The 55998-nt window shown below is 62.1% G+C and carries 50 protein-coding genes (2 of these 50 only partly in view); 19 read left to right on the forward strand and 31 right to left on the reverse strand.

Going from position 1 to position 55998, the window contains the following annotated elements; genetic code table 11:
* Together ACJ8MK_RS13500 and pqqU are read right to left on the reverse strand one after the other, a co-directional pair.
* A protein-coding gene (locus ACJ8MK_RS13500; protein ID WP_033647880.1) for a glucose/quinate/shikimate family membrane-bound PQQ-dependent dehydrogenase crosses the window boundary here: on the reverse strand, window positions 1-1464 show its 5' portion. 909 nt of this gene lie to the left of the window's left edge; only the first 1464 of its 2373 coding nucleotides appear in the window; its start codon is at window positions 1462-1464; its stop codon lies beyond the left edge, outside the window.
* 147 nt (window positions 1465-1611) lie between these two features.
* Window positions 1612-3741: a TonB-dependent receptor PqqU gene (gene pqqU, locus ACJ8MK_RS13505; protein ID WP_442517816.1), complete on the reverse strand. Its 2130-nt coding sequence runs from the start codon at window positions 3739-3741 to the stop codon at window positions 1612-1614.
* Between the two features lie 528 nt (window positions 3742-4269).
* Between pqqU and ACJ8MK_RS13510 the strand changes: the two genes are divergently transcribed.
* Window positions 4270-14286, forward strand: a complete 10017-nt coding sequence (locus ACJ8MK_RS13510; RefSeq protein WP_442517817.1) for an amino acid adenylation domain-containing protein — start codon at window positions 4270-4272, stop codon at window positions 14284-14286.
* Between the two features lie 130 nt (window positions 14287-14416).
* Window positions 14417-15406, forward strand: coding sequence for an aldo/keto reductase (locus ACJ8MK_RS13515; protein WP_101427100.1), 990 nt, complete (start codon window positions 14417-14419; stop codon window positions 15404-15406).
* Here ACJ8MK_RS13515 and ACJ8MK_RS13520 read toward each other — a convergent pair.
* Complete coding sequence (locus tag ACJ8MK_RS13520; RefSeq protein WP_033647876.1) at window positions 15403-16296, reverse strand: LysR family transcriptional regulator; 894 nt, start codon at window positions 16294-16296, stop codon at window positions 15403-15405. The genes ACJ8MK_RS13515 and ACJ8MK_RS13520 overlap by 4 nt on opposite strands.
* Window positions 16297-16467: 171 nt before the next feature.
* Between ACJ8MK_RS13520 and ACJ8MK_RS13525 the strand changes: the two genes are divergently transcribed.
* Window positions 16468-16863 carry a (R)-mandelonitrile lyase gene (locus ACJ8MK_RS13525; protein ID WP_049211406.1) on the forward strand — a complete coding sequence of 132 codons (396 nt, stop codon included), beginning with the start codon at window positions 16468-16470 and terminating at the stop codon, window positions 16861-16863.
* 6 nt (window positions 16864-16869) lie between these two features.
* Here the strand turns inward: ACJ8MK_RS13525 and ACJ8MK_RS13530 are convergent, their stop codons facing one another.
* Both ACJ8MK_RS13530 and gabD read right to left on the reverse strand, forming a co-directional pair.
* On the reverse strand, window positions 16870-17241 hold the full coding sequence (locus ACJ8MK_RS13530) for a glyoxalase superfamily protein (RefSeq protein WP_103772241.1): 372 nt from the start codon (window positions 17239-17241) through the stop codon (window positions 16870-16872).
* 117 nt (window positions 17242-17358) lie between these two features.
* The gene (gene gabD, locus ACJ8MK_RS13535) at window positions 17359-18834 is read right to left on the reverse strand and encodes an NADP-dependent succinate-semialdehyde dehydrogenase (RefSeq protein WP_060387985.1); all 1476 of its coding nucleotides are present in this window, start codon (window positions 18832-18834) and stop codon (window positions 17359-17361) included.
* Between the two features lie 211 nt (window positions 18835-19045).
* Between gabD and ACJ8MK_RS13540 the strand changes: the two genes are divergently transcribed.
* Window positions 19046-19261 (forward strand): glycogen synthase, encoded by a 216-nt coding sequence (locus ACJ8MK_RS13540; RefSeq protein ID WP_033635117.1) that lies wholly within the window; start codon window positions 19046-19048, stop codon window positions 19259-19261.
* Between the two features lie 38 nt (window positions 19262-19299).
* Here the strand turns inward: ACJ8MK_RS13540 and ACJ8MK_RS13545 are convergent, their stop codons facing one another.
* The gene (locus tag ACJ8MK_RS13545; RefSeq protein WP_342135717.1) at window positions 19300-20214 is read right to left on the reverse strand and encodes a pyridoxamine 5'-phosphate oxidase family protein; all 915 of its coding nucleotides are present in this window, start codon (window positions 20212-20214) and stop codon (window positions 19300-19302) included.
* 4 nt (window positions 20215-20218) lie between these two features.
* Window positions 20219-20836, reverse strand: coding sequence for a glutathione S-transferase family protein (locus ACJ8MK_RS13550; RefSeq protein WP_033647870.1), 618 nt, complete (start codon window positions 20834-20836; stop codon window positions 20219-20221).
* 98 nt (window positions 20837-20934) lie between these two features.
* Between ACJ8MK_RS13550 and ACJ8MK_RS13555 the strand changes: the two genes are divergently transcribed.
* The 5 genes from ACJ8MK_RS13555 (at window position 20935) to ACJ8MK_RS13575 (ending at window position 24858) form a co-directional block, all read left to right on the forward strand.
* Entirely contained in the window at window positions 20935-21846 is a 912-nt protein-coding gene (locus ACJ8MK_RS13555) for a LysR family transcriptional regulator (protein WP_103772243.1), read from the forward strand.
* 147 nt (window positions 21847-21993) lie between these two features.
* Window positions 21994-22791: an alpha/beta hydrolase gene (locus ACJ8MK_RS13560; protein ID WP_101427097.1), complete on the forward strand. Its 798-nt coding sequence runs from the start codon at window positions 21994-21996 to the stop codon at window positions 22789-22791.
* 1 nt (window position 22792) lies between these two features.
* Window positions 22793-23164 (forward strand): RidA family protein, encoded by a 372-nt coding sequence (locus tag ACJ8MK_RS13565; RefSeq protein WP_060452558.1) that lies wholly within the window; start codon window positions 22793-22795, stop codon window positions 23162-23164.
* 58 nt (window positions 23165-23222) lie between these two features.
* Window positions 23223-23405: a hypothetical protein gene (locus tag ACJ8MK_RS13570; RefSeq protein ID WP_072021620.1), complete on the forward strand. Its 183-nt coding sequence runs from the start codon at window positions 23223-23225 to the stop codon at window positions 23403-23405.
* Window positions 23406-23460: 55 nt separating this feature from the next.
* Window positions 23461-24858: an amino acid permease gene (locus tag ACJ8MK_RS13575; RefSeq protein ID WP_442517818.1), complete on the forward strand. Its 1398-nt coding sequence runs from the start codon at window positions 23461-23463 to the stop codon at window positions 24856-24858.
* A gap of 38 nt (window positions 24859-24896) precedes the next feature.
* Here ACJ8MK_RS13575 and paaY read toward each other — a convergent pair whose 3' ends face one another.
* The 13 genes from paaY to paaA all read right to left on the reverse strand — a co-directional run bounded on the left by paaY (window position 24897) and on the right by paaA (window position 36188).
* Window positions 24897-25493: a phenylacetic acid degradation protein PaaY gene (paaY, locus tag ACJ8MK_RS13580; protein ID WP_033635110.1), complete on the reverse strand. Its 597-nt coding sequence runs from the start codon at window positions 25491-25493 to the stop codon at window positions 24897-24899.
* 12 nt (window positions 25494-25505) lie between these two features.
* Window positions 25506-26444: a phenylacetic acid degradation operon negative regulatory protein PaaX gene (gene paaX / locus ACJ8MK_RS13585; protein WP_033647864.1), complete on the reverse strand. Its 939-nt coding sequence runs from the start codon at window positions 26442-26444 to the stop codon at window positions 25506-25508.
* A gap of 79 nt (window positions 26445-26523) precedes the next feature.
* Entirely contained in the window at window positions 26524-27831 is a 1308-nt protein-coding gene (paaK, locus tag ACJ8MK_RS13590; RefSeq protein ID WP_038872175.1) for a phenylacetate--CoA ligase PaaK, read from the reverse strand.
* 15 nt (window positions 27832-27846) lie between these two features.
* Window positions 27847-29052: a 3-oxoadipyl-CoA thiolase gene (gene pcaF / locus ACJ8MK_RS13595; protein ID WP_442517819.1), complete on the reverse strand. Its 1206-nt coding sequence runs from the start codon at window positions 29050-29052 to the stop codon at window positions 27847-27849.
* A complete protein-coding gene (gene paaI, locus ACJ8MK_RS13600; RefSeq protein ID WP_033635105.1) occupies window positions 29049-29489 on the reverse strand; it encodes a hydroxyphenylacetyl-CoA thioesterase PaaI in 441 nt (146 codons plus the stop codon). Before paaI ends, pcaF begins: the two co-directional genes overlap by 4 nt.
* The gene (locus ACJ8MK_RS13605; RefSeq protein WP_442517820.1) at window positions 29486-31015 is read right to left on the reverse strand and encodes a 3-hydroxyacyl-CoA dehydrogenase; all 1530 of its coding nucleotides are present in this window, start codon (window positions 31013-31015) and stop codon (window positions 29486-29488) included. Before ACJ8MK_RS13605 ends, paaI begins: the two co-directional genes overlap by 4 nt.
* Window positions 31016-31017: 2 nt before the next feature.
* Window positions 31018-31809: a 2-(1,2-epoxy-1,2-dihydrophenyl)acetyl-CoA isomerase PaaG gene (paaG, locus tag ACJ8MK_RS13610; protein WP_103772246.1), complete on the reverse strand. Its 792-nt coding sequence runs from the start codon at window positions 31807-31809 to the stop codon at window positions 31018-31020.
* A gap of 3 nt (window positions 31810-31812) precedes the next feature.
* Window positions 31813-32586: a 2,3-dehydroadipyl-CoA hydratase PaaF gene (paaF, locus tag ACJ8MK_RS13615; protein ID WP_047571496.1), complete on the reverse strand. Its 774-nt coding sequence runs from the start codon at window positions 32584-32586 to the stop codon at window positions 31813-31815.
* Window positions 32587-32594: 8 nt separating this feature from the next.
* Window positions 32595-33653, reverse strand: coding sequence for a 1,2-phenylacetyl-CoA epoxidase subunit PaaE (paaE, locus tag ACJ8MK_RS13620; protein ID WP_442517821.1), 1059 nt, complete (start codon window positions 33651-33653; stop codon window positions 32595-32597).
* A 13-nt stretch (window positions 33654-33666) separates the two neighbouring features.
* Window positions 33667-34164, reverse strand: coding sequence for a 1,2-phenylacetyl-CoA epoxidase subunit PaaD (gene paaD / locus ACJ8MK_RS13625; protein ID WP_033653577.1), 498 nt, complete (start codon window positions 34162-34164; stop codon window positions 33667-33669).
* A 9-nt stretch (window positions 34165-34173) separates the two neighbouring features.
* Entirely contained in the window at window positions 34174-34932 is a 759-nt protein-coding gene (paaC, locus tag ACJ8MK_RS13630) for a 1,2-phenylacetyl-CoA epoxidase subunit PaaC (RefSeq protein WP_442517822.1), read from the reverse strand.
* A gap of 8 nt (window positions 34933-34940) precedes the next feature.
* Entirely contained in the window at window positions 34941-35228 is a 288-nt protein-coding gene (paaB, locus tag ACJ8MK_RS13635; protein ID WP_004935173.1) for a 1,2-phenylacetyl-CoA epoxidase subunit PaaB, read from the reverse strand.
* Window positions 35229-35249: 21 nt separating this feature from the next.
* Window positions 35250-36188, reverse strand: coding sequence for a 1,2-phenylacetyl-CoA epoxidase subunit PaaA (gene paaA / locus ACJ8MK_RS13640; protein WP_442517823.1), 939 nt, complete (start codon window positions 36186-36188; stop codon window positions 35250-35252).
* A gap of 317 nt (window positions 36189-36505) precedes the next feature.
* Between paaA and paaZ the strand changes: the two genes are divergently transcribed.
* Complete coding sequence (paaZ, locus tag ACJ8MK_RS13645; RefSeq protein WP_442517824.1) at window positions 36506-38572, forward strand: phenylacetic acid degradation bifunctional protein PaaZ; 2067 nt, start codon at window positions 36506-36508, stop codon at window positions 38570-38572.
* Between the two features lie 41 nt (window positions 38573-38613).
* Here paaZ and ACJ8MK_RS13650 read toward each other — a convergent pair whose 3' ends face one another.
* The gene (locus tag ACJ8MK_RS13650) at window positions 38614-39507 is read right to left on the reverse strand and encodes a Kdo hydroxylase family protein (RefSeq protein ID WP_442517825.1); all 894 of its coding nucleotides are present in this window, start codon (window positions 39505-39507) and stop codon (window positions 38614-38616) included.
* A 478-nt stretch (window positions 39508-39985) separates the two neighbouring features.
* Window positions 39986-41539, reverse strand: coding sequence for a sensor domain-containing diguanylate cyclase (locus ACJ8MK_RS13655; protein ID WP_049197260.1), 1554 nt, complete (start codon window positions 41537-41539; stop codon window positions 39986-39988).
* A 160-nt stretch (window positions 41540-41699) separates the two neighbouring features.
* Between ACJ8MK_RS13655 and ACJ8MK_RS13660 the strand changes: the two genes are divergently transcribed.
* A complete protein-coding gene (locus tag ACJ8MK_RS13660; protein WP_033635090.1) occupies window positions 41700-41894 on the forward strand; it encodes a hypothetical protein in 195 nt (64 codons plus the stop codon).
* 15 nt (window positions 41895-41909) lie between these two features.
* On the opposite strand, the gene yjdN is transcribed toward ACJ8MK_RS13660, so the two are convergent.
* Both yjdN and ACJ8MK_RS13670 read right to left on the reverse strand, forming a co-directional pair.
* Window positions 41910-42329, reverse strand: coding sequence for a VOC family metalloprotein YjdN (gene yjdN, locus ACJ8MK_RS13665; RefSeq protein ID WP_033635089.1), 420 nt, complete (start codon window positions 42327-42329; stop codon window positions 41910-41912).
* A 178-nt stretch (window positions 42330-42507) separates the two neighbouring features.
* Entirely contained in the window at window positions 42508-43428 is a 921-nt protein-coding gene (locus tag ACJ8MK_RS13670) for a Kdo(2)-lipid IV(A) acyltransferase (protein WP_033635088.1), read from the reverse strand.
* Window positions 43429-44056: 628 nt separating this feature from the next.
* Here ACJ8MK_RS13670 and ACJ8MK_RS13675 point away from each other — a divergent pair.
* The 3 genes from ACJ8MK_RS13675 (at window position 44057) to ACJ8MK_RS13685 (ending at window position 45002) form a co-directional block, all read left to right on the forward strand.
* A complete protein-coding gene (locus tag ACJ8MK_RS13675; protein ID WP_033635087.1) occupies window positions 44057-44254 on the forward strand; it encodes a DUF883 family protein in 198 nt (65 codons plus the stop codon).
* A gap of 14 nt (window positions 44255-44268) precedes the next feature.
* Entirely contained in the window at window positions 44269-44517 is a 249-nt protein-coding gene (locus ACJ8MK_RS13680; RefSeq protein ID WP_033635086.1) for a GlsB/YeaQ/YmgE family stress response membrane protein, read from the forward strand.
* A gap of 95 nt (window positions 44518-44612) precedes the next feature.
* Window positions 44613-45002, forward strand: a complete 390-nt coding sequence (locus ACJ8MK_RS13685) for a YidB family protein (protein ID WP_033635085.1) — start codon at window positions 44613-44615, stop codon at window positions 45000-45002.
* Window positions 45003-45005: 3 nt separating this feature from the next.
* On the opposite strand, the gene ACJ8MK_RS13690 is transcribed toward ACJ8MK_RS13685, so the two are convergent.
* Entirely contained in the window at window positions 45006-45938 is a 933-nt protein-coding gene (locus tag ACJ8MK_RS13690; RefSeq protein WP_060451662.1) for a LysR family transcriptional regulator, read from the reverse strand.
* 110 nt (window positions 45939-46048) lie between these two features.
* On the opposite strand from ACJ8MK_RS13690, the gene ACJ8MK_RS13695 reads away from it, so the two are divergent.
* A complete protein-coding gene (locus ACJ8MK_RS13695) occupies window positions 46049-47101 on the forward strand; it encodes an SDR family oxidoreductase (protein WP_033653584.1) in 1053 nt (350 codons plus the stop codon).
* Between the two features lie 44 nt (window positions 47102-47145).
* Here the strand turns inward: ACJ8MK_RS13695 and ACJ8MK_RS13700 are convergent, their stop codons facing one another.
* The 3 genes from ACJ8MK_RS13700 to ACJ8MK_RS13710 all read right to left on the reverse strand — a co-directional run bounded on the left by ACJ8MK_RS13700 (window position 47146) and on the right by ACJ8MK_RS13710 (window position 49400).
* The gene (locus tag ACJ8MK_RS13700; RefSeq protein ID WP_033647848.1) at window positions 47146-48153 is read right to left on the reverse strand and encodes an NAD(P)H-quinone oxidoreductase; all 1008 of its coding nucleotides are present in this window, start codon (window positions 48151-48153) and stop codon (window positions 47146-47148) included.
* 153 nt (window positions 48154-48306) lie between these two features.
* Window positions 48307-48516 (reverse strand): hypothetical protein, encoded by a 210-nt coding sequence (locus ACJ8MK_RS13705; RefSeq protein ID WP_033647847.1) that lies wholly within the window; start codon window positions 48514-48516, stop codon window positions 48307-48309.
* A gap of 509 nt (window positions 48517-49025) precedes the next feature.
* Window positions 49026-49400, reverse strand: a complete 375-nt coding sequence (locus tag ACJ8MK_RS13710) for a hypothetical protein (protein ID WP_039565400.1) — start codon at window positions 49398-49400, stop codon at window positions 49026-49028.
* 376 nt (window positions 49401-49776) lie between these two features.
* Here ACJ8MK_RS13710 and cspE point away from each other — a divergent pair, with 376 nt between their 5' ends.
* Window positions 49777-49989, forward strand: coding sequence for a transcription antiterminator/RNA stability regulator CspE (cspE, locus tag ACJ8MK_RS13715; protein ID WP_004935122.1), 213 nt, complete (start codon window positions 49777-49779; stop codon window positions 49987-49989).
* A gap of 317 nt (window positions 49990-50306) precedes the next feature.
* Window positions 50307-50507, forward strand: coding sequence for a protein DsrB (gene dsrB / locus ACJ8MK_RS13720; RefSeq protein WP_033635079.1), 201 nt, complete (start codon window positions 50307-50309; stop codon window positions 50505-50507).
* A gap of 218 nt (window positions 50508-50725) precedes the next feature.
* Here the strand turns inward: dsrB and rcsA are convergent, their stop codons facing one another.
* Window positions 50726-51355 carry a transcriptional regulator RcsA gene (gene rcsA / locus ACJ8MK_RS13725; RefSeq protein ID WP_033635078.1) on the reverse strand — a complete coding sequence of 210 codons (630 nt, stop codon included), beginning with the start codon at window positions 51353-51355 and terminating at the stop codon, window positions 50726-50728.
* Between the two features lie 796 nt (window positions 51356-52151).
* Between rcsA and ACJ8MK_RS13730 the strand changes: the two genes are divergently transcribed.
* Window positions 52152-52793 carry a GNAT family N-acetyltransferase gene (locus ACJ8MK_RS13730; RefSeq protein ID WP_080289899.1) on the forward strand — a complete coding sequence of 214 codons (642 nt, stop codon included), beginning with the start codon at window positions 52152-52154 and terminating at the stop codon, window positions 52791-52793.
* A 13-nt stretch (window positions 52794-52806) separates the two neighbouring features.
* Here the strand turns inward: ACJ8MK_RS13730 and ACJ8MK_RS13735 are convergent, their stop codons facing one another.
* Window positions 52807-54222 carry a pyridoxal phosphate-dependent decarboxylase family protein gene (locus ACJ8MK_RS13735; RefSeq protein WP_103798399.1) on the reverse strand — a complete coding sequence of 472 codons (1416 nt, stop codon included), beginning with the start codon at window positions 54220-54222 and terminating at the stop codon, window positions 52807-52809.
* A gap of 101 nt (window positions 54223-54323) precedes the next feature.
* Between ACJ8MK_RS13735 and ACJ8MK_RS13740 the strand changes: the two genes are divergently transcribed.
* Complete coding sequence (locus ACJ8MK_RS13740; RefSeq protein WP_101427092.1) at window positions 54324-55199, forward strand: LysR substrate-binding domain-containing protein; 876 nt, start codon at window positions 54324-54326, stop codon at window positions 55197-55199.
* Here the strand turns inward: ACJ8MK_RS13740 and ACJ8MK_RS13745 are convergent.
* Window positions 55196-55998, reverse strand: the 3' portion of a protein-coding gene (locus ACJ8MK_RS13745; RefSeq protein WP_130042934.1) for a CoA transferase. 583 nt of this gene lie beyond the right edge of the window; the window shows 803 of its 1386 coding nt (coding positions 584-1386); the start codon falls outside the window, past its right edge; the stop codon is at window positions 55196-55198. The genes ACJ8MK_RS13740 and ACJ8MK_RS13745 overlap by 4 nt on opposite strands.

Genomic DNA, 55998 nt, shown 5'->3' on the forward strand with positions numbered 1-55998 from the left:
CACGTAGATGACCGGCACTTTTTTACCGCTCTTGTCGGTAATGTCCGCCAGGGTCGGCTGCGCCGGCACGTCCATATCCCACAGGTCGTGGTGTACCGTCTGATAGAACCAGGCCAGCTTGCCGGTGGAGGCGTTCAGCGCCAGCAGGCCGCTGGCGTAGCGCTCCATTTCCGGGGTGCGATCGCCGCCCCAGATGTCCGGCGTGGAAACGCCCATCGGCAGATAGACGATATCCAGCTTGGCGTCATAGGCGGCCGGCGCCCAGGAGTTCGGCGAGTTCGGCACGAAGTGATGCTCGTCCGCCGGGATGGCGTTCGGATCTTTCGCGCCCGGATCGAAGGCCCACAGCAGCTTGCCGCTGTTGACGTCGAAGCCGCGAATGACGCCGGAAGGCTCGCGGTTGGAGTAGTTGTCGGTCACGGCGCCGGCGATGACGATCACTTTATCGGTGATCACCGGCGGCGAAGTCGGCTCGTAGTGGCCCGGCGTCGCATACGGCATGTTGCTCTGCAGGTTCAACTCGCCGTTGTTGGCGAAGTCCGGGCACGGTTTGCCGGTGTCGGCGTCCAGCGCGAACAGGCGACCGTCGTTGACCGGCAGAATGATGCGGCGCGCGCACATCGCCGGTGCGGCATCGCCGGCGGCGCCCGCGGCTGCAGCGGTTTCGTGGTAAGACACGCCGCGGCAGGTGATGTGCTGGAAGGTCGGGTTGTACTTCAGCTGCGGATCAAATTTCCACTTTTCTTTACCGGTGGCGGCATCCAGCGCGAACAGCTTCTGGTGCGGCGTACACATGTAAAGGGTATCGCGGATCTTGATCGGCGTGACTTCGTTGGTGATCTCACCCGGATCGTTGGCGGTCTTCAGATCGCCGGTCTGGAAACGCCAAACCTCTTGCAGCTGGCCAACGTTTTTGTCGTTGATCTGGCTCAGCGGCGAGTAACGGGTGCCTTCCTGGGTGCGGCCATAGGCCGGCCAGTCGGCGCCGTTGGCGTCTTTCGGCTGCACCTGCGCGGCGTCGAGAGTGCCGTTGATCTCTTGCGGATCGTTGAATACGGCATAGGCCAGTGCGATGACGGTGATTGCCAGCGCCGCGCTCAGCGCACCGTAGGCGAACTTGCCGTTGGCGACCAGCTTACGGTAGATAAACGGCAGCACCAGCCACAGGCCGAAGAAGAAGGTGACGTCCAGGCGCGGCGTCAGCGCCCAGAAGTCCGGGCCGACTTCCCACAGGGCCCAAATAGTGGTGCCCAGCAGGAATACCGCGTACAGCAGCAGCGCGGTGGCGCGGCGGCGGAACAGCAGCCAGGAGGTCGCCAGCAGCACCAGCCCGGCGATGATGTAATACAGCGAACCGCCCAACTTGGCCAGCCAAATGCCGCCGCCGAGCAGATAAAGCCCGCTCAGCGCGGCAAATAGCGCCGTTATGACGATAAGCGGCGATAGTGACGCTTTATTTTGCATAGCAATACCCTTACCAAAAATGAAAGTCCCCGATTTAGAGATTAAGCCAAATCGGAAAAAACACGCGGTTTATCCCTAATATTTCAGCGGGAAGCCGCTAGGGTGACGTAAAACCCATCCCGTTTTTTAACCTTAAGGTGCTTTGCCTTATTCAAAGCGGTAAGACAAGGTGGCGCCGCCACCCCAGTTGCGACCCGGCGCCGGCTCGAAATAGCGGCCGTTGCCTTCGTTGACGATCACCGAACCGACGTAACGGCGATCGAACACATTGTCTACCCGGCTGAACACGTCCAGCGCCCAGCGGTTCCAGGTAAAGCGATAACCGGCGTTTACGCCGGCCACGGTGTAAGAGGGCGCCTGCGCGCTGTTGGCGTCGTTGGCCTGAATGTCGCTCATGTAGCGCAGCTCCGCGCCGGCGTGCCAGCCTTCCGGCGGCGCCCAGGCCAGCGAGGCGTAGCCCATATTGCGCGCGATGCCCGGCAGGCGATTGCCGGCGGGGGTACAGCCGGATTTACCGCACATATCGCTGCGGTAGGTGGCGTCCAGCAGCGTCCAGGCCATATTCAGGCGCCAGTCCAACGCAAACTCCTGATCCAGCGCCAGCTCGAGGCCGCGCCGCCGGGTTTTACCGGCGTTGGCATAGCTGGTGCGCCCGCCGCTGCTTTCCGCCACCACCAGTTCGTTGTCGGTCTCGGTCTGGAACAGGGCGGCGCTCACCAGGCCGTTGCCGAGGCGCAGCTTGCTGCCCAGCTCGACGGTGTCGCTGGTAGACGGCTGCAGGCCGATGTTGAGGCCCGCCTGGCCGTCGGGGCGGTATGAGAGCTCGTTGATGGTGGGGGTTTCAAAGCCGCGGCCGGCGGAGAGATAAAGGTTCCACGCCGGATTGATCTTGTAGTTGAGCGAGCCCATCGGCAGCCACTGGTGGTAGCGCTTGCTGCCGCTGTCGTCGCCGTTGCGCGGCGTGATGTAATAGTCGGTCGAGTCGAAGCTGACCGTGCTGTAACGCAGGCCGGCATCCAGCGTCCAGTGCGGCGTCAGTTGCCAGGAGGTTTGCAGGTAAGGATCCAGGTTCCAGATGCGGTTCTTCTCGTTGCGCCGCTGGTCGCCTTTCTCGCCGTAGTCCACTGTGCCGTCTCGCAGAATAAAGTTTTCGAACCCCTGCCGGCGTTCGGTCATGGTTTCATAATCCAGACCGCCGATCAGTGTTACCGGTAACGATGCGAGAGTATCCTCATGCTTCCAGCGAGTGTCAATGCCCTGATATTTTCTTTCCAGCACGATCACCCCGCCGGCGTGGGTGGGGTTGAGCTGCGGCCCCATCGGGATCGATTGATACTGCGTGGTGTGGCGCTCGCCGTGGTAGGCGGTCAGGGTCAGTTCGTCGCGCTCGCTCATCTGGCGTTGATAGCGCAGGCCGGCCTGGGTCTGGTCGAGCGATTTGCGGGTGTTGTATTGATCCGCGCGCGGCGCCTGGCGCGGGTTTTCCTTCCATTCCGCTTCGGTCAGGCCGCCCGGATCGCCGGCATCGATTGAGACGCTGTTGAACATCAGCGTCAGGGTGCTGACGTCGTCCAGCCGCACGCCGAGCTTGCCGTTGCTGAGGTTTTTCCGCGCGGCGCTGTGATCGCGGTAGCCCTGGGTGGTAAAGCGGGTGCCGGAGATGGCGTAGTTGACGTCGCCGGCCTGGGTGCCGTCGCCGGTGGCGCCGGTCGCTTTCACCCCGTAGCGCCAGGTGTTGTCACTGCCGAAATAGCCGCCGGCCTCCAGCGTCGGCGGCTGGGTGCCGGTAATAGTGTCAACATTGATGACCCCGCCCGAGGCGTTGCCGTACAGCGCGGAATAGGGGCCGCGCAGCACCTCGATACGTTCGACGGAATTGATGTCGATATTGGAGGTTTGCCCCTGGCCGTCGGGCATGGTGGCGGGAATGCCGTCGACGTACATGCGCACCCCGCGCACGCCGAACATCGAGCGGCTACCGAACCCGCGTATCGACAGCTGCAGATCCTGCGCATAGTTTTGCCGGTTTTGGATCTGCAGGCCCGGCACGCTGCCGAGGTTTTCCGACAGGTTAATCTGCGGCGCGGCGTTGCGCAGGTCTTCGCCGTCGATCACGCTGACGGAGACCGGCGACCCCAGCTCCGTCAATCCGGTGGGTTGCGCCATCACCACCAGGGTGTCGCTGTCTTTTTGCTCCGCCGCCAGGGCCGAACCGATACAGATCGGCTGTAGCAATAACAGGGTTGCCGGGGTCAAGGCGGGACGTTTTTTATTCATCAGATAATTCTGCCAATAATGCTGAAAGAGTTGCCCGCAAGGGGGCGAAAATAGCCATTTTTGACTCCCTGTACCGGCATTCAAGGGGAAGGAAACTGCATCCTGCAAAGAGTATAGGATATTCCGATATCGTATGCTTTGGAATAGCGCAGCCGAAAGAGGCGTGTTTTCAATTAAGAAAATTCTCTATTCAATAGCGATGTGCCGGGCGTTTTTAAATTACCCAGGCTTATATTAAACATAATCCTATTCGTTTTTTTAATTTGTTTATCTCATTTATTTTATTAATGAATGCAATGTGGTTAATTCATTAGTGGAAAATAAAAACATATTATATATGATTGATTTTTATCATATTTATTTATTTGTATTTTTGTGGCTTTATTTTTTATAAAAATAAAATAATATTCCCTCTTATGTTTTTTAGGTTTTCAGTTAACAGCTCAATCGTATAACGCTTACGGTATTTATGTCATGCATAAGTATCTATTTATATATTTACGGAATATATTAAAAGGGAATTGATTTATGGACGCGCTCATCGCTTCACCCTATACCCACACATTTTGGAATGAGTACATGCTCAATCCACACTCCTGCGAGTACAACCTGGTGCTGGATCAGACGATTGAGGGAGAATTGGACGTCGGCCGACTGCGCGCGGCGATCGACGGGGTTTGCCGTGACTATATTCTGTTTCACCACGTTCTGGATGACAGCGCCTCGCAATTACGCTGGGTAAGGTCGGCGAAAAAAATTGCGCTGGAAACGCTCGATGCCGATTGCGATGTCGGTAAGTTAATCAACACGCCGTTCGATCTCCGGGAAGGGCCGCTGTGCCGCTTCTACCTGATTGAGCTGGCTCCGCAGCGCTATAACCTGATCATTGTCGTTCATCACATCCTGATCGACGGCCTGTCCGGACAGGAGTTCTACAGCGCCGTTTCCGCCTATTACAATCGCGGCACGGCGGTGACGCCGCCGCAAGTGGATGAAACGGACATCAGCACATTGTACCGGCGCTATGAGGCGGATATCGCGGCGTTGAAACACGAGTTCGGTTCCGCGTCATTCTGGGGCGACATGCTGGCCGAATGCGCCCCGCGCGTGGCGTTGCCTTATCTCCCCGGCGCAGCGGCCGAAGCGCCCGGCGCTGGCGAAGTGCGTTTTGCGTTGCCGTTCGCCGAATGGCAAGCGCTGAAATCCGGCGTCAGGTATGCCAATCCTTTCCTGATCTTCAAAACGCTGTGGGCGCTGCTGATCGCCCGACAATCTGCGCAGGAAACGGTGCATATCGGTTATCCCATCGCGCCGGAGGGTGGCGAGGCGCTGTTCTTCGGCGCACAGGTCAACACCGCGGTGTTTCCCTTGACCCTCGCCCCGGGAGCCACGTTCAATCAGCTGTACCGCGCGACGCTGGCCTACAGCAAAGCGCTCAAGGTGGCTGGCAAGCTGCGGCACAGCCAATTACCGGTTTATGACATGCTGAGCCTCAGTCCGGTGCGTCAGCTGAACGTCAACTTTACCCAGGCTTACCTTAAAGATGCGCCGCTGGCGCTCGAGGGGTGTCGCATTGGCGTCAATCATCGGTTCAACGTCGATCTGGCCGGTTCGGAACTGCTGCTGGAGTATCAGCCCACCGAGCAGGCCTTTGAGTTTCGCCTGCGCTACCGCCCCGATCTGTTCGACGCGACCCAGATGGCGGAGATGGCGGAGCAGTATCTCTGGCTATTGCAGCGCGCGTTAACCGAACCGGACGCGCCGATTGCCGCTTGGCCGCAGCTGACGGCGCAACAGGTTTTGCGCTGCCGCGACGCCTGGGAGAGCGAGCCTGCAACGGCCGATGCGGAAGCGACGCTGCTCGACGGCTTGGCCCGCCAGGCGCGCCGTCACCCGGAACGCATCGCCGTGACCGACGCCAAAGGATCGCTCAGCTACCGCCAGCTGGCGCAGCGCAGCGATCGTCTGGCGCTGCGGCTGCGGGCGGAGTATCAACGGCTGCGCGGCGTGGCCATGCCGCCGGAGACGCTGATCCCGCTGTATCTGCAGCGCAGCGTGGAGGCGGTGGTGGCGATGCTGGCCATCATGAAGGCGGGCGGCGCCTATGTGCCGCTGGATCCCGCCGCGCCGGCGCAGCGGCTGGATTATATCCTGCAAGAGGTGAACAGCCCGATCGTTCTGACCGAAAGCGCGTTGCAGGCCGCGGCGCAGCGATTGGCGCCGGGCGATCTTTGCCTGTCGGCGGATGAACCGCTCGCCGACGCGGATGCCGCGAGCTTGCCGCGTGTGGACGCCCGGCAGTTGGCCTACGTGATTTACACCTCCGGCACCAGCGGGCGGCCGAAGGGCACGCTGTGCGAACACCGGGGTGCGGCCAATATGGTGCTTGGCCATAAGCAGCGTTTGTTGCGCAATGAGCCGGATGCGCTCAACTGCCTGCAGTTCGCCTCGCTGGCGTTTGACGCGCACGTCTTTGAGGTGTTCATGGCCCTGGGCAACGGCCACCGGCTGTTCATCGCGAGCGAAGCGCAGCGACGAGATCCGGCGTTGTTGTGCGAACAGATGGCGGCCTGGTGCATCGAGGCCTGCTTCTTGCCGCCGGCGCTGCTTGGCACCTTCCCTGAATTGCCGGCTTCGGTGCGCTATCTCGCGACCGGCGGCGAGGCGAGCGCGCAGGAAGCGCTCGACCATTACCTGGCCCGCGGCATGCAGGTCGCCAACATGTATGGCCCTACCGAAGCTTCGGTCAGCGCCAGCCTGAATATTTATCGCCGCAACGGCGCGCGCAATATCGGCCACGCCATCGCCAACATGCGTTGCTATGTGGTTGACGAGCACGATAACTTGCTGCCGCTGGGGGCGGAAGGCGAGCTGTGCCTGGCCGGTGTCGGCCTGGCGCGCGGATACCTGAACCTGCCGACGTTGACGGAGGCCGCGTTCACCGCCAATCCTTTTGAACTGCGTGAGCCGTACCGGCGCCTGTACCGCACCGGCGACAGAGTGCGGCGCTTGGCCGACGGCAGTCTGGAGTACCTCGGACGGCACGATCAGCAAATCAAGATCAACGGCTATCGCATCGAATTGGGCGAGATAGAAATGCAGCTGCGCGCGCTGCCTGAGGTGGCCGAGGCGGTGGTAAGCCTGCGTCCCGGCACTACGGATCAGTTGGCGGCCTGGTATGTGCCGCAACCTGGCGCGGAGCCGGAGGCCGGCGACATCTTGCAACGGCTGGCGGCGCAGCTGCCGCACTACATGTTGCCCTCGGCGATGCGGGCGCTGGCGGCGCTGCCGCTGACGGTGAGCCGCAAGGTCGATTACCGGGCATTGCCAGAACCGCTACCGATCGAGCCGCAAACGGCGTTTCGCCGGCCGTGTTCGCCGCTGGAGATTCGCCTGTCGGCACTGTTCAATCGGCTGCTGGGGGGCGATGTCGGCGTGGATGACAACTTCTTCCGCCTCGGCGGCAACTCCATGATGGCGATCAGGCTGTGCCACGAAGTGAATAAACTGCCGGGGGCGAAGATCTCGGTGCTAACGTTGAATCAGCACCCGACGGTGGCCGCGCTGAGCGAGCACATCGCTGCCCAGCGTCAGGCGCCGCCGGACGAGCTGCCGATCCTCCCCGGCGGGCTGCGGGAGGCGCCGCTGTCGCTTCAGCAGTCGCGGCTGTGGTTTGTTCAGCAACTGTCGGTGAACGCCACGCATTATCTGTCGCCGGTGCTGCTGCGGCTGTCGCCGGATATCGATGACGAACGTTTTGCGGAGTGCCTGCAGGCGATCGTCGAGCGCCACCAGATCTTGCGCAGCCTGATTCGCCAGAATGATCGGGGCGAAGCCAGCCAGTGGGTCAGCGACACCGCGTTGCCGGTGCCTGTGCTAACGCTGAGCGCCGATGAATTTGACGCCGCGCTGACGCAAGCCTGCAGCCAGCCGATGGATTTGACGAGCGAGCTGCCGCTGCGCGCCACGCGCTACCGTTACCGCGATGCGGCGGAGCGGGAAACGACCGTTTGCCTGTTGGTGTTCCATCACATCGTCTTTGACGGCTGGTCGCTTGAGGTGCTGCTGCAGGAATTGGACGCGCGCTATCGGGGCACGTGGCGCGAGGCGACAGAGCCTGCGTTGCAATACCTCGACTATGCGTGCTGGCAACAAGCGCCGGAAAATGTGCAGCGCCGGGCGGAAGAATTGGCCTTTTGGCGGCAAGCGCTGGCGGGCTGCCAGCAACTCTCGCTGCCGTTGGACTTTTTGCGGCCGGCGGTCTTCGACGAGCGCGGCGACAACAGCGAAGTGCCGTTGCCGGCGGCGCTGGTGAAGGCGCTGGATGCGCTGGCGCGCAGAGAGGGGGTGACGCTGCATGCGGTGATGCTGGCGGGGTTCATGTTGCTGCTGTCCCGCTACAGCGGCCAGAACGATGTCATGGTCGGCACGCCGTTGGCCAACCGCAGCCGCCCTGAACTGGAGAATCTGATCGGGTTCTTCGTCAATACGCTGCCTTTGCGCCGGCAGATCGACCCGCGCCATCGCGTCGTGGAGTTTGTGCGGCAGGTCGCGGCCACGACGCTGCAGGCGCAGCAGCATCAGACGCTGTCGCTGGAAGCGCTGGTGGACGACCTGGCGCTGCCGCGCGATTTTTCGCGCCATCCGCTGTTCCAGGTCATGTTCGCGCTGGAGAACGAAGGCGGCGCGCAGGCGCGCCCGGACTGGCTGTCGGTGGTCGATCTGAGCGCTTATGAACGCACCGCCAAGTTTGATCTTACGCTCACGCTGACGCCGCAGGGGGAGCAGATGCGCGCGCGCTTCAACTTCGCTTCGGCGCTGTTCAGCAAAGCGTCGATGGATCGGCTGGCCGGCTACTATCTCGCCGTGTTGCAGCAGATGGCGCACCACGACGACTGGCCGCTGGAAAATATCCGTCTGCAACCGCAGGGCCAGGCGCTGCCGGCGTCGCCCGCCTTCGGCTATGCGTTTGAACGCAGCCTGCAACAGGACTTCGTGCAGCATGCGCGGCGCAATCCGCAGGCCGTGGCGGTTGTCGACGAGCAGGGCGAGATGACTTACGGCGAGCTGCACGCGGCGGCGCTGACGCTTGCCACTCAGCTGCGCGTGCAAGGACGGATGACCGGTGACGCCATCGCCGTCATCGCCGACAAGGGGCGCCGGCAGCCGGTAGCCCTGCTGGCGGCGCTGATGTGCGGTAAGGCGTTCTTGCCGATGGAGGCAGCATGGCCGCCGCAGCGCCGGCTGAACGTGATGGCGCAGGCCGGCATCAATACGCTGCTCAGCGATGCGCCCTGGGCCTGCGACGAGATCAATCTGATCGAACTGAATGCCGCAGGGCTGGCGGCGCAGCTGCCGCTGCCGGAACAGCGCCTGCCGGCGCTGGATGCCGGGCCCGACAGCCTGGCCTATATCATTTTCACCTCGGGATCGACCGGCACACCGAAAGGCGTGGCGATCGAACATCGCAGCGCGGTGAATATGCTGGAAGGCGTGCGGCGGTATTTCGGCCTCAACGAGCGGGATCGCAGCCTGGCCCTCAGCGCGTTGAGCTTCGATCTGGCGATCTTCGACATTTTCAGTCCGTTGAGCGCCGGCGGCGCGGTCGTAATGCCGGCCGAGCGGGATCGAACCAATCCGCAGGCCTGGTATCAGCTGATGATGACCCATCGGGTGACGCAATGGCTGAGCGCACCGGCGCTGATGGAGCTGTTGCTGGATTATGTGAACGGGGCGGGGTTGACGGCCGGGCCGGCACCGGCGCTGCGGGCGGTGATGGTGGGGGGCGACTGGATCGCCACCTCACTGCCGGAACGCTGCCTGGCCTGGGCGCCGCACGGCCGTTTTTGCAGCGCCGGCGGCGCTACGGAGGCGGCGATCTTCACCATGCTGTACGAGGTGCCGCGCGGTCAGAAAATTCGGTCGGTCAGCATTCCTTACGGCAAACCGTTGCCGCACCAGCGTTGCTATATCCTGGATGCCGGGCGGCGCCCCGCCGCGCCGGGTGTCCGAGGCGAAATCTATCTGGCGGGGGAAGGCCTGGCGCGCGGGTATTACGGCGATCCGCAACGCACCGCCGAGAGTTTCTTCTGGCATGACGAGCTGCAGGAGCGGGTGTATCGCACCGGCGATGCGGGCCGATGGCTGGAGGATGGCAACGTGGAGTTTATGGGGCGCCTCGATCAGCAGATCAAACTGAACGGCTATCGCATCGAACTGGGGGAGATAGAACATGCCGCGCTCGCCTATCCGGGCGTGACCGCCTGTTGCTGCGTGCTCGTCACGCAACCGCAGCCCTGCCTGGCCGCGTATTACGTTGCCGATGAGGCGATCGCCCCTCAGGTGCTGGCTCAGCATTTGAGCCGCCAACTGCCTCCTTACATGGTGCCGCAGGCGCTGATGCAGCTGGCGCAGCTGCCGCTGACCGAAAACGGCAAGATAGCGCGACAGGCGTTGCCGCAGCCGGAAAGGGCGGCGCGTGAGTTCGTCGCGGCGCAGAGCGAATGGGAGAACGCTTGTCTGGCGGTGTGGCGCGATCTGCTGCAGCGGCAGGATATCGGCGTGGAGGACAATTTCTTCTCGCTGGGGGGCAACTCTCTTCTGGCTATCCAGGCCTGCTATCAGATCGGCCGTCGGCTGGCGCGCGAGGTCACGCTGAGCGAGCTGGGGCGCTTCCCGACGATCCGCTCGCTGTGCCGCGCGTTGTCGCAACAGGAGCAGGGCGCCGCGCCGGTGTCGATCCCGCCGCTGCGGCAGCGCGAGTATCCGCTCTCTTCTTCACAGCTGCAGCTGTGGTTTATCGAGAATTTGAACGGCGGCGGCAATCTCTACCACGTGCCGATGCTGTTCCGTCTCGGCGACGAGGTGTGCCTGGCGGCTTACGAGCGCAGTTTGCAGGCGGTGGTCGCCCGGCATCAGGTCTTGCACAGCCTGATTGTCCAGATGCCATCCCAAAGCGCCGTCGCCCGCGCCTGTGAACTGACGCTTTCGCTGGAGCGCGTGACGCTGGCGGCGGCGCACTGGCCGGACAGGCTGCGGCAGGATATCGACCGGCCGTTCGCGCTGGGGGCAGAATTGCCGATCCGGGCAGCCGTTTACCGGGTGGCGCAGCCGGATGGCGGGTGGGTGACTTACAGCCTGATTCTGGTGCATCACCTGGCGTTTGACGGCTGGTCGCAGCCGGTGCTGTTGCAGGAGCTGGACGTGCTGTATCAGGCGCAGCGGCAAGGGCAAGAGGCCGGGCTGGCGGCGTTGCCGTTGCACTATGGCGACTATGCCGTCTGGCAACGGCGCTGGCTGGAATCCGCTCAGGCGGATGAGGCGAAGGCGTATTGGCGACAAGCGCTGGATGGATGGCAGGCGCTGGAAATGCCGCTCGATTTCGTGCGGCCGGCCCGCTTCGATCATCGCGGCGCCAACCACGTCATCGCGCTGCCGGAGACCCTGACGATGCAGGCGACGCAGTTCGCCCGGCGCCAGGGCGTCACGCCGTTTGCGCTGTATCTCGCGGCCTTTAACCTGCTGCTCGGTTACCTCAGCGGCCAGCAAGATATTCTGGTCGGCACGCCGGTCGCCAACCGGCCGGTGGCGGAGACCCGCTCGGCGATCGGGTTCTTCGTCAATACGCTGCCGCTGCGTTCGCAGATCGACGATGCGGCGTCGCTGAACGACTATGTAAACCGGGTCTTTGACGGCGTGCTGCAGGCGCAACGGCATCAGAATTTGCCGTTGGATCAGCTGATCGAGCTGCTGCAGGTGCCGCGCGATCTGTCGCGCCATCCGCTGTTCCAGGCGCTGTTCGCGCTGGAGGAAGTGGGGGATGCGCCGGCCTGGCTGGCGCCGCAGGATCTGCTGGCGCACTACCAGGCGGCCAAATTCGATTTGACGCTGAGCATACAGCCGGCGCCGCAGGGCGGCAGGGCGATCTTCAACTATGCCACCGCATTGTTCTCACCGGCCACGCTGGCGCTGTTGGGCGAGTATTATCTGACCATCCTCACGCAGATCGTCAATCACGGGGAGCAGCGCGTCAGCCAGTTGGCGCTGGTCTCGGAGAGCGAAATGGCACGGCAACTCGCCTTCCATCAATCCTGTCCGCCGGTCTACGATTTTGAGCGTGGCATCCATCATGATTTCATCCGTCAGGCCGAGCGCCATCCGCAACGGCTGGCGATCGTCGATGAATGGGGCGAACTGAGCTACGGTGAGCTGTATCGGCGCGCGCTGACGCTGTCGCTGCAGCTGCGTCAGCACGCGGACATGCGCGCCGATACCATCGCGGTGATGGTGGACAAAGGGCGGGCGCAAATCATTGCGGTGCTGGCGATTCTGATGGCCGGCAAGGCCTATTTGCCGCTGGACGGCGCCTGGCCGGAACGCCGCCGCCTGGATATCGTCGCGCAGTCGCAGACCCGAATTATCCTCAGCAGCCGGGAATGGGCGACCAGCGGCGAGGCCAGGCTGTTGACCATCGATCCGCAGGGGGCCGTCACGGCGTTACCGCCGGCGGCGCCGGGAGAGCCTGTCTTGCCGGCGCCTTCCGCGCTGGCCTATGTCATTTTCACCTCCGGCTCTACCGGCGCGCCGAAAGGGGTGGCGATAGAACATCGCGGCGCGGTGAACAGCATCATCGATACCTTGCGCCAGCTGGAACTCGGCGCGGACGATCGCGGGTTGGCGCTCAGCGCGCTGAGTTTCGACATTTCGGTGTTCGATATTTTCGGCCTGCTGTCGGTGGGCGGCGCTATCGTGATGCCGTCCGAAACCGAACGCTATCAGCCTGAGGCCTGGCATCGGCTGTTGATGACTCAGGGCGTGACCTTCTGGAACTCCGCGCCTTCGGTGATGACGCTGTTGGTAGAGCAGTTGGAATCCGCCGCGTCGCAGGCGCAGTGGCCGCAGCTGCGCAACGTGGTGCTGGTGGGCGAGGTGATCTCCCGCCAACTGCCGGCGCGCATTCGTCAATGGCGGCCGGGGTGCCGAGTCGTCAGCGCCGGGGGCGCGACCGAGAGCTCCATTTGGTCGATCCTGTACGACATCCCGGAGACGCCGATCCTGGCGCCCAGCGTGCCTTACGGTCAGGCGATGGCCCATCAGCGTTTTTACGTGCTGGATCGTCATCTGCGCGTGCTGCCGCCCTGCTTGCCGGGGGAGCAATACATCGGTGGGATCGGCGTGGCGCGCGGTTATTACCGCAATCCGTCGCTGACCGAAGAGAAATTCATCTACCATCCGGAGCTGGGGGAGCGGCTTTATCGCACCGGCGACGCCGGCCGCTATTTGCCGGACGGCAACCTGGAGTTCCTCGGCCGTATGGATTTTCAGGTGAAAATCAACGGCTACCGCGTTGAGCTGGGCGAGGTCGAGCAATGTGCGCTGGCGTTCGGCGCGATCAAATCCTGTTGCGCCGTCGTGCTGTCGGAGGCGCATCGGCAGCGCCTGGCGCTGTATTACGTCAGCGAGGCGCCGCTGGATGAATCGGCGCTGTTGGCCTTTATGAGCGGGCAATTGCCGTTGTACATGCTGCCTGCGGCGCTGATGCGGCTGGAAGCGTTGCCGCACAACTCCAGCGGCAAGCTGGATCGCAAGGCGTTGCCTGCGCCTGCGGCGAGCGAACCGCAGGTTTATGTCGCTCCCGCGAACGAGCTGGAACAGCAGCTGTGTGCGCTGTGGCAGGCGGCGCTGCAGTGCGGGCAGGTCGGCATGACGGACGATTTCTTCCTGCTGGGCGGCACCTCGATCAAGGCCATTTCCCTGTGTGTCGGCATGGGCGAATTGATGGCCGCGCCGGTGCCGGTGGTGCAGCTGTTGCAAAGTCGCACGCTGGAAAACCTGTTGGCCGCCAACGAACGCCGCCTGGTCTTGCCGCTTAACCGCTGGGCAGAGGGCGCGCCCGTCGTATGGATGATCCATCCGGCGCTGGTAGGGGCGGAGGCATTCCACGCTTTCGCCCAGCCGCTGCAGGGGCGATTCAACTGCTATGGCGTCGATAACCATAACCTTTACCATCAACCCGCTATCGACTCGCTCGGCGATCTGGCCGAACGGTATCTGAACGAGATGATCGCCGCCGGTCTGCTGCAAGGCGCCGGGCCGGTGCGCATTCTCGGTTGGTCGCTGGGGGGCATTATCGCGTTGGAGATTGCCGCCCGCCTGGAGGCGCGTGGCTGCCGTAACGTGCAACTGTATCTGCTGGACAGCTTCTACCGGCAGGCTACGGCGGAGTTGCCCTTGGATCAGCTGCTGCCGGTGCTGGGCATCGAAGGCGAGGCGGCTACACGCGCCATGGCCGCAGGGCAGGCGGAGCGACGGCTGTCTGAGGGGAGTCTGAGCCGCAGGCTGCAGACCACCAAGGTGACGCTGTTTAAGGCGACGGAGAGGAACCCGCAGTTGCCGGAGGCGGTCACGGCGCCGCTGCTGGCGGTGGCGGATAATGGGCTAGGCGCGGTCTGTGAGCGGCTGAGGGTCATCCCGCTGGCTTGTCATCACCATAACATCCTGCTGTGTGAGGGGGCGATCGGCCAAGCGCTCAACGATGACGTTTGATTCATGAGCCTGGCTCATAAGCCCAAGCGTATTTCGCCCCATAGTCATGGTGCCAACCGTGTTTTACAGTCATCACACCGGAGCGGCGCCGCGTCAGGCGGCGCCGGTATCAATCAGCGGGAGAGTGAAGATGCAAACACGCAAATTGGGGCGCGAAGGGCTGGAAGTCTCGGCGTTGGGGTTGGGCTGCATGGGGCTGAGTTTTGGCTATGGCCCGGCCACCGACAAACGACAGGCGATCGAGCTGATCCGTGCCGCGGTCGACGAAGGCGTGACGTTCTTCGATACCGCCGAGATTTATGGTCCTTTCACGAACGAGGAATTGTTGGGCGAAGCGCTGGCGCCGGTGCGCGATCGGGTCGTTATCGCCACCAAGTTTGGTTTCGATCTGTCGCAGCCGGCGGGGCAACAGGTGTTGAACAGCCGTCCGGAGCATATTCGCCGGGCGGTGGACGGTTCGCTGAAACGCCTGCGGGTAGAGGCCATCGATCTGCTGTATCAACATCGCGTCGATCCCGAGGTGCCTATCGAGGAGGTGGCCGGTACGGTGCAGCAACTGATTCGCGAAGGGAAAGTGAAGTACTTCGGCCTGTCGGAAGCCGGAGCGCAAACCATTCGGCGTGCCCACGCAGTGCAGCCGGTCACGGCGCTGCAAAGCGAATATTCGCTGTGGTGGCGCGAGCCGGAGCGTGAAATCTTGCCGACGCTGGCGGAACTGGGCATCGGTCTGGTGCCGTTCAGCCCGCTCGGCAAGGGCTTTCTCACCGGCGCCATCACCGAGGACACCACCTTCGACAGCGGCGATTTTCGCAACCAGGTGCCACGCTTCAGCGCCGAGGCGCGCCGAGCCAACCAGGCGCTGGTGGATGTGCTGGGGCAGATAGCGCAGTGCAAGGGCGCGACGCCGGCGCAGATCGCTCTGGCCTGGCTGCTGGCGCAGCAGCCGTGGATCGTGCCGATCCCGGGAACCACCAAGCGCCATCGTCTGCAAGAAAACCTCGCGGCGGCGGCGGTCGCGTTGGCAGCGGACGAGCTGGGCGAGATTGAGCGCGCGCTTTCCGCTATCGACGTGATCGGCGATCGCTACCCGGCGCATCTGCAGAAAAACGTCGGGCGTTAAGCCCCGCGCCGCAGCGCCTCAATCAGCAGCGCAAAGGCGGTGGTGTGCTGCCTGCGGCTCGGATAATAGAGGTAATAGCCGGGAAACGGCGGGCACCAGTCGTCCAGCGCCATCTGCAACCGCCCGTCGGCCAGCGGCTCGGCGACGGTATCTTCCGGCACAAAGGCGATGCCGAGGCCGAGCTGCGCGGCGTCGATCCGCTGGCGCAGGCTGTTGAAGGTCAGTTGCCCCTCCACCCGCACTTTGATCTCCCGGCCATCGCGGGCAAATTCCCAGGCGTACAGCCCGCCGAGGGTGGGCAGGCGCATGTTGATGCAGCGATGGTTTTGCAGCGCTTGCGGCGTGGCTGGGCGGCCGTAACGGGCGAAATAGGCGGGGGAGGCGACGGGCACCATGCGCATGTCCGGCCCGACGCGCACCGCCACCATATCCTTCGCCACCTGTTCCCCCAGCCGAATGCCGGCGTCGAATCGCCCGGCGACGATGTCGGTCAGGCTGTTGTCGACGGTGATTTCCACGTTGATATCCGGGTAATCGACGAGAAAAGTGCGCAGCACCGGCCACAGCACCGCATCCACCGCGTGTTCGCCGGCGGTGATGCGGATGTTGCCGGCGGGCCGATCGCGCATTTCACCCAGCGCGTTCAGCTCGCTTTCAATCTCCGCAAAGCGCGGGCCGATGCTGTTGAGCAGCCGTTCACCGGCCTCGGTGGGGGCGACGCTGCGGGTGGTGCGGGTGAGCAAGCGCAGCGCCAGGCGTTCTTCCAGCCCGCGAATAGCGTGGCTGAGCGCCGATTGGGAAACCCCAAGCTGCGCCGCCGCTTTGGTGAAGCTGCGCTCCCTGGCCACCATCAGGAAAGCGATCAGATCGTTAAAGTTTTCTTTCAACATATCGGCACCGAAGAGGAAGGTGAGCGCACTGTCGCGCAGCTTTATGAATTTAGCTCATAGCTCCTTGCGCATTTTACCCGCTAGTCGCCGGAAAAGCATGGCGCTATCTTGGCATCACTCACTCATGACGATCAGCGCCGGCGGTGAGAGCCGGCGCGGAGGACACGACAGATGAAAATACAACGCAGCGGTTCGATCCCATCACAGCGCGGTTCAGCGGATTATTTTACCGGGCAGGTACGCATCGACGCGCCGTTCGCCGGTGACGCGCCGGCCAGGGTGGGTGGCGCGACCGTCACCTTCGAACCCGGCGCCCGCACGGCCTGGCATACGCATCCGCTCGGCCAGACGCTGATCGTGACTCAGGGGCGCGGTTGGATCCAGATGTGGGGCGAGACCACGCAGGAAATGCACTCCGGCGATATCGTCTGGATCCCGGCAGGCGTCAAACACTGGCACGGCGCGACGCCGGACACCGCCATGACCCATATCGCCATCGCCGAAGCGGTGGACGGCAGCCCGGTGACCTGGCTGGAGCCGGTCAGCGAGGCGGAGTACCGCCAATAAGGCCGCTCAGGCTTCGTGGCTCTGCTCGCAAAACCGCAGGCGGTTGCCGAACGGATCGATGAGATTCAGCTCCTTGCCCCAGTCGACAACCTCCACTCCCGGCCGGGCATAGCGGTAGTTTTTGGCCGTGAGCTCCCGGTGCAGCGCGTCGATATCGTGCACCGGGATGAAAAGGGCGGCGCCGGGCGTGCTGTCGCCATGGTGTTCGCTCAGGTGCAGCGTCAATCCGGCGCGGCTCACCTGCATGTACAGCGGCAGATCCTCGCTGAAACGATGCTCCCACGCCAGCGTGAAACCGAGAAAATCCAGATAAAACTCTTTGGCCTTGTCGACCGAAAAGATGCGCAGGATCGGAATGGCGGGGGAGAAGGTGGTCATCGTTGATCTCACTGTTACGGAGGCAATGCCTTTTAACCGCTGAAAAGAGGGCTAAAGGTAGCAAAGACTCTCCAAAACCGCCAGACAGGGCCCCCGCAGGCGCGGGGGCCCATCGCATCAGGCGCCCAAACCGCCAAGGCACAGGTATTTGATTTCGAGATAGTCTTCGATGCCGTATTTTGAGCCTTCGCGCCCCAAACCTGAGTGCTTCATGCCGCCGAACGGCGCCACCTCGGTGGAGATCAGCCCTTCGTTGATGCCGACGATGCCGTACTCCAGCGCTTCGGCCACGCGCATCACCCGGCCGATGTCGCGGCTGTAGAAGTAAGCGGCCAGGCCGAACGGCGTGTCGTTGGCCAGTTCGACGGCGTCGGCCTCGTGGCTGAAGCGGATCAGGGGCGCCACCGGGCCGAACGTCTCCTCGCGGAAGATTTTCGCCGTGCGCGGCACGTCGGTCAGGATGGTCGGGGTGAAGAAATTGCCGCCCAGCGCGTCAGGCTTGCCGCCCAGCAGCACCGATGCGCCGTGTTCGACGGCGTCGGCGATATGCTCGCGCACTTTCTCCACTGCGTCCGGGTTAATCAGCGGGCCGATGGTGACGCCCTCATCCAGCCCGTTGCCGACTTTCAGCTTGGCGACGGCGGCTTTCAGTTTGGCGGCGAAGGCGTCGTATACGCCGTCCTGCACCAGAAAACGGTTGGTGCAGACGCAGGTCTGGCCGGCGTTGCGGTATTTCGAGGCGACCGCGCCGGCCACGGCGGCGTCCAGATCGGCGTCGTCGAACACGATAAACGGCGCGTTGCCGCCCAGCTCCATGCTGGTTTTCTTGATGGTGGGCGCGCACTGGGCCAGCAGCTGCGCGCCGACTTCGGTGCTGCCGGTGAAGGAGAGTTTACGCACATCCGGGTTGGCGGTGAGTTCGCCGCCGATGCCCTTGCTGGGGCCGGTGATCACGTTGCACACCCCGGCGGGCAGCCCGGCGCGCTCCGCCAGCACGGCGATCGCCAGCGCCGAGAACGGCGTCTGGCTGGCGGGGCGGATCACCCCGGTACAGCCGGCGGCCCAGCCGGGGCCGGCTTTGCGGGTGATCATCGCCGCCGGGAAGTTCCACGGGGTGATGGCGGCGAACACGCCGATCGGCTCTTTCTGCACGATAATGCGGCGACCGGCCTGCGGCTGCGGAATGGTGTCGCCGTAGACCCGCTTGCCTTCCTCGGCGAACCATTCGATAAAGGAGGCGGCATAGGCGATCTCACCGCGGCTTTCAGCCAGCGGTTTACCCTGTTCCGCCGTCATGATGCGTGCCAGATCGTCCTGATTTTCCATCATCAGTTCAAACAGCCGCCGCAGCTTGCCGGCGCGTTCTTTGGCGGTCAGCGCACGCCAGGCGGGCAGCGCCTTCTTGGCGGCGGCGATGGCGCGCGCGGTTTCTTCGGCGCCGAAGGCCGGCACGTGGCCGACCAGCTCGCCGTTGGCGGGATTATGAATGGCGATCGAACGGCCTGCTTGGGCCGGCAACCATTGCCCGTCGATGTAATTGGCCTCGCGGAACAGCGTGGGATCCTTGAGGGTAGCGCTAATGCTGGTGCTCATTGGTCTCTTCCTTTGCTGAGTTCAACAGAATGGTCTATCCCATACGGCTACCCTTTACCCTAGCAAACTTTGCCGCCGCCGTTTGCCGTAGCGGCGACAAGATGAGCGTTTTCTTCATGCGCACCTTCTGTACAAAAAATATCCGCCGCCGGGCCGATACTGAAAGAGCAGGCATATGACCCTTTTCGATGTGATTAAAAGGAGTGTGCGAATGATGAAATCAGTGGACAGACATCTCGCGGCCTACGGCAGCGAAATGGATTTTTTGGCGTCGAGCATCGCCCTGATGGAATGGCAAGGGCGGCAGATTGACGCCGGGCAGGTGGCCGGCAATATGTCGGAACAGCAAAGCCGCCTGTTCTTTGCGCGGTTGAGTTATTTTCGTCAGCTTTATCAGGCCGCATCGGCGGCCGAACACAGCCTGTAATCTTCCGATTCAGCCCCGCCGCAGCGGGGCTTTTCATTTCAGCGGTGCCACACCCCGGTCGCCAGCGTTGCCGGCGAATATTCCAGATCGCGTCCCCGCCACGGCAGCGCCGCCGCAAAACGCCAGGCGCGGTGAACGTCAAACCGCCAATAGCGTTCCGCCCCTTCAACGCCGGGATGTCCTTCCGCCTGCCAGAGGATCTGCGTTTTTCCCTGCAGATGCAGCACGTCGCCGCGCTCAAAATCGATGAACAGCAGCGCCGCCCGCGGTTCGGCCAGCAGGTTGCCCAACGTATTCATATAGCGGTTGCCGCGAAAGTCCGGCATCCACAGCGTGTCGCCTTCCAGATGGATAAAGCCGGGCCGCCCGCCGCGATGGGAAATATCGACGCCGCCCTGCGCCAGTTCCAGGTGCGCGCCGCTGGCGACGAAGCTGGTGTCCGCGGTGCGGATCAGCGCCTGCGCCGCCGCATCGAGCGAAGCTAAATGCTCAACCGGCTGTGGCCGGCTCTCCACCGGGTAGAGTTCGCGGCGCTGAATGTACTGCGGGCAGTTGCCGAAGCTTTGGTGAACGACGATCTCCACCCGGTTTTTGTCGGTGCGGCCGACGGTGCCGTTGGCGCGGTTGCGCCGCCGGTTGCTGAAGTCGAGCCCGAGCGCGCCGACCGGTTTGCCGGGCAGCAACAGCGCCTGGGCGGGATCGTCGCTGCGGCGCGGCGCGCTGATGCGCAGGTGCGTGTCGTCCGGCGTGCGTAAAAACCCGGGCGGGCCGCTGAACAGGGTGGCGATGGGCCAGCCCTGGTCGTCCAGCGTGGCGACAAACAGGTAGGGCAGTGCGGCGAAAAACGCGCGGTGCTGATCCGGCATCGCGGGGTAGATGCCGCCGCCCACGCGATCGAAACCGGCCAGCGTTTGCGCGCGCAGCTCATCGGGGTGGAACCGTTGCGAGATCATGGCGTCAGCTCGCCGCCGGTTCCGGCAGAGCCGGCATGGCGAAGAAGCCGGGAAGCGCCGCGATGCTCGCCACCCAGCGGCGTATGGCGGGGTAAGGCGCCAGCGAAATGCCGCCTTCGGCCGCGACCGCCACATAGCTGTAGCAGGCCAGATCGGCGATGGTCGCCTGTTCGCCGGCCAGATAGCCGCGCTCGCTCAGGTGCTGCTCCATCTGCGGCAGAAAACGATCGCTGATTGCCCGCGCCGCCTGATAATCCTCCGGCACGGCGAACTGGGCGATCAGCCGGCAGGAGGCCGGGCCGTAGCGCACTTCACCGGCGGCTTTGGAAAGCCAGGCCTGCACTCGCGCCGCCGCCGCCGGCTGTTCCGGCAGCCAGTGGCTGTTCGGCGCATAGCGCTTCACCAGATAGACCAGAATGGCGTTGCTGTCGGCCAGCGTCAGATCGCCGTCCTGCAAGACCGGGATCTGGCCGAACGGGTTGAGCCGGCGAAAGGCCGCGCTCTGGCGTACTTCCGCCGAGGCTTCTACCCATTCATAGGGCAGCGCCAGCATGCGCAGCAGCAACGCCACGCGGTGAACGTGGCCGGAAAGCGGGGTGCCGTAGAGGGTGATGGTGGACATGGCGTTTCTCCTCACTGTTTTTTTTCAGCATACTCTTGCGGCGAATGAGCGGAATCCGGCAATGTGGAAATTGATAATTTCATTTTTCGGAAGAGTCTATGGATCGATTAGACGAGTTGGCCATCTTCGTGGCGGTGGTGCAGCAGGGCAGCCTGGCGGCCGCTGGGCGCAAACTGCGGCGCTCGGCGCCGGCGATCACCCGGGCGATCGCCGCGCTGGAACAGCGTTTCGGCACCCGGCTGGTGGAGCGCACCACCCGGCGGCTGGCGCCTACCGAGGCGGGCGTGCGCCTGCTGGAGCGCGCGCAACAGCTGCTGCAGGATTATCAGGCGGTGGTGCAGGATACCACTGAAGCGCAGCTGAGCGGCTTGCTGCGCGTCACCTCGCCGGTGCAGTTCGGCCGCCGCTACGTGGCGCCGGTGGTGATGGCGTTTCTCGATGACTACCCGCAGATGCAGATCGAAATGGTGTTGAACGATCGCAATCTCGATCTGATTGACGAAGGATTGGATATCGCGGTGCGCATCGGTCATCTGCAGGACTCTTCCCGCGTGGCGCGGCGGCTGGGGCAGGTCAGCCGGGTGACGGTCGCCAGCCCGGCTTACCTGGCGCGCTGCGGCGAGCCGCGCTCGCCGGCGCAGCTGGCGGAGCACGCCACCATCGTCGGCACCCAGCGGCCGTCGCTGCGCGAATGGCGCTTCGGCCCGCAGGAAAACGGCGAGCGCGTGCGCTTGGCTCCCCGGCTGTTGCTCAACGACGTGGAGGCGCAGCTGCTGGCGGTGCGCGCCGGCAAGGGCATCGCCCGGCTGCTCTCGTATCAGGTGGCGGACGATCTGGCCGCCGGCACGCTGGTGCGGCTGCTGGCGGACCATGAACCGTTGCCGATGCCGGTACAGCTGGTGGCGCAGCAGGCGCAGCGCATGCCGCTCAAGGTGCGCGCCTTTTGGGATTATGCGTTTGAACGGCTCAGCGCATTGCCGCAAATTCAGCCGGACGGGCGGGGAAAATAAGCGCGAAAAGTTTCATGGGTTAAACTTTTTCGCCGCCTGTCTCATTTTATTTTACCGGGCGCGCATTGCTGATGCGCCCATCTTGACAATAATGTTGCCGGTGCTAATAGTTAATTCATATCTTAAATAATAAACGAAGTTTAATATATGAAACAACTTGCAGGGAGCTATGACAACGGCGCCACGGTGGATAATGAAGACGCTATTTTGACTTCATTTCAAACTCGCAGCGCGGCTATTTATCATCATGCTAAGCATGAAAAGAATATTGCGTATGGCGAAAGCGAACGCGAGACGATTGATTGGCTTTATTCTGCAAAGCAGCACCAGGGCACGTTAATTTTTCTTCACGGCGGCTATTGGCAATGCTGCGATAAGGCGGATTTCGCCTTTATCGCCGCCGGGCCGTTGGCGTTGGGTTTTGACGTGGTGCTGGTGGAATATGCGCTGGCGCCGGCGGTTAATCTTGACGCCATTTGTCGCCAGGTGGGGGCGGCGCTTGATGCCATTCAGCGTCGTCTGCCGCCGCACTATGCCCATCCGGTGCATTTGTGCGGCCATTCCGCCGGCGGGCATCTGGCGGCGTTTTGGCAGCGGCATGCGTTGGTGGATGCGGTCTTTCCCGTCAGCGGCCTGTTCGAACTGGCGCCGCTGCAAGAGAGCTATGTCAACCGGGCGCTGCAGCTGACCGCGCGGCAGATTGAAACGCTCAGCCCGGCGCGCCGGCTGCCGGCGCGCAGTAAGCCGCTCACGTTGTATTACGGCGCTGATGAGCTGCCGGAACTGATCGGCCAGTCGCAGCACTATCACGCGGCGCTGCGCCAAGGCGGGCTACCGGCCGATCTGGTCGCGGTGCCCGGCGCCAATCATTTCACCATTCTGGATGCGTTGTTCGCCGCCGACGGCGCGCTGCTTCGCCAACTTGACCACCACGGTAACCACTGACATGCGCGAAATCGTAGCGACCGGACTGCCGGAGATCGGCCAGCCTTTTTCCTGGGCTACCCGGGGCGGCGGCATGCTGTTTACCGCCCACGGCCCGGTGCGGGCGGACGGCAGCATCGAGACCGGCGCGCCGGAGCGACAGATTGCGTTAACCTTCGACAACCTGGCCCAGACGCTGAAGGCGGCGGGCAGCCACAGCGATAAGGTGCTGCAGGTAATGGTTTATCTCACCGACGTTAACGACGTTAAATTGCTCGATGATATTTACCGGAAATACTTTAATTATCCTTATCCCAATCGCTCCACGGTTATTGTCGAAAAATTGGTGGTGCCGGGAATGAAAATAGAAATTACCGTCAGCGCCATCGCCTGATTTAATTTCTCATTAAGTCCGTCTTCATATTAATTCAATAACGAGTTAAGGATGCGTCATGTTTAAACAGATTGCACCTTCCGCGGCCGATTCTGTTCCATCGCTGATGGGTGTCTATTTGCAGGATCCCAATCCGCAAAAAGTGAATTTAGGCATTGGCCTCTATTACGACCGGCAGAATGATTTTCGCCCGGCCGCATGTGCCTGCCGGGGCTCAACCCCGGCAATATCGACTACGTGACCGCCGCCATTCTCGACGTCACCCGTACCGCCTAACTTCGCTCGGGAACACAGCCATGCCACAGATGAATGATTTTGAGCATATCGCCCGCCGTCAGGGCGGGTTGAACAAGCATCTTACCGCCGGGCAGATGTCGATGCTGGCGATCGGCGGCGCCATCGGCACCGGGCTGTTTCTCGGCAGCGCCTACGCCATTCAGATGGCGGGGCCGGCGGTATTGCTGAGCTACCTGATCGGCGGCGTTATTGCGCTGCTGTTGATGGGGTGCCTGGCGGAAATGACCTCCGAACACCCGACGCCCGGCTCGTTCGGCGACTATGCCGAATTCTACCTCGGCCCGCTGTTCGGTTTTCTGGTGCGTTATTCCTACTGGTCTTGCGTGGTGCTGGCGGTGGGCACCGAAGTTACCGCCATCGGCATGTACATGCAGTTCTGGTTCCCGGCGACGCCGACCTGGCCGTGGGTGCTGCTGTTCTCGGCGGCGGTGATCGTCGTCAATGTGATCGGCGTGAAGTCGTTCGGCCAGGTGGAATACGCGCTGTCCACCGTCAAAGTGACGGCGATCGTGGCGTTCATTCTGATTGGCATCGGCATGCTGGCGTTCTCGGGCAACCCGGCCTACGGCCTGCGCAACCTGACCGCCGGCGGCTTCATGCCGTTTGGCGTCAAGGGCATGTGGTTCGCAACGATCGTGTCCATCTTCAGCTACCTGAGCATTGAAATGATCGCGGTGGCCGCCGGCGAGGCGAAAAATCCGGTGATTGCGGTGAAGGCGGCGTTCAAGGGCACCCTCGTGCGGCTGTTCATCTTCTACATGCTGTCGATCGCTCTGATGCTGGCCATCGTGCCCTGGCGCCAGTCCGGCACCGGTGAAAGCCCGTTCCTGATGGCGATGAACGTCATCCATCTGCCCGCCGCCGCCGGTATTTTCAACTTTATCGTGCTGGTGGCGGCGCTGTCGGCGATGAACAGCCAGCTGTATATCACCACCCGCATGATGTTCTCGCTGTCGCGCGCCGGGCAGGCGCCGGCGGCGTTGGGGCGCGTTAGCCGGCGCGGCATTCCGGTCAATGCGCTGGCGATGTCGTGCATCGGCATCGTGGTGTCTATCGTGCTGAGCCTGGTGGCGCCGGAAACCTCGTTCGCCGCCATGATGTCTATTTCGGTGTATGGCGCCTGCTTTACCTGGCTGATGATTTTCGTCACCCACCTGTTCTTCCGCCGCCGGCATCGGCAGACCCACCTGAAATTCCGCATGTGGGGGTTCCCCTATACCACCTTGCTGGGCGCCGGGCTGATGGCGGCGCTGATGATCTCGACCGCGTTTACCGAATTCTTCCGCATGACGCTGTGGTTCGGTATTCCGTTCACCTTGCTGCTGGTGGCGGCCTACCGCTTCCAAAGCCGCCGCGCGGCGGCGCCGTCGCCGTTCAAGGCGCCAGAGGTGGAGTAATGCGGGAGAGGGGCTGAGGCGCGCCTCAGCCCCGGGGATTACAGCTGGCTTTTCGGGATCAGGTGGTCGCCGAAGCTCAGGCGCTGGCGGCCCGGTTCGATTTCGGTCAGCGGCGCCACTTCGCGCAGCGAGGATTTGCAGCGCTGAACCAGATCCTGATATTCGCGGGTGCCGGCGATCTTCCAGGCCAGTTCTTGCTCGGTCAGATCGCGCAACACGCGCGCCGGGCTGCCGACCACCAGCTTGTTGGCTTCGAGAGTCGCCGCGGCTTTGACGAACGCCATCGCGCCGACGATGGTGTTCTCGCCGATCTCCGCACCGTCCATCACCACCGCATTCATGCCCACCATCGCATTGCGGCGAATGCGGCAGCCGTGCAGGATGGCGCCGTGGCCGATATGGCCGTCTTCTTCCACCACCGTGTCCTGCTGCGGGAAGCCGTGCATCACGCAGTTGTCCTGAATGTTGGCGCCGTCGCAGATCACCAGGCGGCCAAAATCGCCGCGCAGGCTGGCGTTCGGGCCGATGTACACGTGTTTGCCGACGATCACGTCGCCGATCAGCACCGCCGTCGGGTGCACGTAACTGCTGGGGTCAACGACCGGCGTCAGGCCGTCAATCTGATACACAGGCATAGCGTGAGTTCCTTAATATGTAGGGTCGCGCGGCAGGCCGCCGAAGCGCCGATAGTAGCCGGCGGCCGGCGCGGGCAGGGCGCCGATGGTGGTTTCCGCCAGCGCGCTGACGTACTCCGTCGCGGCGCGATCGACCTGCTGATAAAGATTGATGCACAGGTTGCGGGCGATCTGGCCCTCCCACTGCGCGGGCAGCAGCGCGTCCGGCAGCAGCGGATCTTTCAACACCACGCGACGGAAGAAGTGAATCAATAATAGCTTAATCTGGAAACAGCGCAGCGGCGTCAGCGCCGCCGGATCGACTTCGCGCAGCAGCGCCATCAGCGGCCGGAAGGAGACGATAAACTCGTGATAGCCGGCCGCCACCTCGCTTAGCGACCAGCAGTCGGCCACCAATTTCTGCAGGGTTTGCTCGGAGCGGTTGTAGGGATAATCGGCGCGGAAATAAATTACCTGCTCGCTGGCGTTCAGCTCGCCGAGCAGCGCCGTCACGTCGGTTTGCGCATGGGTGGGAGCGGCCATCAGGTTGCTGGCGATTTGCCCGAACCCGAGCCAGCCCAGCTCTTTTTTCAGCCGCGCACGCGCGTTTTTTTCGGCGCTTTCCAGCAGCAACAGCTCCCACTTGCCGTCCCAGGCGGGCTGCTCGCGCAAATAGATTTTCGATTCGGCGTGGCGGAACTGGCGCATTCCCTGCTCGGTCACGCGGTAGAAGCTGCGGCGGCCTATTTTCTCCACCGCCAGCCACCCTTCTTTTTGCAGGCGGAACACCGAGGTGCGCACGAAGCGATCGCCGAAGCCGAAGGCCTCCAGCAGCGCGCTCAGGCTGCCGAGCCACACTTCGCCGCCGCGGTGGCTGAGCGCGTCGCCGTACAGCGAAATGATCAGCGAGGTGCCGCTGATCGGCTGCGCGTCGACGGCATGGCGAATGAACTCATCCAGTTTATGTTCCATATTTTTCCATGGGTTAGCCTTCGATGAGCCATAACATTACGCCTAATTTGGGGCGGCGTCATCCGTGACGCCGTGCGCTTCAGCGCGGCCGCAAATCGACCACGCGCTGCGCTTTGCCTTCCGATCGCGGAATATCGCCGCAGTTGGCGATGCTGACGTCGGTGCTGACGCCCACGATCGATTTGATGTGGTGGCGCAGCTGGTGGCAGATGTCGCAACGCTGCTGGTGGCTGAGGCTGAGCGCCGATTCTTTCAGCTCGACGCGCACCGCCAGCGTGTCCAGGTGCCCGCTGCGGCTGACCTGCAGCTGATAGTGCGGCGACAGCTGCTCGAACTGCATGATCTGCTCTTCCACCTGCGACGGGAAGACGTTGACGCCGCGGATGATCAGCATGTCGTCGGAGCGGCCGGTGATTTTTCCCATGCGGCGCATCTGGCGTGCGTCGCCCGGCAGCAGCCGGGTGAGATCGCGGGTGCGGTAGCGGATCACCGGCAGCGCCTCTTTGGTCAGGGTGGTGAACACCAGTTCGCCGTGCTCGCCGTCCGGCAGGGCGACGCCGGTTTCCGGGCAGATGATCTCCGGCAGGAAGTGGTCTTCCCAAATGGTGGGGCCGCCGCCGCTTTCCAGGCACTCCATCGCCACGCCCGGCCCCATCACTTCCGACAGGCCGTAAATGTCCAGCGCCTTGATGCCCATGCGGGTTTCGATTTCGTGGCGCAGGGCTTCGGTCCAGGGTTCGGCGCCGAACACGCCGAGCCGCAGCGAGCAGCCGCGCGCGTCGCCGCCCATCTTGCGTTCCAGCTCGTCGATCAGCGTCAGGCAATAGGACGGCGTCACCATGATGATGTCGGGTTTGAAATCGAGGATCAGCTGCGCCTGGCGTTCCGTCTGGCCGCCGGACATCGGGATCACCGTCGCGCCGAGCCGCTCCGCACCGTAGTGCGCGCCAAGGCCGCCGGTGAACAGGCCGTAACCGTAGGCGACGTGCACCTTGTCTTTGGCGGTGGCGCCGCCGGCGCGCAGGCAGCGGGCGACGATATCGGCCCAGTTATCGATGTCGCGCTGGGTGTAACCCACCACCGTCGGCCGGCCGGTGGTGCCCGAGGAGGCGTGGATGCGCACCACCTGTTCCATCGGCACCGCGAAGGTGTCGAACGGGTAGTTGTCGCGCAGATCCTGCTTGGTGGTGTAGGGGAAGCGCGCCAGATCGCTCAGCTGCTTAAGATCGTCGGGGTGTACGCCGGCCTGGTCGAATTTGCGCTTGTACATCGGCACATTGTCGTAGGCGTGGTGCAGCGTCCACTTCAGACGCGTCAGCTGCAACGCTTCAATCTCATCGCGCGAGGCGAATTCGATCGTTTCGAGGGGCTGTGGATTTATTGTCATGGTTAGCCTCAGGGGTCAGACACGCTCAATGATCATGGCGATGCCCTGGCCGACGCCGATGCACATGGTGCAAAGCGCGTAGCGGCCGGCTCGCCGTTCCAGTTCAAACAGGGCGGCCAGCGCCAGGCGCGCGCCGCTCATGCCCAGCGGATGCCCCAGAGCGATCGCGCCGCCGTTGGGGTTGACCTGCGGGGCATTGTCCGGCAGGCCAAGCTGGCGCATCACCGCCAGCGCCTGGGCGGCGAACGCTTCGTTCAGTTCGATAACGTCCATCTGCGCCAGGCTCAGCCCGGCGATTTCCAGCACCTTGCGGGTGGCCGGCAGCGGGCCGATGCCCATCAGCCGCGGCTCCACGCCGCAGGTGGCGGTGGCAACGATGCGCGCGCGCGGCGTCAGCCCCTGGCGCGCCGCCATCGCTTCGGAGGCGACGATCAGCGCCGCCGCACCGTCGTTCAGGCCCGAGGCGTTGCCGGCGGTGACGCTGCCGGGCTGACGGAACGGGGTTTTCAGCGCCTGCAGCTGCTCGAAGGTGGTGTCGGGGCGCGGGTGTTCATCCTGGCTAAACAGCGTCACCGCGCCTTTTTTGCCGCTGAGGCTGACCGGGGCTATCTCCTGCGCCAGGTGGCCCAGCGCCTGCGCCCGGGCGGCGCGCTGCTGGCTGCGCAGCGCAAAGGCGTCCTGATCGGCACGGCTGATGTTGAACTGCGCCGCGACGTTTTCGGCGGTCTCCGGCATCGAATCGGTGCCGAACTCGGCCTGCATCCGCGGATTGACGAAGCGCCAGCCGAGGGTGGTGTCGTACAGCTGCGCCTGGCGGCTGAAGGCGCTGTCGGCCTTGCCCATCACCAGCGGCGCACGGGTCATCGATTCCGCGCCGCCCGCCAGCAGCAGCCCGGCGTCGCCGGCTTTGATGCTGCGCGCCGCCATCGCCAGCGCATCCAGGCCCGAACCGCACAGGCGGTTCACCGTGGTGCCGGAAACGCCGACCGGCACGCCGGCCAGCAGCAGCGCCATGCGCGCCAGGTTGCGGTTGTCTTCCCCGGCCTGGTTGGCGCAGCCGAGGATCACGTCGTCCAGCTGCGCCCAATCCACCTGCGGATGGCGTTCCAACAGCACGCGCAGCGGCAGGGCGGCCAGGTCGTCGGCGCGCACCTGGGCCAGCGCGCCGCCATAGCGGCCGATCGGGGTGCGCACGCCGTCGCAGATAAATGCCTGATTCATGCCTGATCTCCTAAAATGCTGTGGCCGAGGCGGTGCGCGCGGCCGCGGAACCAGGCGACGGTTTTGCCCCGTTGGTTAACGATTTCGACGTCATACAGCCCGGTGGCTTTGCCCTGATGGCGCACCGCCGCGCTGGCGGTGAGGCGGTCGCCGGCCAGCGCCGGGCGGACGAAGTCGATGCTGCAGCCGGAGGCCACCGCCGCCAACCCCTGGCTGTTGCAGGCGTAGGCGAAGGCGGTGTCCGCCAGGCTGAACAGCTGGCCGCCGTGGCAGGTCTGGTGGCCGTTGAGCATCTGCGGGCCGACGGTCATGCTGACCTGAGCGTATCCGGCGTCGACGGCGTCGATGTGCATTCCCATCGCCTGAGCGCAGGTATCTTGCTGGAACATCTGTTCGGCGCAGCGCTGAGCCAGCGCGCGCGGCGTATTGGCGTTCATCGTTCGGCTCCTGGGAAAGAGGCGGGGGAAGCGTAGCGGCGCAGCAGCGGCATTGGGCGATAGCGCGCTTCGCCGTAATAGCGTTGCAGGTTTTCCAGCGTCGCCAGAATGTGGCGCCAGCCGAGCGCGGCGCCCCAGGCCAGCGGGCCGCGCGGATAGTTGACGCCGCGCAGCATCGCCAGATCGGTATCTTCGGCGCTGGCGACACCTTTGTTCACCACGTCGAGCGCTTCGTTGGCCAGCATGGCCAGGGTGCGCATCGTCAGCAGGCCGGGGTAATCCGGCAGTTGAATGACCTGCTTGCCAAGGGACTGCAATAGGCGAATCGCTTTGGCATTGTGTTGCGCATCGTTTTGCGCCGCGCAGCTGATGGCGATGGCGGAAGCGTGCGCATAGTCGGCACAGAGATCGAACAGCACCACGGGCGTTCCACGTTCGTCGGCCAGTTGGCCGGCGGTTTTACCATTGGTTAACATCAGTGTAACGTCGTCGATCGTGACGTGCGGGCTGGTCTGGCCGGGTTGTTTGATCGCCCCCGCATTTTCGATCAACAGTTCCGCCAAATCGGCCAGCGAAGACCAGTCGCCGTGCAGCGTAACGCGTTGCGGCAATGCGGCCTGCGCCGGAGGCGAAAAGGCGATCGCGGCGGCGGATCGCGGTGCGTCGTAGCGGTAGAAACCGCGGCCGGACTTGCGGCCGAGGCGCCCGGCCGCCACCAGCTCCTGCTGCACCAGTGAGGGAGTGAAGCGTGGATCCTGATAGAAGGCCTGATACACCGATTCGGTCACGGCGTAATTGACGTCCTGGCCGATCAGATCGGTCAACTGCAGCGGGCCCATGGCGAAGCCGCCGGCGTCGCGCAATACCGCGTCCAGCGTGGCGGCGTCGGCCACCCGTTCCTCCAGCGCGCGCAGGGTTTCGGCATAGAACGGCCGCGCCACGCGGTTGACGATAAACCCGGGCGTCGAGCGGCACACGACGCTTTGCTTACCCCAGCGCTGCGCCAGGGCCTGCAGTGCGGCGAGGGTCTCTGTACCGGTCTCCAGACCGCTGACAATCTCCACCAGTTTCATCAGCGGCGCTGGGTTGAAGAAGTGCAGCCCGGCCATGCGCTGCGGGTGTTGCAGTGCGCCGGCGATGGCGGTGATCGACAGCGAAGAGGTATTGCTTACGAACAGCGTCGTGGGCGAGCAGATCGCCTCCAGATCGCGAAACAGGCTCTGCTTAATCGCCAAATTTTCCGCCACCGCTTCAATCACCAGCGTGCAGTCGGCCAGCTGCTCGAGCGAGTCGGCGCGTTCGAGGCGCGCCAGCAGCGCTTCGGTGGGCGCGGCGTCGGCCTTGCCGCCGTCTACCCGCTGGCGCAGGCGACGAGCGAGATCGTCGATCGCGCGCTGGGCGGCGGCGGGCGCGATATCGAACAGCCGCACCGGGTGGCCGGCGGCGGCGGCCACCTGGGCGATGCCGATGCCCATGGTGCCGGCGCCGATCACCGCCACCTGGCCGTTAATAAGGGGCGCGTTCATGGCTATTTCCCGCTGAAGTTGGGCGTGCGTTTGGCAAAGAACGCGCTGACGCCTTCGCGATAGTCGTCGCTGCGGCCGCCCAGGCGTTGCAGATCGCGCTCCAGATCGAGCTGCTGATCGAGGCTGTTGGTGGCCGCGCTGTAGAGGGCTTTCTTGATCAGCCCCAGGCCGTAGGTCGGCTGGGTAGCCAGATGGCGCGCCAGCGTTTGCGTGCGGTCGGCCAATTCATCCGCCGGCACCACCTGCCAGATCATGCCCCACGCCAGCGCCTGTTGGGCGCTGATTTTGTCACCCAGCATGGCCATGCCCATCGCGCGGGCGTGGCCGGCCAGCCGCGGCAGGAACCAGCTGCCGCCGGAGTCAGGCACCAGCCCCAGACGGCAGAACGACTGAATGAAGCTGGCATTGTCGGCGGCGATGACGATATCGCACGCCAGGGCCAGCGCGGCGCCGGCGCCGGCCGCCACGCCATTGACCGCGCACACCACCGGCTTCGGCAGGGCGGTCAGGCGACGGATCAGGGGGTTGTAGAAACGTTCGACCGACAGGCCGAGATCCGGCGCCTGTTGATCGGCGCTGACGTTGCGATCGTTGAGATCCTGCCCGGCGCAGAAACCGCGCCCGGCGCCGGCGATCAGCAGGCAGCGCACGCTGTCGTCGCGCTCGGCTTGCGTCAGCGCTTCGCTCAGCTGGCGATGCATCTCGTCGTTAAAGCTGTTGAGCCGATCCGGCCGGTTGAGGGTCAGCGTCAACACGCCGGCGTCGAGATGGCTGAGAATCAATGCGTTATCCATAAATCAGCGCCCCTGATAGTTTGGCGTACGTTTTTCGAAAAAGGCGGCGATGCCTTCGCGGCGATCGTCGGTGGCGGCCAGGGTGACGAACTGCTGACGCTCCATCGCCAGCCCCTGGCTGAGGCCGGTTTCCTCGGCCTGTTTCAGCGCCTGTTTGGCGGCGCGCAGCGCCAGCGGCGCCTGACGGCTGATGCGATCGGCAATCTGCTGCGTGCGTTCCAGCGTCAGGGCATCGACGCACACTTCGCCGATCAGGCCGGCCTGCAGCGCGGTGCGGGCGTCGATGGGCTCGCCGGTCAGCACCATCTGGCTGGCGCGCGACTTGCCGACGCAGCGGATCAGGCGCTGGGTGCCCCCGGCGCCCGGCATCAGGCCGAGGGTGATCTCCGGCAGGCCGAAGCGGGCGCTTTCGCCGCCGATGACGATGTCGCAGGCCAGCGCCAGCTCACAGCCGGCGCCCAGGGCATAACCGTTCACCGCCGCCAGCAGCGGCTTGCTGAACTGCGCCAGACGCTGCCACAGCTGCGGACGGCGATCCGCCAGCGCGGCCGGCAGATCCTGCTGTTGCAGTTCGCGCAGATCGGCGCCGGCGGCGAAGAAGCGCGCCGCACCGGCGATCACCACGGCGCCCACGCCGCTGTCGGCGTCGGCCTGCTCCAGGCGGGCAACCAGCTGTTCCAGGCACGGCGTACTCAGGGCGTTGCGCGCCTCCGGGCGATGCAGCGTCAGCGTGACCACGCGGTGCTGCTGCTGATGCAAAATAAAGGGGGTGTCCATCGCGGCTCCTAGACGTCGAAGTCCAATACCACGCCGTCGCCTTTCGGCCACGACTGGCAGCTCAATACGTAGCCCGCAGCCAGCTGATCCGGCTCCAGGCTATAGTTGACGCCCATCTCCACCTGGCCGGCCTTCAGACGGCATTTGCAGGTGGCGCAGACGCCGCCTTTGCAGGCGTAGGGCAGGTCGGCGCCCTGGCGCAGCGCGGCGTCGAGAATGCTGTCGTCCTGTTCGCCGATCTCGATATCCAACCGGCGGCCGTCGAGCAGGATCGCCACCCGGGTGGCGTTGCGATCGCCGCTGTGGCGCGGGCGGGCGGCCAAACCGCTGGTGTTGAAGCGTTCGCTGTGGATGTGATTGGCCGGTACGCCGGCCTGTTCCAGCACGGTTTGCGCGTCGTCCATCATCAATTCCGGCCCGCAGATAAAGGCGTGGTCATAGTCGCGGAAATCCAGCAGCGCGTCGCCGATCGCCGTCAGGCGTTCGCGGTCGATACGGCCGCTGAGCAGCGGGCTGTCGAGACTTTCCTGGCTGAACAGGTACAGCGGCTGAAAACGCTGCGGGTAGCGGTTTTTCAGGTCCGACAGCGCCTCTTTGAACATCATCGAACGGCTGTTGCGGTTGCCGTAGATCAGGGTGAAGCTGCTGCCCGGTTCGAGCTGCAGCGTCGCCTTGATGATCGACAGCATCGGCGTGATGCCGGAGCCGGCGGCGATCGCCAGGTAGTTGCCGTGGCGCTCTGCCTGCGGCTGGTAGCCGAAGCGCCCCTGCGGCACCATCACCTCCAGTGCGTCGCCGACCTTCAGCATGCGGTTGACGAAGCCGGAGAAGCGCCCCTGGTCAATCGCCTTCACGCCGATCTGCAGCAGGCCTTCCTGCGGTGAACTGCAGATGGAATAGCAACGCCGCAGCTCTTCGCCGTTGACCAACGCCTTGAGCGTCAGGTGCTGGCCGGGGGTATAGCGGTATTGGTTTTGCAGCTCTTCGGGCACCCGCAGGGTGATGGCTACGGCGTCCGGCGTTTCGCGCTCGATGGCGGCGACGTTCAGGCGATGAAAGACCGTCATGGTGTCAGCGCTCCTATATGCATTTGAAATAATCGAACGGTTCCCGGCAGTCGCAGCAGCGGTACAGCGCTTTACAGGCGGTGGAGCCGAACTCGCTGATCTTCTCGCTGTGGGTGCTGCCGCAGCGCGGGCAGGCTACCGGGCCGTGGGCGTGTGGCCGATCGCAGGTGTGCCCCTGCGGTGGCGCTACGCCGTATTGCCGCAGCCGTTCGCGGGCGTCGGCGTTCATCCAGTCGGTGGTCCAGGCCGGGCTGAGGCGAATGTCCACCTGCACCGGGCTGAAGCCGGCGGCCGCCAGCCGCTGCTCGATGGCGTTGAGCAGAAATTCGGTGGCCGGGCAGCCGGAATAGGTTGGAGTGAAGGTCACGCGCCAGCCCGCGCCGTCGCGCGCCACGTCGCGCACCATGCCCAAATCGGTGATCGACAGCACCGGCAGCTCGGGATCGCTGATCTGCTGCAGGCAGTGCCAAATCTGCGGAATTTCGGCGGGTTGCAAACGGGTGACGTTCATCGCGGCCTCCTACCATTGCCCGTTTGGATAGGCGCGCTGCAGGAACTGCATCTCCGCCAGCAGCGGGCCGAGGTGTTCGCTGTGCCGGCCTTGCTTGCCGCCGTGCCGGAACGCCTGCTCGGCAGGCAGCGCCAGCGTCGCCTGGCGCAGCGTCTCTTCCACCTGCGCTTGCCAGGGGGCCTGCAGTTCGCGGGGATCGACGGCGATGCCTTGTTCCGCCAGTTCCAGCTCCAGCGCGTCGGCGTGGAACAGCTCGGCGGTGAAGCGCCACAGGTTATCCAGTGATTGCTGGATCTTGCGGTGGCTGACGTCGTTGCCGTCGCCAAGGCGGATCATCCAGCCGTGGCTGAAGCGCAGGTGGTAATCGGACTCCTTCAGCGACTTGGCGGCGATGGCGGCGATCTGCGCGTCGCGGCTGCGGCTCAGCGCCTGGTGCAGCTGTACGTGGTAGGCATCGAGCAGGAACTGACGCACCAGCGTGTCGTTGAAACCGCCGTTCGGCTGCTCCGCCAACAGCAGGTTATGAAACTGGCGCTCGTCGCGCCCGAAGGCCAGGCTGTCTTCGCTGCAGGGCGGGCCGGCCAGTTCGGCGGCGTAGCCCAGGAAGTTGCGCGCCTGGCCGAGCAGATCGAGCCCGATGTTGGCCAGCGCCAGATCGATTTCCAGCTCGGGCGCGTGGCCGCACCAGGCGCACAGGCGCTGGGCGAGGATCAGTGGCGTGTCGCCCTGGCGGAGTAAATAGCTGATGCGCGGATCGTTAACCGTCATGGTCGCCTCTACATGTTCTTGATGCCGTCGGGAATGGTGTAAAACGTCGGATGACGGTAGATCTTGTCTTCGGACGGATCGAAGAACGCGCCGCGATCTTCCGGCTGCGAGGCGATCAGATGGCGCGACTGCACCACCCAGATCGAGCAGCCTTCGTTGCGGCGCGTGTAGGCGTCGCGGGCGTTTTCCAGCGCCATTTGGTCGTCGGCGGCGTGCAGGCTGCCGACGTGGCGATGCGCCAGCCCTTGTTTGCTGCGAATAAACACTTCATACAGCGGCCATTCAACGTGGCTCATGATCTCGGTTCCTTATGTTGGCTATGCGGCGGAGGCGGCGTTTTTCGCGGCGTGGGCCATGGCGCCGTCGCGCACCCAGGCGCCGTCTTCCCAGGCGCGGCGTTTGGCCTGCAGGCGTTCGTGGTTGCATTGGCCGCGCCCTTTGATCACCTCATGCAGCTCGCTCCAGTCGATTTCGCCGAAGCGATAGTGGCCGGCGGCGGCGTCCCAGCTCAGCTCCGGATCCGGCGCCGTCATGCCGAGCGCCTCAAGCTGCGGCACGGTGTTGTCGACGAACTTCTGCCGCAGCTCATCGTTGCTGTGGCGTTTGATCTTCCACGCCATGCTCTGGGCGCTGTGGGGGGAGTCGGCGTCGCTCGGGCCGAACATCATCAGCACCGGCCACCAGAAGCGATCGATGGCGTCCTGCAGCATGGCGCGCTGCGTGTCGCTGCCGTTGGCCATCGCCATTACCGCCTCGTAGCCCTGGCGCTGATGGAAGCTTTCCTCTTTGCAGATCTTCACCATCGCCCGCGCATAGGGGCCGTAGGACGCGCGGCACAGCGCCACCTGGTTGACGATGGCGGCGCCGTCGACCAGCCAGCCGATCACGCCGATATCCGCCCAGTTGAGCGTGGGGTAGTTGAAGATAGAGGAGTACTTCATCTTGCCGTCGAGCATCTTTTGGTAGATGTCCTGGCGCGAACAGCCGAGGGTTTCGGCGGCGCTGTAGAGGTACAGACCGTGGCCGGCCTCATCTTGCACTTTGGCCAGCAGCACCGCTTTGCGGCGCAGCGTGGGGGCGCGCGTCAGCCAGTTGGCTTCCGGCAGCATGCCGATGACTTCCGAGTGGGCGTGTTGGCCAATCTGCCGAATCAGGTTCTGACGGTAGGCGTCCGGCATCCAGTCTTTGGCCTCAATGGCGATATCCGCCGCGATCTTGTTGTCGAAATGCTGCTGATACTGTGCGTCAGTTGTCATGCTTGCCTCTTGGTGATTCGTATTTTTCACATTAAACATAAAAATGTGAATCACTTTAACTAACCATAAGGCTACAAACTGATAACAAAAAGATCAAACGTAATTAATGTGGTTTTGCGAGGTTACTCACAATTGGTTTTGTTATTTATTTGATTTTATTTGATAAATAAAGTGATTAATTCCTTGTTTATGGCAGGTTAAGCGGTCTGAAAACGCCTTTTGTTCTCTTTTTGTTAAAATTTGATTTGGCCTCGACTGGCATTTATATGATACGTAATTAAGCTGTATGGTGAAAATTTATGAATTTCGGAGGGCACATGCAGCAGTTACACAGTTATCTTTCTGGCGCCTGGGTGTACGGGCAGGGAGAGGCGCGCGAAATCCGCCACGCGGTGACCGGCGAAGCGCTGTACCAGGTCTGCACCGACGGCCTGCCGTTGGCGGCGAGCCTGGACTATGCCCGCAGCCGCGGCGGCCCGGCGCTGGCGCACATGACGTTCCAGCAGCGCGCCCAGATGCTGAAAGCGGTAGCCAAACACCTGCTGGCGCATAAAGAGGCGCTGTATCAGATTTCCTATCAAACCGGGGCGACGCGCAGCGACGGCTGGGTCGATATCGAGGGCGGCATCGCCACGCTGTTCGCCTATGCCGGCATGGCCGGCCGCGATCTGCCGGACGATACCCTGTGGCCGGAAGACGAGCTGATCCCATTGTCGAAACAGGCGCAGTTCGCCGCCCGCCACGTGCTCACTTCGCGCCCCGGCGTGGCACTGCACATCAACGCCTTCAACTTCCCGTGCTGGGGCATGCTGGAGAAACTGGCGCCGACCTGGCTGGCGGGCATGCCGGCCATCATCAAGCCGGCCACCGCCACCGCGCAGCTGACGCAGGCGATGGTCAGGCTGATCGTCGACAGCGGCCTGGTGCCGGAAGGGGCGCTGCAGCTGGTTTGCGGCGGCGTCGGCGACATGTTTGCGCACCTGGATTACCAGGATGCGGTGACTTTCACCGGTTCGGCGCAGACCGGGCAGCGGCTGCGGGCACACCCGCGCCTGCTGGAGAAATCGATCGCGTTCACCATGGAGGCGGATTCGCTCAACTGCTGCGTGCTGGCAGAAGACGTGACGCCGGAAATGCCCGAGTTTGCGCTGTTCATCAAAGAAGTGTGCCGTGAAATGACCGCCAAGGCGGGGCAGAAATGCACCGCGATCCGCCGCATCATCGTGCCGGCGGCGCAGGTGGTGGCGGTGCGTCAGGCCTTGCTGCAGCGCCTGGCGGGGGTGACGGTGGGCGACCCGCAGCTGGAGCAGGTGCGCATGGGGGCGTTGGTTAGCCACGAGCAGCGTGATGATGTGCAAAGCAAGGTGGAGTTCCTGCTGCGCAACGGCTGCGAACCGCTCTGTGGCGCGGCGCTGGATAAGCTGGAGGTGCTGGGCGACGGCGCGCGCGGCGGGGCGTTTTATCCGCCGACCCTGTTATATTGCGCCGATCCGTTCACCCATCAGGCGGTTCACGGCACCGAGGCCTTCGGCCCGGTGGCGACGCTGATGCCGTATGCGGATACCGAACAGGCGATCGCGTTGGCGTTGCTGGGGCAGGGCAGCCTGGCGGGCTCGCTGGTGACCGCCGATCCGGCATTGGCCACGCGCTTCATTCGCGCGGCGGCCTGCGCCCACGGCCGCATGTTGATTTTGGATGAGCGGGCGGCGGCGGAGTCCACCGGCCACGGTTCGCCGCTGCCGATGCTGGTACACGGCGGCCCGGGGCGCGCCGGCGGCGGTGAAGAGCTGGGCGGGCTGCGCGCGGTGAAACACTATATGCAGCGCACGGCGATCCAGGGCAGCCCGGCGATGCTGGCGGCCATCGGCGGCGAATGGGTGCGCGGCGCGCCGGTCGCCGAGCATCCGGTGCATCCGTTCCGGAAATACTTCGAGCAGCTGCAGCTGGGCGACAGCCTGTTGACCGCGCGCCGCACCGTGACCGAAGCGGATATCGTCAACTTCGCCTGCCTGAGCGGCGACCATTTCTACGCGCACATGGACAAGATCGGCGCCGCCGACTCGCTGTTCGGCGAGCGGGTGGCGCACGGTTACTTTGTGGTGTCCGCCGCGGCCGGGCTGTTTGTCGACGCCGCCGTCGGGCCGGTGATCGCCAACTACGGCATGGAAAATTTGCGCTTTATCGAGCCGGTGAAGATCGGCGATACCATTCAGGTGCGGTTGACCTGCAAAAAGAAAATCCGCAAGCCGCAGAAAACCGCCGAAGATCGCCCGCACGGCGTGGTGGTGTGGGATGTGCAGGTGTTGAATCAGCAACAGCAGCCGGTGGCGCTGTACAGCATTCTGACGCTGGTGGCGCGCCAACAGGGGGACTTCGAAGCGTGATGCGCGTTTGCCGCCGCCGGCCCCCGGCGGCGGCAAATCATTCAGATCAGCGGCTGACCGCGCAGCTGTTCAAGCACTTTCAGCGGTGAACGCTGCGGATCCTGCATCTTATTCACCGGCAGCAGGAAGGTCTGTTCCAGCATAAACTGGCCGCCCATCGCGGCATGCGGCGTTTGATCAGAGAAGCAAATCCAGCTGCTGCCCGGCGGGAACGTCAGCGCCAGCTGCGGCCCCCGTTGCTGATAATCGCCGTCGGCCTTCATGGCGTCATGCAACTGCAGCATCAGGTGGTCATAATGGCTGCGGCGGGTTTTGGTGATGCGCACCTGGTGCTGCAGCCAACTGCCGAAGGCGGAGTAGCGAGCGAGACGCGGCATAAAGCGTGCCGCCAGCTCAGGGAACGGCTCGCCGACCCGCCATTGGCGATGCTCGCCGTGCGGGTTGATGTTGGTGAAAATGCGCAGAATGCGTTCGCCGTAGTTCGGGCGTGACGGGAAGGCGTCAACGTGCAGCCGGCTGTCGTCTTTGCGCCAGGAACTGGCCGCCCGCCAGGCGGAAACCGGATGTAAACGCAGGCTGCCGGTCGGGTGGTGCAGCGCCTCCTGATATTCGGGCAACAGCCCGGCGATCAGCTGGCGGCTGGATTGGTAATAGCGTTCCAGCAATTGCTGAACCTGCTGCCGGCGTTCCGCGGCGGCGACGCCGCTCAGCTTGCCGAACAGCGGCTGGTAGCTGATGTTTTTGCGCTTCGGGTCGACCAATGTCGGATCCAGCAGCGGCATTTCCTGTTCAGACAGGGTGAAGGCCAGTTCGGGCAGAAACAGCACCTTGCCCTGTTCCAGTTCGCTGACCGCGCTGGATGCTTCCGCTGCCGCCCATTGTCGCAACGACAGCGTCAGGACGGCCTGTTCGTGCATAATATCGCCAGTAGGCATGAGATCTCCTTGCAAATCTATATCGCTTTATTCCTGCTTTTCAGGTTGCCGCGTGATTGGCTGCACTGGCTTGCGCAGTGGCTGGCTGGAGCGGCGTCAGCAGGCCGCCCAATGGCAACGTGAAATTTGTAGGTTCTATTATGGCTGTATCAGCAGGGCGCAATGCGCCGAAGCGTGCGATGGCTTCCTGATAGATAGAATAATCCTGATAAGGGTATCACCGGCAATGCCAATGAAAAGTAAACGGGGTATAAACGAGGCGAGGTATAGGCACGAATAATCAAAAAAGGCACAAATTGCCTGCTGAATGGCGAATTTTATCTTATTGAATTGTAATGAAAATAAATATACTGCTTATTATTGCCGTTATTTTATTCAGAGTGCGGGGTAAACCGGTGAAATAATGTTTCGCGAGGGAACTACTTCATTTTTCCGGCGAATAAATCGGGCCGCCAAATTTTGGTGGCCCGATTATTGGTTAAGCGCCGTAAATGCAGTTTTTGCCTTTTTTCTTGGCCTGATACAACGCACTGTCCGCCTCATTGATAAAGCTGATCGGCGTATCGTTATACATATGCGGCACTTTGGCGCAGATGCCAATGCTGATGGTAACGATGCCGTGCGGGTTGCCCTGATGCGGAATTTTCAGATCGCGCACCGCGTTGATAACGCGCTCGGCGAAAATCAGTGCGCCTTGCACGTCGGTATCCGGCAGGATAATCCCCATCTCTTCGCCGCCGTAGCGCGCCAGGACGTCGTTGCTGCGGCAGGCCAACCCTTTGAGCGTTTGGCCGATCTGCTGCAGGCACTGGTCACCGGCGACGTGGCCGTAGCTGTCGTTGTACTGTTTGAAATAGTCGATATCCAGCATCAGCAGCGCCACGCTGCGGTAGTTGCGCGAAGCCCGCGCCAGCTCGTTCTTCAGCGCGATATCAAACTGGCGGCGGTTGGCCAGCCCGGTCAGGCCGTCCAGCAGCGCCAGCTCTTCGAGCATCTGGTTGATGCTGGTCAACTGATCGCGTGTGCGCATCAGCTCGGCTTCGGTTTGCATGCTGTGCTTGATTTGCCGCAGTAGCACCATGCCCATCGCCAACAGGATCATCAGCAGCGAGAGGCCGCCCGCGGCGAACAGACCGGCGTCGGTGCGCCAGTCCGCCAGCGCGTCGCGTTTCGACAACCCGGCGGCGATCACCAGCGGAAAGCGGTTGACCCGCGAATAGCCGTAGATGCGCTCCACTTTGTCGTACAGCGAGGTGATGGTGGCGTTGCCGAACTCCGAATGCGGTAAAATTTCGCTGAACAACACGCCCTTGGCGATATTTTTACCGATCGACGCCGCCGAGTAAGGGCGGCGGTAAAGGATGGTGCCGTCCGCCAGCAGCAGGTTCAGTGAGGCGTCGGTGTTGAGGGCGAAGCTGTCGTAAAACTGGCGGAAATAATCGACGTACAGCGTCGCCAGCACCACGCCGCCAAAGCTGCCGTCTGGGTTGTTGAAACGCCGCGAAACGGGAATGATCAGATCGCCGGTGGTGCGGCTGCGGATCACCTTGCCGATGTACAGGCCGCCGCCGTCGCGGTTTTGATGGTATTTGAAGTAATCGCGATCGGCGTTGTTGGCGTTCTTGATGAATTTGCCCGAGGAGGTCGCCAGCCAGCGGCCGCGCGCATCGTAGAGAAACAGCCCGTGCAGCTGCGGCAGGTTGCCGACCTGCGTCTGCATGACGCGCTGCAGCCGCGTCAGCTGCGATGGGCCCAACCCGTCGGTTTGGAGACGTTCGGTCAGATCGAGCAGGTTGCCGTCCACCTGCATGAAAGTATCGTCGGCATGCTGTGCCAGCGAGCGGGCGAGGTTGGCGGACTCATGCTCGGCGCTGCGCAGATCGCGCTGATGCGCGTTCCAGATTTGCCAGCTGTTAAAGAGGATCAGCGTGGCGGCAACGATGATGACAAACACGCCGGCCTGAAATAATAATGGGGAGCTTTTAGCGCTGCGCGCCGGCACGGCATCCTGTATGGGTTGCTGCTGAGTCATGTCACCCTTGTTGTTTGATTACTATTCAATTTGAGTTAAGAGCAATCTTATATTTTATGCATAAATGCGCCAGACCTCTAGCCCCTAACGTGGCGATAGCGAGAAAGGGCGTTTGCACCCCGTATCAGCGGCGGGGTGAACACTGCGGAGTGAAAGAGCCATGTCGGATTATATCATTATCACTTTACTGACGCTGGCGGTGTATTACCCCCTTACGCTGGGGACGCTGGCGGTGATGATGTACTTCGCCTGGCGGCGGCGCCGGTCGCCCTATTGGCGGTTGGGATTGGCGCTGTTGGCGCTGCTGTTCGTGCTGTTCGCCAAGGCGGCGTATGACTGGCACCGCTATGGCTAGCGGCGCCATGACGGGTTATTCGACGTTGATCATCCAGTTGACGCCGAATTTGTCGGTCAGCATGCCAAAGCCTTTGGCCCAAAAGGTGGCTTGGTAAGGCATCGTCACCTGGCCGCCCTGCGCCAGATTGTCGAACAGTTTGCGTCCTTGTTCCGCATCGCTGGGGTTCAGCGACAGCGAGAAGCCTTTATGAGAAGCGCCGCCGCCGTCATCTTGCGGGCAGCCGTCGGAGGCCATTAGTACGCCGTCGCCGATCAGCAGGCGCGCATGCATGATCGCCTCCGGATTGACGTCCTGCGGCCCGTCTTGCCGGGCTTCTTCGGGCATGTCTTTATAGCGCATGACCATTTCAATTTTGGCATTCAACTGCTGTTCGTAGAAGTTAATCGCTTGCTCACAGTTACCGCTGAAAAACAGATAGGGTTGTACCAGCATGACATTGACCTCGGTTGTGGCTCGACAGGCAACGACCGGCCCTCGGGCAGGAAGAAATGGTTGCTGGCGGCAATAATTGCCGTCGGTGACTTATTAGTGTAGTTCCCCTGGCGCAGAATGCTTGTGCGAGGTGAATGCGCCTTCGCCGCCGGCATGACGGGCGAAGGCGCAAGGGCGGTCAATACAGCGACGGCTCGCCGGCTGGGCGGGTTTTAAAGCGGCGGTGCAGCCACATGTACTGATCGGGGGCCAGCAGCACCTGTTCTTCCACCACGCGGTTCATCTTGGCCGCCGCGCGCGTTTCATCATCCAGCGGGAAGTCCGTCAACGGCGGCTGCACGATCAGCTCATAGCCCTGAGCATCTGGCAGGCGGCGCGGCACGAAAGGCACGATCGACGGCCGCCCCATGCGCGCCAGGATAAAGGTTCCGGTGGTCGTGGCGGCGTTTTCCACGGCGAAGAGCGGCGCGAACACGCTGCTTTGCGGGCCGTAATCGTGATCCGGCGCGTACCACAGGATTTCGCCCTGTTTCAGGTTGCGGATCATGCCTTTGATATCTTTACGATCGAGCATGAATTTATTCGAGCGCAGCCGGCCGCGTGTTTGTACCCACTCCATCAGCCTGTTGTTGTGCGGGCGATGCACGCCGATGCCGGGGTTTTGCATGCCGAAAATGCGCGCGCCCAGTTCCAGCGTCAGAAAATGCAGACCGATCAGCAGAACGCCTTTGCCGCCCTGACGCGCCAGCCGCATGTTTTCCATGCCGCTCACCTTGAACCAGCGGGCGATGCGCCAGTCGGGCCAGAACCAGGCCATGCCGACTTCGAACAGGCCCATACCGACGGACTCAAAATTTTTGACGATCAGCGCCTCGCGCTCGGCGGCGGGCATCGCGGGGAAGCAGAGCTCTAAATTGCGGCGCGCTATTTTTACCCGGCGTTTCATCAGGCGCATGGCTATTCTGCCAAGGCCGTGTCCGAGTCGATAAATGAGCGGGTAGGGCAGTAATACCAAGAGATAGAGTATTCCCAGCCCTATCCACAGCAACCAATAACGAGGGCGCAAGAATTCGCGCTCAAAGCGTTGGTTAGAAAGCATTTTTCCTGTGATTCCTTGTTTTTTCCAATGGGACCTTAACCCAAATTTTCATAGGGCGAATGGTAGAACATTCTGAGCTAAATAGGATTTTCCATTAATGCTTTTTTTACGCTTTAGCTAAGCGCAGGCGAAAAACGGGGAGAGATAGGATTTTTACCGAGGGAATGGCGGATATTTTCCGCTATTTCAAACGACTGGCGAAATTGAAAAATAAAGACACAATTAAGCGCATCGCAAAAGTGACAACTGCTATGTAACCTTAATGAAACAATAACGCGGCGGAACCGTCCCAAACGGCGGCCAGTGCGTACAGTAGCGCGAGAATCAGGACAAAAGGGGCATTGAACATCGGCGTTTCCTCCAGGAGGATTTGTTTAAAGTTTAGCCTCGCGAGATGACAGCAGGATGAAATTAGATCGTTTTTTGTACGGTGAAATTCAGACGGACGGAAATGGGTAAACCGCTGATTTTTTACTATAGTCATAGTGTGAAGTTATGCGTTTGTCGCCGTACGCCTCTGCATTGAGCGGCAGCGGGCAGGTTGCCCAGAGCAAGATCGTGGAGCGGACGGCGCCTGGCGCGAAACATGTGACGAGATTCTCAGAGGGTTGGTCTGTAAGGATTTGACATGTCATATGAAAATGACGATCTAAACGGTGTTGAGCAACCGAGCGACTACGTGAAAACCACCGCCTGCGAAGTGCGCAGCGGCGTAAAGGCAGCGCTCGAGCAATCATGTGCCTGCATCAAGGATAACCCTTGGGCGGGGATAGGCGCCGGCGCCGTCGTGGGCCTGGTAATAGGATTTCTGTTAGGCAAAAGGTAATAGGGAGAGTAAAGATGGGCATCATTTCCTGGATCATTTTTGGTTTAATCGCCGGTATCCTGGCCAAGTGGATTATGCCGGGCAAAGACGGCGGCGGCTTTATTGTGACCGTTATATTGGGGGTCGTGGGCGCCGTAGTCGGCGGCTATATCAGCACCTTCTTCGGTATGGGCCGCGTTGACGGTTTTAACCTGGGCAGCTTTGTGGTGGCAGTAATCGGCGCCCTGGTGGTGCTTTTTGTCTACAGGAAGATCAAAGGCTAAGCAGCCATTGCTCAACAGGGTCGCCGCGGCGGCCCTTTTTCGTGAAATCAATCCGGCGGCGCGGCGCAGTCCGCACTCGCTGAAAGGGGAATATCATGGGTCTGTTCGATAGCGTATTGGGTAACATTCTGGGCGGCGGCGCCAACGGCAAAGGCATCGACTACATCGCCATTATGCAGTGGGTCGAGCAACAAGGCGGCCTGCAGGCCATTTTGGACAAATTCCGTCAGGGGCAGTTCGGCGATATCGTCGGTTCCTGGCTCGGCAATGGCGAAAATCAGCCGATTACCGGCGATCACGTACAGCAGGCGTTGGGTAGCGACGCCATCAACCAACTGGCTGAAAAGCTGGGTATCGATCCGGCTCAGGCGTCCAGCACCATTGCACAGTTCTTGCCAACGGTCACCGATGCCGCCTCGCCAAACGGTGAAGTGCAGCAAGACAGCAACGAGCTGGGCGACATGGTCGGTAAACTGTTCAAATAATGATTAGGCTCCCGGCGTCTGGCCGGGGGCATTCACTCCGCTGATCCCCTCGATCTTCGTCAACGCCTGCTGCAGATGCGCCACCCAGGCGCGCACTTTCTCCGGAATAAAACGCAAGGCGGGATAGACCGCGTGCAGCGCCATGGGCGGATAGCGGTATTCCGGCAAAACGGGCACCAGCGCCCCCGTCGCCAGCTGTTCGGCGATTAAAGGCCGTTGAGCGCCGCCGATGCCGGCCCCAGCCTCAATGGCGGCCAGCAGGGATAGCGTATTGTTGGCGCGGAACGTGGGCCGCAGAGCAACCGTCTCGGGGCCGTGCGGGCCGAACAGGGTGAGCGTATCGCCGTCGTTCAGGCCGCTGTAACGAATGTGCGTATGTTTCGCCAACTCCGCCGGGGAACGCGGCGTGCCATGCCTGGCCAGATAGGCCGGTGACGCCACCAGCAGGCGTTGCAGCTCGCCCAAACGTTTCGCCACCATGCCGGGCGCATGCAGTTCACCGAAACGTAGCGCCACATCGATGCCTTCGCCGATCACGTCGGCGAGGCGATCGTCCAGCAGCAGCTCGATGGCGAGGTCCGGATGGCGCTGCTGGAAAGCGATGGCCAGCGGTGTGACGTGCAACTGCCCGAACCCGGTCGGGGCGTGAATGCGCAGATTGCCCTGCAACTGGTGGCGCTGGCCGTGCAACGCCTCTTCCGCTTCGTCGACCGCCGCCAGAATCGGTTTGAGGCGCTGATAATAACCGCTGCCGGCATCGGTCAGGGTGACCGCCCGGGTGCTGCGAAACAGCAGTTGGGCCCCCAGTTGCTGCTCCAGGCCGGCGATTTGCTGACTGACCGCCGGCTGCGTCAAACGCAGATCGCGAGCGGCGGCCGACAGGCTGCCCAGTTCCGCCACCCGCATAAAGGTTTTCATTGCGTTCAGTTTATCCATGTCGATCTTGCCTATAGATTTTTCTTATAAGTGTTAGTGCTAATTCGGCGCTACCGCAAGCATCGCTAATCAATAACACTCAGGGCATCAACAACCCGAGGAGTGGCAAGATGAATGCAAAGCGACAGGCATTGGTGATCGGCGCCAATGGCGTGATTGGGCGCCGATTGATTGAGGAGCTGACCGGCCAGGGCTGGCAAGTGGTGGGCGTTTCACGTCGGGGTGGGCAACCGGCGCCGGGGGTGCGCCACCTGCAGGTTGATCTGCTGGATGCGGCGGCGACGCGCGACGCGCTGCGGCCGCTGAGCGCGATTAGCCACGTTTTCTATGCCGCCTATCAGGATGCGCCGGACTGGGCGGGGCTGGTGGCGCCGAACCTGCAGATGTTGCAACACGTTGTCGAGGGGCTGGAGCCGGCCGCACCGGCGTTGGAGCACATCAGTCTGATGCAGGGCTATAAGGTGTATGGCGCGCATTTGGGGCCGTTTAAAACGCCGGCGCGCGAAAGCGACGCCGGGCATATGCCGCCGGAGTTTAACGTGGCGCAGCAACAGTATCTGGCGCAGCGGCAGGCCGGCAAGCGCTGGCGCTGGAGCGCCATTCGCCCGAGCGTGGTGGGGGGCTTCTCCCTAGGCAATCCGATGAATCTGGCGTTAAGCATCGCGGTTTACGCGTCGATCAGCAAAGCGCTCGGGTTGCCGCTGCGCTTCCCCGGTAAACCGGGCGCTTACCACAGCCTGCTGGAAATGACCGATGCCGGGCTGTTGGCGCGCGCCACGCTGTGGGCGGCGACCGAGCCGGCGGCGGCCAATCAGGCGTTTAATATCAACAACGGCGATCTGTTTCGCTGGAGCGAGATGTGGCCGAAAATCGCCGCTTACTTTGGGCTGGAATGTGCGCCGCCGCTGCCGATGCCGCTGGAAAGCATGATGGCGGACAAAGCGCCGCTGTGGCGCGAGCTGGTGCAGCGGCACCAATTGGCCGAACCGGACTATCGCGCGGTGGCCGGCTGGCGCTTCGCCGATTTCGTCTTTTCCTGGGACTATGACATGTTCGCGGACGGCAGCAAGGCGCGGCGCTTCGGTTTCCATCAGTTTGTCGAAACCGAAGCCATGTTTTTCTCGCTGTTCGATGAGTTCCGCCGTCGCGGCATCATCCCCTGAGCGTGGCATCGGTTTCCCCGCAGCACCGGCCGCGGGGAATGAGGTCAGAACGTCAGCATGATCTTGCCGATGTGCTCGCTGGACTCCATCAGCGCATGCGCGGCGGCGGCCTGCTCAAGCGGGAAGGTTTTAAAAATTTGCGGCTTCAGCACGCCGCGCTCCAGCAGCGGCCAAACCTTCTCGCGCAGCTCGGCGGCGATCTGCGCTTTGTCCGCCACGCTGCGCGAACGCAGCGTCGAACCGGTATGGGTCAGGCGTTTCAACAGCAGCGGCATCAGATTGAGCTCTTTCACCACGCCGTTTTGCGTGCCGATTTGCACGATGCGGCCTTCCATCGCCGCGGCCTGATAGTTTTTGGCTACATAATCGCCGGCGATCAGGTCGACGATAACGTCGGCGCCTTTACCGTTGGTGGCGTCTTTGGTGCGTGCGACAAAGTCTTCGCTGCGGTAATTAATCGCCACGTCGGCGCCCAGCGCCAGGCTGGCCTGTCGTTTCTCTTCGGAACCGACGGTGGTGATCACCTGAGCGCAGAAGGCCTTCGCCAGCATGGTGGCGACCGTGCCGATGCCGGAGGTGCCGCCATGGATCAACACGGTCTCGCCGGCCTTGAGGTGGCCGCGCTGGAACACGTTGACCCAGACGGTAAAGAAGGTTTCCGGCAGCGCGGCGGCCTCGGTCAGGCTCAGGCCCGCCGGAACGGGCAGCGCATTGCTTTCATGCACGGTGCAGTATTCGGCATAGCCGCCGCCGGCGATGAGGGCGCAAACCCGATCGCCGGGCGCGAAGCGGGTCACGCCTTCCCCGGTGGCCACCACTTCGCCAGCAATTTCCAGGCCGGGGATATCCGAGGCGCCGGGCGGCGGCGCATAGTTCCCCTGGCGCTGCAGCACGTCGGGGCGGTTAACGCCGGCGGCGGCGATTTTCACCAGAAGTTGGCCCGCTTGCGGAACCGGCACCGGGCGTTCAGCGACGACCAGAACCTCGGGGGCGCCCGGCTGGCTGATTTCAATCGCTTTCATCGTGCCGGGCAGCGCTGCATTTGTTGACATGGTCACTCTCCTCATCGTGGCGGACGTGGCTATCGGGCGAAACGTCCGCAATAAAGTCTGCTGTTAGCTTAGCGAAATCGAATGAGGCGCGCGTGGTCGAATAGAGCGGTTTTGCGAGGAAGGGGCGAAGCCGCCGCGATGGGCGGCAGGGCATCAATCGTTAGGGGGGATGCGGAACCCTTTCAACGAGACGATGAAGTGGTCTTTTCCTTTGGAGATCTTGGCGCCTTTATCGCACCACAGGCTGGCAAGCTGGAAGAAGTCGTCGCTGCCGATATCGTAGGCCAGTTCGATTTTCTTGGCGGTGCCGGCGCGGATGAGTTTTTCTGCTTCCTGATGGTTTGCAGCTTTAATTATGGTCATGGGCGAAATCCTTGGTGTTAAGCCAGAGCGGATAAACGCGAATTATCATATGGCCATAGTGTGACAATTTTGTGATGAAAGCATGACAGCCCGCGAAGGCGCGGCGTGCGTTGTGCCGGGCCTTCGCGGTGAAAGCGCGTTGTCGGTTACCGATCGTACGGGCGGATGAGTGTGCTTTTTTTCTGAGATTTTAAATGTTTATAGAGGGCGAAGCCCGCAATGCCGGCCAAGACGGCCAGGAGGGCAAGGGATCCTGTGGCCATGAACGTTACCTCCGAATAAGAATGGCAAGGAGGCGTATTTGTGACATTGATCACTCTGCGGGGCAATGAGAGCAATCTGTAATCGGGAAGACGCTGTGAGGGCGAGGCAAAAAAAAGCGCCTATAGGGAGGCGCATAAAGATTTGCAACACAGCTTGTTGTGTTCAACACCAGGAGGAGTGGTGAACTGACGCTATTCTATGCAGCGGCAAAGGCGGCTGATATAGGTATTACTCCGAAAGCGCCGCTACCACTCATAGCCCAACTGAATGTTGTAATCGGGATCCTGATTGGTGGAATAAGGATCGGACTGGCGGCGGCGATCGGTTTTCTTCACCGGGCCTTCATACGCGGGATAAGGTTTGGCGCGTGGTTTGCTGCAGCCTGGATGATCGCACTCGATATCGACGCGAAAACCGCTTTTATCTCTCGCCTCTGCCCAGGCAATCGGCGGTTTTTCCGCTTTGGGGGCCGGCCCCGGCTCCGGCGCAGTTTTGGGGGCGGGGGTGATGCTGGGTTCAGGCGGATGATAATTCAGCTCCAGCGCGCCCAACGGGGCGCTGCAAGCGGCAAAGGCCAGCAGAATGGCACTGGCGGCCGGCAATGTAAGCCATCTCGGCATGGTGACTCTCCCTGAATGATTTCGTCAGGCAACTATAAAACAGCAGAACGAGAATTACTATCATTTGCCTTGGGCGTTACGGGCGAGCCAGGCGGCGATTCCATCGGCAGACGGGGTCAAATCCTGTGCGTTTAGCCGAGATTAGCGCCCCATCGCGGCGAAAAAGGTTGCTATTGCCGCGCGCTCGTGAGTTAATGATGTCGGCCTGTGGTACAGACCTATTTATGCACGACATTTTGAGTAAAGTAGTTCAAATTTAAAGCGTTATCCCGGATAGCCCTTCTCTGACGAATTTCCTTTCCAGTGCCTCCATAAGTAACTGATGACCGGCTACCTCGCCCATGGCGGCTTACATTTATTATTGAAGGAATTAGACATGTCTAACATGATCAAAGGTCAAGTGAAGTGGTTCAACGAAGCTAAAGGTTTTGGTTTCATCACCCCAGCAGACGGCAGCAAAGACGTATTCGTACACTTCTCTGCTATCCAGGATCAAGGCTTCAAGACCCTGGCTGAAGGCCAGAACGTACAGTTCTCTATCGAGAACGGTGCGAAAGGTCCATCTGCGGCTAACGTTACCGCTATCTAATTGGCGCCTGGCGCTGATTGAAAAAAACCCGCTGCGGCGGGTTTTTTTGTGTCTGAAATTCGGCGGTGCGAAAAAAAGCCCGCAAGTCTGCGGGCAAAAGTTCCTTGTTACTTCTTCATTTGCGAGCGCTTCTCTGGGGGGAAACGCCTGAAGACAGGCTACGCGAGACCGGCTTAAGATTCTGCGGCCAAACCGTTAAGAAAGTGAAAATCCAGGCGGCTGCTACGCTGATAGCAGAGGCCGGCAGGGCTAGGGTGATGTCCATCGCCCTCGGTTTTGTAATACACTGACGGCAATCGCAAATAATGGGGAATGGTATGCAGGTTAACGATCGAGTGACGGTAAAAACAGACGGCGGCCCGCGGCGTGAAGGCATCATTTTGGCCGTAGAGGTGTTCAACGAAGGCACTATGTATCTGGTTTCTCTTGACGACTACCCGGCGGGCGTATGGTTTTTTAATGAAATCGACAGCCGTGACGGCACGTTTGTGGAGCCCTGTCGCGAGCATGGGCAGTAACTTCGGCTAATCTCATTAATTTGCTAATGAAATTGTCCGTTTTGAGATTATTTCATAGCGGTAAGATTCTTTTTATCGATGACAAAAAAATACCCGTTGCGCTAGCGGGGGATAACGCAGCAGGTATTCTTTTAAGGGCGCCAGCATCTGATATCCAGATGACATTATCACCAGGTATTTAACGGCTGGCAAAACAGAGTGGGGGCCTTCTCTGTGGTTTAACGGCTATTGACAAATATTCCACTGGTCAAGGTATCGGTCAGACGAACAACGTGGTAAATGATCTGCTTGTTGTGCGTCTTTATTTTCCGCTTGATGTTTCCTTTGTGGGAAGAGACCGTTTTGGCCTTTATTTGCATCTGGTCTGATATCTGGATGGTGCCTTGACCGGACATCCACATGCGTAACATGTTCGATTCGGTCTGGCTCAGCGTTACCGGCGTTTGATCCAGAGAGGATTTCTCCGCCCGTAGGGACGTTCTCTCGAGATAGTGACTAAGTAGCTGATTCATAGTCTCTGGTTTGATGGATTTTGACGATATGATGACGTTCTTGCGAACATATAAATAATCGTCGAAATGTACGTTGGTAATGGCCATGAAGATGAAGAATAACGTATCCGGGTGCAGTGAAATCACCCGTTTTATTCGCTCGGTGGCGTTCGCTTCGTGGATGAAGCAGTCCTCGTTAATAAACACCAGGCTGGGATTCAACTTGCTGCATTTTTCGTGCAGGCTGTCAATGTCCTCGATGGCATTAATATGGCGTTTCTTCACGCCATGCGAAGTCAGATAGTCGGTTAATCCCAATCTGGTATAGCTACATGAATCCATGATGATCGTTGGCATATCGCACCCCCACTTAAATCCGTTTTACTGCGGTAATATGAGAAAAAGCCTAAAAAGCCGAAAGGCAAAATGGAGCAATAATTCAGTGTAGCGAGTGTTCTATCAATAAACACGACGTCACTCAATGATATTTTCATACTAAACTTATTAATTGCATGAATCTATAAGTTTGGCTTAAGTCAGGGCGATCTGCTGTTCGTCCAGCTTCGGCATGTTGAGCCTGATTTGCGCTTGGCGCCCGAGCCTGTCTGCATTGCTTGCCGTGAATCTGTTCATCATGTCACGAAACAAAATTTTAGTTTGCTAGGAAAAGTCTTAAAAAAAATTCATGTGTCGTTTTTTTGAGGTCTTTTAGCGTGTTTCTTGAGCGGTGAAAAAACACTCGCACTGAGTGCTTTGGATTTTTACATATAAAAATCATTATCTTGCGGTGTTTTTTGCTTTTCGCGCAAATGATAAACACGCCTTTTTTTATCATAACAACAAACAGAAGTTAACATTCTGGCTGGAATGTGTAGCTTAATTGTTGCTATAAATCACCGTTTTACAATGAGTTATCTGGATATTTATTTCACATGAAATAGTTTTCGTGAATGTTTAACGGTGATTGAGTGATTTTTCTAAACTATCATCCTGCTGCCCGATCCCCGGGGAGGAATGGCAGGTCGGAGTTGTCTCTGGCCCGCGTTGGTTTTAACTTGCCTCTCCACCTTTCAAAAAACAGGATGCCGCGGTGAGACGGAATCAGTATGGGCAGCCGATAGGTGAAGCCCTCCCTCATTGGCAGCCGGCAGGCATGCCCGGCCACACGCCACTGCAAGGGCGGTTTTGCCGCCTGGAACCGCTTAACCTCGAGCGATGGGGGGAGGCGCTTTATCAGGCTTATCAAACCGCCGAGGACGATCGCGACTGGACCTATCTGTTTTGGGAACGCCCGCAGTCGCGCGCAGACTTCCAGCGTTATCTCCAGGCGCAGGCGTCCAGCGCAGACAGAAACACGATGGTGGTGATCGATCGGGCGAACGGGCGCGCGGTAGGAACCTGCGCTTTTTTGCGCATCGATCCCGCCAACGGCGTGGCCGAACTGGGCACCATCAACTGGTCGCCGCTGATGAAGCGCAGTGCGCTGGGCAGCGAGGCGATCTTCCTGATGCTGCGGCACCTGTTCGACGATCTTGGTTACCGGCGTTGCGAATGGAAATGCGATAGCCTCAATCTGCCTTCACGCCAGGCCGCCGAGCGCCTGGGGTTCCGCTATGAAGGCACGTTCCGCCAGGCCGTCGTCGTCAAAGGACGCACGCGAGACACCGACTGGCTGTCTATCGTCGACGGAGAATGGCCGGCGCGGCGGGCGGCGTTTGCCGCCTGGCTATCGCCGGATAACATCGGCGATGACGGGCGGCAAGCACGGCAATTGCAGGCCTTCCGACGCGAGTAATGCGCCGCGTGCATTAGGCCGTTTCCGCCAGGCAATGGCGCAGCGAGTCCAGCGCCAGCCTGATGTCCTGTTCCTCCGTCATCCAGTTGACCAGCGCGGCGCGGATCCCCGGCTGATGGTGATAGCTCGTCGGGGTGCAACGCACCACGCCGTGCCGGTTAAGGCGATCGAGAAAGCGATCGCGCGCCGCTTCGCTGTCGCCCTGCGGGTGACTGAGCGCGAAGCACACCACGTTCAAATTCACCGGCGCCAGCAGATGGAAGCCGTCGTCGGCCGCTAACGCCGCGCCCAGCGCCTGCGCCAATCGGACGTTGCGCTCGACGATATCCCGTATGCCGCTGCGGCCATAGGCTTTCAGCGTCAGCCAAAGCGGCAGGGCGCGAAAGCGGCGCGAATTTTCCGGCGTCAGGTGCAGATAGTTGTCCGGCCGCGGCGTCGGCGCTTCCAGGTAAGCCGAATGGTTCTGAAATACCTGCATCTGCAGATCCAGGTGGCGGGTAAATTGGATCGCGCTGTCATAAGGCACGTTCAGCCATTTGTGCGCATCGACGGTGATGGAATCGGCATGCTGCCAGCCCTCGAGCCTTGGGGCGTATAGCGGCGAGCAGGCCGCTACGCCGCCGAATGCCGCATCGACATGCAGCCAGAACGGGTAGCGCTCCCGCAGCGCCAGCAGACGCGGCAGATCGTCGAAAGCGACGGTGTTGACCGTGCCGGCGCTGGCCAGCACCAGCGTTGGCTGGCCTGCGCCGGCGGCGAGCTGTCGCTCCAGCGCCGCCATATCCATGGCTTCTGAGTCCGGCAGGCTGGCGACGGTCGTCAGCGCGTCGCGGCCGATGCCGAGCATGCTGAGCGCCTTCACGCTGCTGGAATGCGGGTTGGCTGCCAGCACCCGGACGGGGCCGAGCGCCGCCAGGCCCTGTTGGGCGATATCCACGCCGTGCTGTTGCCCCAGCCACTGCCGGCCAATGGCCAGCCCGGCGAAATTGGCCATGGTGGCGCCGCTGACCAGGCTGCCGCTGAACGCTTCCGGCAGGCCCAGCAGGGATTTCAACTGCGTCACCGCGGCCAGCTCGATCGCCGCGGCGATCGTATCATGGCTAAGTTGGCTATTTTGGTCTGTCACGCTAACCAGCCAGTCTGCCGCGACCGCTGCCGGCGTGCCCCCGCCGGTGACGAAGCCAAAATAACGCGGGCCGGCGCTGGCGGAAATGCCCGCCTGATAACGTTGCCAAAAGTCATCCAGCGCCGCCAGGGCGCCTTCGCCGTTTTCCGCCAGCCGATCGTCACCGGGTTGCAGCTGCTGTTGCGCGAGCGGTGGGCAGACCGAGCGCTGCTGCAGCCCGGCCAGAAAATCTTCCGCCAACTGGCGGGTGTGGTCGAGGATCTGCGGAAACTGTGCAAGATCCTGTTGTAAACGTGGGTGCATGGCGGCTCCGAAAGCGTCAGGGATGATGGGGTAAACATAGAACATTTGCCTGCGGGCCAAAATCGATGAAAAATAGCCTTTTTGGCTAGCCTGGTTAACCAATGATGAATGAACGTCTCCCGCTGCATGTCTTGCCGACCTTTGCTATCGCCGCCAGGTTGGAGAATTTGCGCGCCACGGCGCAGCAGGTGCATTTGACGCATGGCGCGGTCAGTCAGCAAATTCAGCTGCTGGAGCAGGCGGTGGGCTACCCGCTGTTTGAACGGCGCGGGCGCGGTGTGCGCCTGAATGCCGCCGGGAAAGAGTTGCTGGCGGCGGTAGAGCCGGCGCTGCAGGCGCTGCAGCAGGGCGTCGCCCGCGCCCGGCGCTCGGCGGCGAGCCAGACGCTGCGCATCAGCGTGCTGCCGTCTTTTGCCCATTACTGGCTGTTGCCGCGTTTGCCGGCATTTCATGCAGCCTGCGCCGATATTGCGCTGGATATCGATGCCTCGCTGGCGTTGCAGGATCTGTCGCAGCGCGGGTTCGATGCGGCGATCCGCATCGGCAGCGGCCAGTGGGCGGGGCTGCAGGCGCAGCGCATCGCGTCGGGCGACGTGCTGCCGGTCGCCTCGCCGGATATGACGCGGCAGTGGGGAACGGCATTCGAGAACGGCGGCGACGTTCCCTTGCTGGAGCACGACGTCAGCCCGTGGCGCGACTGGTTCAATGCGCAAGGGCGCTCGCGGTGCGGGCGGCAACAGGCGGTGTTCAACGATGCCGGGTTGTTGATTCGCGCCGCGGAGCAGGGGTTCGGCATCGCGCTGGCGAAAAAGCTGCTGGTGCAGGATGCGATCGACGCGGGGCGGCTGGTGGCGCTGGCTGCGCCCTGTCGCCTGAGCGAGGACGACGTTTATCTGGTGTGGCCGCAGACCGCCGGGCTGACGCCGGCGGTCACACGCTTGCTGCAATGGCTGCAGCAACAGTTGGCGGCGGTTTAACGGCGCAGCCACTCCGGCTGTGAGGTGCCGAGCGTGGTCGCCGGCAACGCCCATTGCAGCGCCGTGCCCTGCAGGCTTAACGGGGCGCGCAGGCGTTGCGCGGCGCCCCAGTAAGTCAGTTCCGTTTCCGGGTTCTCGTCGGCGGTTCCGGCCGGCGCCAGCGGCTCCGGCCGATAATCTGCCGAACAGGGATGCGCCAGCAGCAGTTGCGCAGTGCGCGCCAGCGACAGCCGCGCGTGGTAGCCGGTGCCACGGCTCAGGCGCTGCGCCATACCGGTCAGCACCGCCGCCGCCATCAAATAGCCGGTGGCGTGGTCCAGCGCCTGTACCGGCAGCGGCACCGGCAAACTGGCGCTGCGCCAAACCATGCCCGCCTCCGCCAGCCCGCAGCTCATTTGCACCAGACTGTCGAAACCGCGCCGGGTGCGCCACGGTCCGCTCCAGCCGTAGGCATTCAGGCAGACGTCTATCAGACCCGGCGCCAGCGCGCGCCTTTCCTCCGCGCCATAGCCCAACTTCTCCAGCGCACCGGCACGGTAGCCGTGCACGATCACGTCGGCGTTCCTCAGCAGATGTTCAAACGTGTGGCGATCGTGCGCATTGGTCAGGTTGAGGCGCGCGCTGCGTTTGCCCAGCATTACCTCGTGCTCGACGCCGGGCTCATCCCAACCGTAGGGATCGATGCGCAGCACGTCGGCGCCCAAACCGGCGAGAAAACGGGTGGCGATCGGCCCGGCGAGAATGCGCGTCAGATCCAGCACCCGCACGCCGTGCAGCGGCCGGGCGACGGGCAACGTCC

It is taken from the genome of Serratia sp. CY38905 (genome assembly GCF_052168875.1).
Taxonomy (GTDB): Bacteria; Pseudomonadota; Gammaproteobacteria; order Enterobacterales; family Enterobacteriaceae; genus Serratia; species Serratia sarumanii.

What these genes read in the sequence shown, in the direction of transcription:
- ACJ8MK_RS13740 (WP_101427092.1), top strand. Translation starts at nt 54,324, where the DNA reads ATGATGAATGAACGTCTCCCGCTGCATGTCTTGCCGACCTTTGCTATC.
- ACJ8MK_RS13670 (WP_033635088.1), bottom strand. Translation starts at nt 43,428, where the DNA reads ATGCTTTCTAACCAACGCTTTGAGCGCGAATTCTTGCGCCCTCGTTAT.
- ACJ8MK_RS13705 (WP_033647847.1), bottom strand. Translation starts at nt 48,516, where the DNA reads ATGACCATAATTAAAGCTGCAAACCATCAGGAAGCAGAAAAACTCATC.
- yjdN (WP_033635089.1), bottom strand. Translation starts at nt 42,329, where the DNA reads ATGCTGGTACAACCCTATCTGTTTTTCAGCGGTAACTGTGAGCAAGCG.
- paaC (WP_442517822.1), bottom strand. Translation starts at nt 34,932, where the DNA reads ATGACGGTTAACGATCCGCGCATCAGCTATTTACTCCGCCAGGGCGAC.
- ACJ8MK_RS13655 (WP_049197260.1), bottom strand. Translation starts at nt 41,539, where the DNA reads ATGACTCAGCAGCAACCCATACAGGATGCCGTGCCGGCGCGCAGCGCT.
- ACJ8MK_RS13530 (WP_103772241.1), bottom strand. Translation starts at nt 17,241, where the DNA reads ATGACCACCTTCTCCCCCGCCATTCCGATCCTGCGCATCTTTTCGGTC.
- ACJ8MK_RS13735 (WP_103798399.1), bottom strand. Translation starts at nt 54,222, where the DNA reads ATGCACCCACGTTTACAACAGGATCTTGCACAGTTTCCGCAGATCCTC.
- ACJ8MK_RS13730 (WP_080289899.1), top strand. Translation starts at nt 52,152, where the DNA reads ATGCCCGGCCACACGCCACTGCAAGGGCGGTTTTGCCGCCTGGAACCG.
- ACJ8MK_RS13510 (WP_442517817.1), top strand. Translation starts at nt 4,270, where the DNA reads ATGGACGCGCTCATCGCTTCACCCTATACCCACACATTTTGGAATGAG.
- ACJ8MK_RS13515 (WP_101427100.1), top strand. Translation starts at nt 14,417, where the DNA reads ATGCAAACACGCAAATTGGGGCGCGAAGGGCTGGAAGTCTCGGCGTTG.
- paaF (WP_047571496.1), bottom strand. Translation starts at nt 32,586, where the DNA reads ATGGACACCCCCTTTATTTTGCATCAGCAGCAGCACCGCGTGGTCACG.
- ACJ8MK_RS13565 (WP_060452558.1), top strand. Translation starts at nt 22,793, where the DNA reads ATGCGCGAAATCGTAGCGACCGGACTGCCGGAGATCGGCCAGCCTTTT.
- paaI (WP_033635105.1), bottom strand. Translation starts at nt 29,489, where the DNA reads ATGAACGCCAATACGCCGCGCGCGCTGGCTCAGCGCTGCGCCGAACAG.
- paaB (WP_004935173.1), bottom strand. Translation starts at nt 35,228, where the DNA reads ATGAGCCACGTTGAATGGCCGCTGTATGAAGTGTTTATTCGCAGCAAA.
- ACJ8MK_RS13520 (WP_033647876.1), bottom strand. Translation starts at nt 16,296, where the DNA reads ATGTTGAAAGAAAACTTTAACGATCTGATCGCTTTCCTGATGGTGGCC.
- paaE (WP_442517821.1), bottom strand. Translation starts at nt 33,653, where the DNA reads ATGACGGTCTTTCATCGCCTGAACGTCGCCGCCATCGAGCGCGAAACG.
- ACJ8MK_RS13545 (WP_342135717.1), bottom strand. Translation starts at nt 20,214, where the DNA reads ATGATCTCGCAACGGTTCCACCCCGATGAGCTGCGCGCGCAAACGCTG.
- paaZ (WP_442517824.1), top strand. Translation starts at nt 36,506, where the DNA reads ATGCAGCAGTTACACAGTTATCTTTCTGGCGCCTGGGTGTACGGGCAG.
- ACJ8MK_RS13540 (WP_033635117.1), top strand. Translation starts at nt 19,046, where the DNA reads ATGATGAAATCAGTGGACAGACATCTCGCGGCCTACGGCAGCGAAATG.
- ACJ8MK_RS13605 (WP_442517820.1), bottom strand. Translation starts at nt 31,015, where the DNA reads ATGAACGCGCCCCTTATTAACGGCCAGGTGGCGGTGATCGGCGCCGGC.
- rcsA (WP_033635078.1), bottom strand. Translation starts at nt 51,355, where the DNA reads ATGCCAACGATCATCATGGATTCATGTAGCTATACCAGATTGGGATTA.
- ACJ8MK_RS13660 (WP_033635090.1), top strand. Translation starts at nt 41,700, where the DNA reads ATGTCGGATTATATCATTATCACTTTACTGACGCTGGCGGTGTATTAC.
- ACJ8MK_RS13700 (WP_033647848.1), bottom strand. Translation starts at nt 48,153, where the DNA reads ATGTCAACAAATGCAGCGCTGCCCGGCACGATGAAAGCGATTGAAATC.
- paaA (WP_442517823.1), bottom strand. Translation starts at nt 36,188, where the DNA reads ATGACAACTGACGCACAGTATCAGCAGCATTTCGACAACAAGATCGCG.
- pcaF (WP_442517819.1), bottom strand. Translation starts at nt 29,052, where the DNA reads ATGAATCAGGCATTTATCTGCGACGGCGTGCGCACCCCGATCGGCCGC.
- paaG (WP_103772246.1), bottom strand. Translation starts at nt 31,809, where the DNA reads ATGGATAACGCATTGATTCTCAGCCATCTCGACGCCGGCGTGTTGACG.
- ACJ8MK_RS13650 (WP_442517825.1), bottom strand. Translation starts at nt 39,507, where the DNA reads ATGCCTACTGGCGATATTATGCACGAACAGGCCGTCCTGACGCTGTCG.
- ACJ8MK_RS13680 (WP_033635086.1), top strand. Translation starts at nt 44,269, where the DNA reads ATGGGCATCATTTCCTGGATCATTTTTGGTTTAATCGCCGGTATCCTG.
- ACJ8MK_RS13555 (WP_103772243.1), top strand. Translation starts at nt 20,935, where the DNA reads ATGGATCGATTAGACGAGTTGGCCATCTTCGTGGCGGTGGTGCAGCAG.
- paaX (WP_033647864.1), bottom strand. Translation starts at nt 26,444, where the DNA reads ATGGAACATAAACTGGATGAGTTCATTCGCCATGCCGTCGACGCGCAG.
- ACJ8MK_RS13690 (WP_060451662.1), bottom strand. Translation starts at nt 45,938, where the DNA reads ATGGATAAACTGAACGCAATGAAAACCTTTATGCGGGTGGCGGAACTG.
- ACJ8MK_RS13695 (WP_033653584.1), top strand. Translation starts at nt 46,049, where the DNA reads ATGAATGCAAAGCGACAGGCATTGGTGATCGGCGCCAATGGCGTGATT.
- ACJ8MK_RS13560 (WP_101427097.1), top strand. Translation starts at nt 21,994, where the DNA reads ATGAAACAACTTGCAGGGAGCTATGACAACGGCGCCACGGTGGATAAT.
- ACJ8MK_RS13710 (WP_039565400.1), bottom strand. Translation starts at nt 49,400, where the DNA reads ATGCCGAGATGGCTTACATTGCCGGCCGCCAGTGCCATTCTGCTGGCC.
- cspE (WP_004935122.1), top strand. Translation starts at nt 49,777, where the DNA reads ATGTCTAACATGATCAAAGGTCAAGTGAAGTGGTTCAACGAAGCTAAA.
- pqqU (WP_442517816.1), bottom strand. Translation starts at nt 3,741, where the DNA reads ATGAATAAAAAACGTCCCGCCTTGACCCCGGCAACCCTGTTATTGCTA.
- paaK (WP_038872175.1), bottom strand. Translation starts at nt 27,831, where the DNA reads ATGACAATAAATCCACAGCCCCTCGAAACGATCGAATTCGCCTCGCGC.
- ACJ8MK_RS13550 (WP_033647870.1), bottom strand. Translation starts at nt 20,836, where the DNA reads ATGTCCACCATCACCCTCTACGGCACCCCGCTTTCCGGCCACGTTCAC.
- paaD (WP_033653577.1), bottom strand. Translation starts at nt 34,164, where the DNA reads ATGAACGTCACCCGTTTGCAACCCGCCGAAATTCCGCAGATTTGGCAC.
- gabD (WP_060387985.1), bottom strand. Translation starts at nt 18,834, where the DNA reads ATGAGCACCAGCATTAGCGCTACCCTCAAGGATCCCACGCTGTTCCGC.
- ACJ8MK_RS13675 (WP_033635087.1), top strand. Translation starts at nt 44,057, where the DNA reads ATGTCATATGAAAATGACGATCTAAACGGTGTTGAGCAACCGAGCGAC.
- paaY (WP_033635110.1), bottom strand. Translation starts at nt 25,493, where the DNA reads ATGCCTGTGTATCAGATTGACGGCCTGACGCCGGTCGTTGACCCCAGC.
- ACJ8MK_RS13575 (WP_442517818.1), top strand. Translation starts at nt 23,461, where the DNA reads ATGCCACAGATGAATGATTTTGAGCATATCGCCCGCCGTCAGGGCGGG.
- dsrB (WP_033635079.1), top strand. Translation starts at nt 50,307, where the DNA reads ATGCAGGTTAACGATCGAGTGACGGTAAAAACAGACGGCGGCCCGCGG.
- ACJ8MK_RS13570 (WP_072021620.1), top strand. Translation starts at nt 23,223, where the DNA reads ATGTTTAAACAGATTGCACCTTCCGCGGCCGATTCTGTTCCATCGCTG.
- ACJ8MK_RS13525 (WP_049211406.1), top strand. Translation starts at nt 16,468, where the DNA reads ATGAAAATACAACGCAGCGGTTCGATCCCATCACAGCGCGGTTCAGCG.
- ACJ8MK_RS13685 (WP_033635085.1), top strand. Translation starts at nt 44,613, where the DNA reads ATGGGTCTGTTCGATAGCGTATTGGGTAACATTCTGGGCGGCGGCGCC.